At 70.4% G+C, this 54,472-nt stretch carries 60 protein-coding genes, 1 tRNA gene and 1 pseudogene (1 of these 62 running past the window's edge); 25 read left to right on the forward strand and 37 right to left on the reverse strand.

Annotated elements, in window-relative coordinates:
- A pseudogene (locus ABEB28_RS13685) lies at positions 1 to 457 on the reverse strand (hypothetical protein); the annotation flags it as partial.
- 496 nt (positions 458 to 953) lie between these two features.
- On the opposite strand from ABEB28_RS13685, the gene ABEB28_RS13690 reads away from it, so the two are divergent.
- Complete coding sequence (locus ABEB28_RS13690; protein WP_345728429.1) at positions 954 to 1,988, forward strand: type VII secretion protein EccE; 1,035 nt, start codon at positions 954 to 956, stop codon at positions 1,986 to 1,988.
- Positions 1,985 to 2,713, forward strand: a complete 729-nt coding sequence (locus ABEB28_RS13695; RefSeq protein WP_345728430.1) for a hypothetical protein — start codon at positions 1,985 to 1,987, stop codon at positions 2,711 to 2,713. Before ABEB28_RS13690 ends, ABEB28_RS13695 begins: the two co-directional genes overlap by 4 nt.
- Before the next feature lie 72 nt (positions 2,714 to 2,785).
- Here the strand turns inward: ABEB28_RS13695 and ABEB28_RS13700 are convergent, their stop codons facing one another.
- From ABEB28_RS13700 to ABEB28_RS13735, 8 genes are all read right to left on the reverse strand, one after another.
- Positions 2,786 to 3,169, reverse strand: a complete 384-nt coding sequence (locus tag ABEB28_RS13700; RefSeq protein ID WP_345728431.1) for a hypothetical protein — start codon at positions 3,167 to 3,169, stop codon at positions 2,786 to 2,788.
- Entirely contained in the window at positions 3,169 to 4,014 is an 846-nt protein-coding gene (locus ABEB28_RS13705; protein ID WP_345728432.1) for an SseB family protein, read from the reverse strand. Before ABEB28_RS13705 ends, ABEB28_RS13700 begins: the two co-directional genes overlap by 1 nt.
- Before the next feature lie 28 nt (positions 4,015 to 4,042).
- Positions 4,043 to 5,224 carry a MarP family serine protease gene (locus ABEB28_RS13710; RefSeq protein ID WP_345728433.1) on the reverse strand — a complete coding sequence of 394 codons (1,182 nt, stop codon included), beginning with the start codon at positions 5,222 to 5,224 and terminating at the stop codon, positions 4,043 to 4,045.
- A 131-nt stretch (positions 5,225 to 5,355) separates the two neighbouring features.
- Positions 5,356 to 5,796: a cupredoxin domain-containing protein gene (locus ABEB28_RS13715; RefSeq protein ID WP_345728434.1), complete on the reverse strand. Its 441-nt coding sequence runs from the start codon at positions 5,794 to 5,796 to the stop codon at positions 5,356 to 5,358.
- Positions 5,797 to 5,829: 33 nt separating this feature from the next.
- On the reverse strand, positions 5,830 to 6,543 hold the full coding sequence (locus ABEB28_RS13720) for an NUDIX hydrolase (RefSeq protein ID WP_376981520.1): 714 nt from the start codon (positions 6,541 to 6,543) through the stop codon (positions 5,830 to 5,832).
- A 129-nt stretch (positions 6,544 to 6,672) separates the two neighbouring features.
- On the reverse strand, positions 6,673 to 7,269 hold the full coding sequence (locus tag ABEB28_RS13725; RefSeq protein WP_345728435.1) for a TlpA family protein disulfide reductase: 597 nt from the start codon (positions 7,267 to 7,269) through the stop codon (positions 6,673 to 6,675).
- On the reverse strand, positions 7,266 to 7,946 hold the full coding sequence (gene nth, locus ABEB28_RS13730; RefSeq protein ID WP_376981522.1) for an endonuclease III: 681 nt from the start codon (positions 7,944 to 7,946) through the stop codon (positions 7,266 to 7,268). Before nth ends, ABEB28_RS13725 begins: the two co-directional genes overlap by 4 nt.
- Before the next feature lie 113 nt (positions 7,947 to 8,059).
- Positions 8,060 to 8,998, reverse strand: coding sequence for a serine/threonine-protein kinase (locus ABEB28_RS13735; RefSeq protein WP_345728437.1), 939 nt, complete (start codon positions 8,996 to 8,998; stop codon positions 8,060 to 8,062).
- A 281-nt stretch (positions 8,999 to 9,279) separates the two neighbouring features.
- On the opposite strand from ABEB28_RS13735, the gene ABEB28_RS13740 reads away from it, so the two are divergent.
- Complete coding sequence (locus ABEB28_RS13740) at positions 9,280 to 9,954, forward strand: Crp/Fnr family transcriptional regulator (RefSeq protein WP_345728438.1); 675 nt, start codon at positions 9,280 to 9,282, stop codon at positions 9,952 to 9,954.
- A 215-nt stretch (positions 9,955 to 10,169) separates the two neighbouring features.
- Here the strand turns inward: ABEB28_RS13740 and ABEB28_RS13745 are convergent, their stop codons facing one another.
- The 4 genes from ABEB28_RS13745 to ABEB28_RS13760 all read right to left on the reverse strand — a co-directional run bounded on the left by ABEB28_RS13745 (position 10,170) and on the right by ABEB28_RS13760 (position 17,477).
- The gene (locus ABEB28_RS13745; protein WP_345728439.1) at positions 10,170 to 12,098 is read right to left on the reverse strand and encodes a serine/threonine-protein kinase; all 1,929 of its coding nucleotides are present in this window, start codon (positions 12,096 to 12,098) and stop codon (positions 10,170 to 10,172) included.
- Positions 12,099 to 12,189: 91 nt separating this feature from the next.
- A complete protein-coding gene (locus tag ABEB28_RS13750; protein ID WP_345728440.1) occupies positions 12,190 to 15,696 on the reverse strand; it encodes an adenylate/guanylate cyclase domain-containing protein in 3,507 nt (1,168 codons plus the stop codon).
- 102 nt (positions 15,697 to 15,798) lie between these two features.
- Entirely contained in the window at positions 15,799 to 16,563 is a 765-nt protein-coding gene (locus ABEB28_RS13755) for an MBL fold metallo-hydrolase (RefSeq protein WP_345728441.1), read from the reverse strand.
- Entirely contained in the window at positions 16,560 to 17,477 is a 918-nt protein-coding gene (locus tag ABEB28_RS13760) for an NUDIX hydrolase (RefSeq protein WP_345728442.1), read from the reverse strand. Before ABEB28_RS13760 ends, ABEB28_RS13755 begins: the two co-directional genes overlap by 4 nt.
- Positions 17,478 to 17,595: 118 nt before the next feature.
- Between ABEB28_RS13760 and ABEB28_RS13765 the strand changes: the two genes are divergently transcribed.
- Positions 17,596 to 18,531 (forward strand): MerR family transcriptional regulator, encoded by a 936-nt coding sequence (locus ABEB28_RS13765; protein WP_345728443.1) that lies wholly within the window; start codon positions 17,596 to 17,598, stop codon positions 18,529 to 18,531.
- Between the two features lie 4 nt (positions 18,532 to 18,535).
- Here the strand turns inward: ABEB28_RS13765 and ABEB28_RS13770 are convergent, their stop codons facing one another.
- Together ABEB28_RS13770 and sp36 are read right to left on the reverse strand one after the other, a co-directional pair.
- A complete protein-coding gene (locus ABEB28_RS13770; RefSeq protein WP_345728444.1) occupies positions 18,536 to 18,994 on the reverse strand; it encodes a RidA family protein in 459 nt (152 codons plus the stop codon).
- Between the two features lie 68 nt (positions 18,995 to 19,062).
- Positions 19,063 to 19,224, reverse strand: a complete 162-nt coding sequence (gene sp36 / locus ABEB28_RS13775; RefSeq protein WP_345728445.1) for a Sp36 family protein — start codon at positions 19,222 to 19,224, stop codon at positions 19,063 to 19,065.
- A gap of 56 nt (positions 19,225 to 19,280) precedes the next feature.
- Between sp36 and bagA the strand changes: the two genes are divergently transcribed.
- Positions 19,281 to 20,273, forward strand: a complete 993-nt coding sequence (gene bagA / locus ABEB28_RS13780; protein ID WP_376981524.1) for an ATPase BagA — start codon at positions 19,281 to 19,283, stop codon at positions 20,271 to 20,273.
- Positions 20,274 to 20,284: 11 nt separating this feature from the next.
- A complete protein-coding gene (gene bagB, locus ABEB28_RS13785; RefSeq protein ID WP_345728643.1) occupies positions 20,285 to 21,397 on the forward strand; it encodes an ArsA family ATPase in 1,113 nt (370 codons plus the stop codon).
- Positions 21,398 to 21,463: 66 nt separating this feature from the next.
- Here bagB and ABEB28_RS13790 read toward each other — a convergent pair whose 3' ends face one another.
- The gene (locus ABEB28_RS13790; protein WP_345728644.1) at positions 21,464 to 21,754 is read right to left on the reverse strand and encodes a WhiB family transcriptional regulator; all 291 of its coding nucleotides are present in this window, start codon (positions 21,752 to 21,754) and stop codon (positions 21,464 to 21,466) included.
- A 285-nt stretch (positions 21,755 to 22,039) separates the two neighbouring features.
- Here ABEB28_RS13790 and ABEB28_RS13795 point away from each other — a divergent pair, with 285 nt between their 5' ends.
- A complete protein-coding gene (locus ABEB28_RS13795; RefSeq protein WP_345728447.1) occupies positions 22,040 to 24,472 on the forward strand; it encodes a penicillin-binding protein in 2,433 nt (810 codons plus the stop codon).
- A gap of 91 nt (positions 24,473 to 24,563) precedes the next feature.
- Here the strand turns inward: ABEB28_RS13795 and ABEB28_RS13800 are convergent, their stop codons facing one another.
- Positions 24,564 to 25,031 (reverse strand): GatB/YqeY domain-containing protein, encoded by a 468-nt coding sequence (locus ABEB28_RS13800; protein WP_345728448.1) that lies wholly within the window; start codon positions 25,029 to 25,031, stop codon positions 24,564 to 24,566.
- Between the two features lie 95 nt (positions 25,032 to 25,126).
- Here ABEB28_RS13800 and ABEB28_RS13805 point away from each other — a divergent pair, with 95 nt between their 5' ends.
- Both ABEB28_RS13805 and ABEB28_RS13810 read left to right on the forward strand, forming a co-directional pair.
- Positions 25,127 to 26,062: a metallophosphoesterase gene (locus ABEB28_RS13805; protein ID WP_345728449.1), complete on the forward strand. Its 936-nt coding sequence runs from the start codon at positions 25,127 to 25,129 to the stop codon at positions 26,060 to 26,062.
- 16 nt (positions 26,063 to 26,078) lie between these two features.
- Positions 26,079 to 26,155: transfer RNA gene (locus tag ABEB28_RS13810), tRNA-Pro, on the forward strand.
- A gap of 93 nt (positions 26,156 to 26,248) precedes the next feature.
- On the opposite strand, the gene ABEB28_RS13815 is transcribed toward ABEB28_RS13810, so the two are convergent.
- Positions 26,249 to 26,674, reverse strand: coding sequence for a type II toxin-antitoxin system VapC family toxin (locus ABEB28_RS13815; RefSeq protein ID WP_345728450.1), 426 nt, complete (start codon positions 26,672 to 26,674; stop codon positions 26,249 to 26,251).
- The gene (locus tag ABEB28_RS13820) at positions 26,674 to 26,931 is read right to left on the reverse strand and encodes a type II toxin-antitoxin system Phd/YefM family antitoxin (RefSeq protein ID WP_345728451.1); all 258 of its coding nucleotides are present in this window, start codon (positions 26,929 to 26,931) and stop codon (positions 26,674 to 26,676) included. Before ABEB28_RS13820 ends, ABEB28_RS13815 begins: the two co-directional genes overlap by 1 nt.
- 175 nt (positions 26,932 to 27,106) lie before the next feature.
- Here ABEB28_RS13820 and ABEB28_RS13825 point away from each other — a divergent pair, with 175 nt between their 5' ends.
- The gene (locus tag ABEB28_RS13825) at positions 27,107 to 27,547 is read left to right on the forward strand and encodes a BLUF domain-containing protein (protein WP_345728452.1); all 441 of its coding nucleotides are present in this window, start codon (positions 27,107 to 27,109) and stop codon (positions 27,545 to 27,547) included.
- Positions 27,548 to 27,602: 55 nt separating this feature from the next.
- On the opposite strand, the gene ABEB28_RS13830 is transcribed toward ABEB28_RS13825, so the two are convergent.
- On the reverse strand, positions 27,603 to 28,004 hold the full coding sequence (locus ABEB28_RS13830) for a type II toxin-antitoxin system VapC family toxin (RefSeq protein WP_345728453.1): 402 nt from the start codon (positions 28,002 to 28,004) through the stop codon (positions 27,603 to 27,605).
- Entirely contained in the window at positions 27,989 to 28,246 is a 258-nt protein-coding gene (locus tag ABEB28_RS13835; RefSeq protein WP_345728454.1) for a type II toxin-antitoxin system Phd/YefM family antitoxin, read from the reverse strand. The genes ABEB28_RS13830 and ABEB28_RS13835 overlap by 16 nt, the downstream gene beginning before the upstream one ends.
- A gap of 242 nt (positions 28,247 to 28,488) precedes the next feature.
- Here ABEB28_RS13835 and ABEB28_RS13840 point away from each other — a divergent pair, with 242 nt between their 5' ends.
- Together ABEB28_RS13840 and ABEB28_RS13845 are read left to right on the forward strand one after the other, a co-directional pair.
- The gene (locus tag ABEB28_RS13840) at positions 28,489 to 29,448 is read left to right on the forward strand and encodes a hypothetical protein (RefSeq protein WP_345728455.1); all 960 of its coding nucleotides are present in this window, start codon (positions 28,489 to 28,491) and stop codon (positions 29,446 to 29,448) included.
- Positions 29,449 to 29,809: 361 nt separating this feature from the next.
- Positions 29,810 to 30,553 (forward strand): glutaminase, encoded by a 744-nt coding sequence (locus ABEB28_RS13845; protein WP_345728456.1) that lies wholly within the window; start codon positions 29,810 to 29,812, stop codon positions 30,551 to 30,553.
- A gap of 15 nt (positions 30,554 to 30,568) precedes the next feature.
- Here the strand turns inward: ABEB28_RS13845 and ABEB28_RS13850 are convergent, their stop codons facing one another.
- Complete coding sequence (locus tag ABEB28_RS13850; RefSeq protein WP_345728457.1) at positions 30,569 to 30,820, reverse strand: hypothetical protein; 252 nt, start codon at positions 30,818 to 30,820, stop codon at positions 30,569 to 30,571.
- Positions 30,821 to 31,153: 333 nt separating this feature from the next.
- Here ABEB28_RS13850 and ABEB28_RS13855 point away from each other — a divergent pair, with 333 nt between their 5' ends.
- Positions 31,154 to 31,840, forward strand: coding sequence for a SecDF P1 head subdomain-containing protein (locus ABEB28_RS13855; protein ID WP_345728458.1), 687 nt, complete (start codon positions 31,154 to 31,156; stop codon positions 31,838 to 31,840).
- Positions 31,841 to 31,863: 23 nt separating this feature from the next.
- On the opposite strand, the gene ABEB28_RS13860 is transcribed toward ABEB28_RS13855, so the two are convergent.
- The 3 genes from ABEB28_RS13860 to ABEB28_RS13870 form a co-directional block, all read right to left on the reverse strand.
- Positions 31,864 to 32,277 (reverse strand): nuclear transport factor 2 family protein, encoded by a 414-nt coding sequence (locus ABEB28_RS13860; RefSeq protein WP_345728459.1) that lies wholly within the window; start codon positions 32,275 to 32,277, stop codon positions 31,864 to 31,866.
- 49 nt (positions 32,278 to 32,326) lie between these two features.
- A complete protein-coding gene (locus ABEB28_RS13865) occupies positions 32,327 to 32,755 on the reverse strand; it encodes a MarR family winged helix-turn-helix transcriptional regulator (protein WP_345728460.1) in 429 nt (142 codons plus the stop codon).
- Positions 32,756 to 32,872: 117 nt separating this feature from the next.
- Positions 32,873 to 33,604, reverse strand: a complete 732-nt coding sequence (locus ABEB28_RS13870) for a GbsR/MarR family transcriptional regulator (RefSeq protein ID WP_345728461.1) — start codon at positions 33,602 to 33,604, stop codon at positions 32,873 to 32,875.
- A gap of 222 nt (positions 33,605 to 33,826) precedes the next feature.
- On the opposite strand from ABEB28_RS13870, the gene ABEB28_RS13875 reads away from it, so the two are divergent.
- From ABEB28_RS13875 to ABEB28_RS13885, 3 genes are read left to right on the forward strand one after another with little or no spacing between them, the layout of a single operon-like run.
- Positions 33,827 to 34,489, forward strand: coding sequence for a DUF4097 family beta strand repeat-containing protein (locus ABEB28_RS13875; RefSeq protein WP_345728462.1), 663 nt, complete (start codon positions 33,827 to 33,829; stop codon positions 34,487 to 34,489).
- Between the two features lie 11 nt (positions 34,490 to 34,500).
- On the forward strand, positions 34,501 to 35,538 hold the full coding sequence (locus ABEB28_RS13880; protein ID WP_345728463.1) for an ATP-binding cassette domain-containing protein: 1,038 nt from the start codon (positions 34,501 to 34,503) through the stop codon (positions 35,536 to 35,538).
- Entirely contained in the window at positions 35,535 to 36,308 is a 774-nt protein-coding gene (locus tag ABEB28_RS13885) for an ABC transporter permease (RefSeq protein ID WP_345728464.1), read from the forward strand. Before ABEB28_RS13880 ends, ABEB28_RS13885 begins: the two co-directional genes overlap by 4 nt.
- Before the next feature lie 84 nt (positions 36,309 to 36,392).
- Here the strand turns inward: ABEB28_RS13885 and ABEB28_RS13890 are convergent, their stop codons facing one another.
- On the reverse strand, positions 36,393 to 37,559 hold the full coding sequence (locus tag ABEB28_RS13890; RefSeq protein WP_345728465.1) for a hypothetical protein: 1,167 nt from the start codon (positions 37,557 to 37,559) through the stop codon (positions 36,393 to 36,395).
- Positions 37,560 to 37,610: 51 nt separating this feature from the next.
- Between ABEB28_RS13890 and ABEB28_RS13895 the strand changes: the two genes are divergently transcribed.
- On the forward strand, positions 37,611 to 38,375 hold the full coding sequence (locus ABEB28_RS13895) for a hypothetical protein (protein ID WP_345728466.1): 765 nt from the start codon (positions 37,611 to 37,613) through the stop codon (positions 38,373 to 38,375).
- On the opposite strand, the gene ABEB28_RS13900 is transcribed toward ABEB28_RS13895, so the two are convergent.
- Positions 38,366 to 39,439 (reverse strand): alpha/beta fold hydrolase, encoded by a 1,074-nt coding sequence (locus ABEB28_RS13900; RefSeq protein WP_345728467.1) that lies wholly within the window; start codon positions 39,437 to 39,439, stop codon positions 38,366 to 38,368. The genes ABEB28_RS13895 and ABEB28_RS13900 overlap by 10 nt on opposite strands.
- Before the next feature lie 82 nt (positions 39,440 to 39,521).
- Between ABEB28_RS13900 and ABEB28_RS13905 the strand changes: the two genes are divergently transcribed.
- On the forward strand, positions 39,522 to 40,148 hold the full coding sequence (locus ABEB28_RS13905; RefSeq protein WP_345728468.1) for a TetR/AcrR family transcriptional regulator: 627 nt from the start codon (positions 39,522 to 39,524) through the stop codon (positions 40,146 to 40,148).
- On the opposite strand, the gene ABEB28_RS13910 is transcribed toward ABEB28_RS13905, so the two are convergent.
- Positions 40,139 to 40,876 (reverse strand): sulfite exporter TauE/SafE family protein, encoded by a 738-nt coding sequence (locus ABEB28_RS13910; protein WP_345728469.1) that lies wholly within the window; start codon positions 40,874 to 40,876, stop codon positions 40,139 to 40,141. The genes ABEB28_RS13905 and ABEB28_RS13910 overlap by 10 nt on opposite strands.
- Entirely contained in the window at positions 40,873 to 41,439 is a 567-nt protein-coding gene (locus ABEB28_RS13915) for a helix-turn-helix domain-containing protein (RefSeq protein WP_345728470.1), read from the reverse strand. The genes ABEB28_RS13910 and ABEB28_RS13915 overlap by 4 nt, the downstream gene beginning before the upstream one ends.
- Before the next feature lie 68 nt (positions 41,440 to 41,507).
- Here ABEB28_RS13915 and ABEB28_RS13920 point away from each other — a divergent pair, with 68 nt between their 5' ends.
- From ABEB28_RS13920 to ABEB28_RS13930, 3 genes are all read left to right on the forward strand, one after another.
- A complete protein-coding gene (locus ABEB28_RS13920) occupies positions 41,508 to 42,359 on the forward strand; it encodes an AzlC family ABC transporter permease (RefSeq protein ID WP_345728471.1) in 852 nt (283 codons plus the stop codon).
- Positions 42,356 to 42,679 carry an AzlD domain-containing protein gene (locus ABEB28_RS13925; protein ID WP_345728472.1) on the forward strand — a complete coding sequence of 108 codons (324 nt, stop codon included), beginning with the start codon at positions 42,356 to 42,358 and terminating at the stop codon, positions 42,677 to 42,679. The genes ABEB28_RS13920 and ABEB28_RS13925 overlap by 4 nt, the downstream gene beginning before the upstream one ends.
- A gap of 495 nt (positions 42,680 to 43,174) precedes the next feature.
- On the forward strand, positions 43,175 to 44,392 hold the full coding sequence (locus ABEB28_RS13930; protein WP_345728473.1) for a CynX/NimT family MFS transporter: 1,218 nt from the start codon (positions 43,175 to 43,177) through the stop codon (positions 44,390 to 44,392).
- Positions 44,393 to 44,417: 25 nt separating this feature from the next.
- Here ABEB28_RS13930 and ABEB28_RS13935 read toward each other — a convergent pair whose 3' ends face one another.
- On the reverse strand, positions 44,418 to 45,278 hold the full coding sequence (locus ABEB28_RS13935) for a helix-turn-helix domain-containing protein (RefSeq protein ID WP_345728474.1): 861 nt from the start codon (positions 45,276 to 45,278) through the stop codon (positions 44,418 to 44,420).
- A gap of 86 nt (positions 45,279 to 45,364) precedes the next feature.
- Positions 45,365 to 46,606, reverse strand: a complete 1,242-nt coding sequence (locus ABEB28_RS13940; RefSeq protein WP_345728475.1) for a S1 family peptidase — start codon at positions 46,604 to 46,606, stop codon at positions 45,365 to 45,367.
- A 256-nt stretch (positions 46,607 to 46,862) separates the two neighbouring features.
- Between ABEB28_RS13940 and ABEB28_RS13945 the strand changes: the two genes are divergently transcribed.
- Positions 46,863 to 47,228: a nuclear transport factor 2 family protein gene (locus ABEB28_RS13945; protein ID WP_345728476.1), complete on the forward strand. Its 366-nt coding sequence runs from the start codon at positions 46,863 to 46,865 to the stop codon at positions 47,226 to 47,228.
- Here the strand turns inward: ABEB28_RS13945 and ABEB28_RS13950 are convergent.
- The 3 genes from ABEB28_RS13950 to ABEB28_RS13960 form a co-directional block, all read right to left on the reverse strand.
- Positions 47,195 to 47,644, reverse strand: a complete 450-nt coding sequence (locus ABEB28_RS13950) for a hypothetical protein (RefSeq protein ID WP_345728477.1) — start codon at positions 47,642 to 47,644, stop codon at positions 47,195 to 47,197. The genes ABEB28_RS13945 and ABEB28_RS13950 overlap by 34 nt on opposite strands.
- A 57-nt stretch (positions 47,645 to 47,701) precedes the next feature.
- On the reverse strand, positions 47,702 to 48,199 hold the full coding sequence (locus ABEB28_RS13955; protein ID WP_345728478.1) for a hypothetical protein: 498 nt from the start codon (positions 48,197 to 48,199) through the stop codon (positions 47,702 to 47,704).
- A gap of 221 nt (positions 48,200 to 48,420) precedes the next feature.
- The gene (locus tag ABEB28_RS13960; RefSeq protein WP_345728479.1) at positions 48,421 to 49,518 is read right to left on the reverse strand and encodes an XRE family transcriptional regulator; all 1,098 of its coding nucleotides are present in this window, start codon (positions 49,516 to 49,518) and stop codon (positions 48,421 to 48,423) included.
- Between the two features lie 415 nt (positions 49,519 to 49,933).
- Between ABEB28_RS13960 and ABEB28_RS13965 the strand changes: the two genes are divergently transcribed.
- Positions 49,934 to 50,353, forward strand: coding sequence for a hypothetical protein (locus ABEB28_RS13965; RefSeq protein ID WP_345728480.1), 420 nt, complete (start codon positions 49,934 to 49,936; stop codon positions 50,351 to 50,353).
- A 68-nt stretch (positions 50,354 to 50,421) separates the two neighbouring features.
- Here the strand turns inward: ABEB28_RS13965 and ABEB28_RS13970 are convergent, their stop codons facing one another.
- Complete coding sequence (locus tag ABEB28_RS13970) at positions 50,422 to 50,673, reverse strand: hypothetical protein (protein ID WP_345728481.1); 252 nt, start codon at positions 50,671 to 50,673, stop codon at positions 50,422 to 50,424.
- Positions 50,674 to 50,941: 268 nt separating this feature from the next.
- Positions 50,942 to 51,487 (reverse strand): cysteine hydrolase family protein, encoded by a 546-nt coding sequence (locus ABEB28_RS13975; protein WP_345728482.1) that lies wholly within the window; start codon positions 51,485 to 51,487, stop codon positions 50,942 to 50,944.
- Between the two features lie 221 nt (positions 51,488 to 51,708).
- Between ABEB28_RS13975 and ABEB28_RS13980 the strand changes: the two genes are divergently transcribed.
- Complete coding sequence (locus ABEB28_RS13980; RefSeq protein ID WP_345728483.1) at positions 51,709 to 52,323, forward strand: DUF6230 family protein; 615 nt, start codon at positions 51,709 to 51,711, stop codon at positions 52,321 to 52,323.
- Positions 52,324 to 52,400: 77 nt separating this feature from the next.
- A complete protein-coding gene (locus ABEB28_RS13985) occupies positions 52,401 to 53,861 on the forward strand; it encodes a DUF6114 domain-containing protein (RefSeq protein WP_345728645.1) in 1,461 nt (486 codons plus the stop codon).
- A 128-nt stretch (positions 53,862 to 53,989) separates the two neighbouring features.
- Here the strand turns inward: ABEB28_RS13985 and ABEB28_RS13990 are convergent, their stop codons facing one another.
- Positions 53,990 to 54,472, reverse strand: partial view of an aspartate-semialdehyde dehydrogenase gene (locus tag ABEB28_RS13990; protein WP_345728484.1) — the final stretch only. The gene runs 585 nt beyond the window's last position; the window shows 483 of its 1,068 coding nt (coding positions 586-1,068); its start codon lies off the right edge, out of view — the gene reads right to left on this strand; its stop codon occupies positions 53,990 to 53,992.

Genomic DNA, 54,472 nt, shown 5'->3' on the forward strand with positions numbered 1-54,472 from the left:
CGCCGGGCACGGCGGGTCGGGCCGTCGTGGCCGGACGCCACGCCGTGCCCTCACCCGCGGCACCGCCCGCTCCCGGCGGCGACCGGCGGATCGGCGCGAACGCGCCCACCTGGAGCCCGCCCCAACCGGCCCCGCCGACAGCGGCCCCGCAACCGGCAGCACCTCCAGCCCCGCAGCCGGGACAGTCTCCGGCGGCCACCCAGCCGACGCCGCCGTCGGCGGCACTCGCCCCCGGCCTGAGCCGGCCACACTCCCATCCCCAACCCCGCCCACCGGCCTGGCCCGCGCCCGCACCGCCCCAGACCGCGTTGCCCCAGACCGCGTTGCCCCAGACCGCAGCGCCCCAGGCCGCGGCGCCCGCGCCCACGCCGCGCCCGGCGGTGGCACCCTCGGCCTTCGTGCCCGCAGCAGTCGCGCCCCCAGCGGTGGCGCACCCGGCGGTCGCGCACCCGACCACAGCACCCCACCCACGCCGATCACCCCAGCAACCCCGCCTCCCGGCGGCAACGCGCCCGGCGCTAACGCACCCCCCGGTGACGCACCCCCCGGTGACGCAATCCCCAGTGGCGCACCCCGCGACCACCTACCCCGCCGTAGCGCGCCCGGCGGCCCACCCAGCGACACGCCCAGCAGCGGCACTGTCCGCGGTAGCCACCCCGACCGCCACAGCCCACTCCGCCGCAGCGCGCTCTGCGGCAACACCCACAGCCGTCGCCCGCGCCCAGGTCGGCGCAGCCCTCGCCCCCGTCCGTCCGAGGGCCCAGGCCGCGGCCTCCCCGGTCGGATCCCCACCCGAACGACCCCCCGCTCGAACTCCACTTCCCACACCCCGCCGCGCGTCCGGGCGGATCGGTCCGGTCCACATCGGTCAGATCGCGTGCTGGCAGGCCGTGGTCGCCGGCCTGGTCGCCGGGATCGGCCGCTCGCCAGCGGTCCTGGCGTCGGCTTGCCTCGTGGCGGCGGCCGTTCTCGCGGTCACCGCGACCCGGGTGCAGGGCCGCTGGACGTACGAGTGGATCGGGTTGGTCACGCGCTACTCCGTGCGGCGACGCCGCTGGTCGGCCGCCCCCGGTCCGGACCCTGCGATCCTCACCGCGGTCTCCCCCGGCGCCCGCATCGGCCAGATCGAACCCGACGCTCGCGCGGGTCGCCTCGACGCCGACGCCGAGGAGCCGATCGGCGTCGTCACGCACGAGGCGGGCCTCACCGCGGTCCTCGCGATCGAGCCCACCACCGACCGCAGCGTCCCGCTGCCCGCCCCGCTCGCACTGCTGCCGATGGCCGAGGCCGGCGAGTCACCGATCACCGCGCAGGCTCTCGTCGAGGTCGTTCCCGCACCGCTGGGCACGCTGGCGGGCACCAGCGTCGAGCAGTCCTACCGGGGCCTGCACGGACGGCCACCGCCGGCCCGCCGCCACGGCTGGATCGCCCTGCAGGCCGTTCGGGTACCCGATCGGTCCGACTCCGACGTCCAGGAGCTGGGCACGGCGCTGACCAGTGCGCTGCGCCGCACCCGCCGTCGCCTGACCAAGGCCGGGCTCGCCACCCGGGTCCTTGACCGGAACGAGCTGGCCGACACGATCGACGAGCTCGGCTCCGACCAGCCGGATGCGGAGTACGGCGCCGCTCCGAGCGGCGCGATGGCCGAGGAGTGGGCGCATTGGCGGACTCCCTCGTCCGCGCAGGCGACGCTGTCCGTGGTCGGCTGGCCGGACCTGTCCGATCCGGTCGCGGCTTCGGCGTTCGACCGCCTTCCGGACGCCGCCGGAGTGCCCACCGTGCTCGCGCTCGGCGTCCGCCGCGCCGACCGGGGCGTCGAAGTGCAGGCCGTGATCCGGCTGACGGCTGCTACCCGGGCCGACGTCGACCGCGCGGTCGCCTCGGTGCGGGCCAGCGCGGCCTCCGCGGGGCTGCGGCTCCGCCGGCTGGACGGCGAGCAGGTCCACGGGCTCGCCGCGACGCTGCCGCTGGGGGTGTTCCTCCGATGAGCCGTCGACACCCGCCACTGGCGGAGCCCCGTCCGACCGGCGCGGAACTCGGCCAGGTGCCGTCCCTGCTCCTCCCGGTCGACGCGGTCGACGCGGTCGACCCGGTCACGCTCCCACTCCGCGTCGGTGGCGACGGCACCGTGCTCGGCGTCGACCCGCACGGCGCACCGCTCGCAGTGCGGCTGTTCCGCGCGGCACCCACCCGGATCGTCCTGGTGGGTTCACCCCGCTGCGCGCAGCTGACCGCCTTTCGGACGCTGGCCTCCGGCGCGCAGGTCGTCGTCGGCACCGCACGTCCCCAGACGTGGGCACCGCTCGTCGGGGCCGCACCACCGGGCACGGTCGCGGTCCGCCCGGCCGACGCCCCACCCCTCGCCTCCGGACGACGTACTCGGCCGCTCCTCCACATCGACGACGCCCCGCCCTACGACACGCCGCCGGAGCTACCAGCAGGGCGATGGACGACGGTCGTCACGCTCCGGGAGGCGCTGACCCACCGGGAAGCCGAGCTGGTGGAGCACGCCGACCTCGTACTCCTGCAACCCCTCGTGCAAACCGAGGCCGAGGTGCTGGCTTCGGCACTCCGCGTGCCCGGGATCGACCAGCGGTTGGCGCGGTTGCCCGCCGATGTGCTGACGGTGGCCGACCGGCGCGGCGTCCGCTGGGGACGCCTGTCGGTCACCCCGATCGAGCACCACTCCTTCGGCCCCGCGCTGCGCCGCTGACGCAGGCGCCGCACTGCGCCGCTGACGCCGGCCCCGCGCTGTGCCGCCAACGGAGCCTCCGCGCTGATCCAACTAGCGGATCAGGACGGTCTCCATCCGAACGCCGGTGAGCTCGTCGCTGCGTACCCGGATCTCGTACACGCCGCGCTCGACCCGCGTGCACCCGAGTCGAGCCGCCACCGCGGCGTTTCCGCCGGTGTACTCCAAGTGCGCCCACCCGCCCTCGCGAGAGCGCAGCAGGAACGGCTGGTCCCGCCAGGTCGCCACCGGCCGGTCGTACCCGAGCTGCTCCAGATCGGCCGCGAGCACGATCCGGCGGTACCGCCCCTCCCCGACACGATCGAAGCCGGGCTCCGGCCGATCGGTGTAGAGCCGGATCCACAGCTCCTCGGTCGTGGGCGCCGGGAACGCCTCGTACTCCTGACCCCGCCAGCGGGCTACGTAGCCGGCCCGCATCAGGCGGCCCGCACCAGCAACCAGCGGCGCTGGTCGGCGTCGAACACGGCGATCCGCTGTTCCGGACCGCCCGGCGGCAGTCGGTAGATCTCGCTTCCGTGCGGCGGCAGTACGCCGTCCACCTTGTATTCGCGGATCACCAGCTCGGGGCCGGGCACGAACCCGGTGCCGCGGAACGGCGGCGGTTCCACGACCCACCCGAACATCGCTGCCGCGCCCGCCTCGTCGGCGCCGCCGTACGGCACCCGGTAGAGGGCCGACCCGACCAGCGCCCACCGCAGCAGGTAGATCGCGCCGTCAGCGTCGCAGACGTCGGTTCCGAGCCCGAGTGCCGCCAGCAACGCCGCCGGATCGTCCGGCAGCGACGCGTCGGCGAGCCGGTGCGCGAACCCGCTGATCGCCGAGTATTCGCCGGCCAGATAGCCGGTCACCTGGTCGAACGTGAGCACCTTCTGCAGCACCGGCCGCTCCGCGTCGACGTCCGGATCCTCCCGCGCCAGCCGCGCGACCGTGCCTGCCTCGAGCAGCAGCCGGGACTCCAGGCCTGGGTTCACCGCGAGGTGCCAGTGCGGATCCGGCCAGAACGCGGCGAGCTGGAGGAACCCGATCGGCCGGCTCGATTCACCGGCTCCGGAGCGGCCGAACGCGTCCACCGACGTGAACGCCGGCAACCACGTCCGGCCGTCGACGGTCGCGGTGGCCCACGCCAACGGCGCGGCTCCATCGGCGGTAGGCGGCGGCACCGGGACGACCAGGTCGGCGTCGCGTAACGCGGCGAGGGCCGGGCCCAACGCGTCCGGATCCGCCGCGGCCGCAGCCAGCAGGTCCTCCAGCTCCGAGCTCACCGTGCCTCCCCCACGACCGCGGACGGACTCAGTCGCAGCCCTGGGTGCTGACCTCCTCGGTGGCCCGCTGGCCGTTGACGGCCGCCTCGGTCACCTGGTCGACGCTCAGCGCGAAACCGGTGTCCGGGTCGTCGACCGCAGCCGCGAAGACGACGCCGTACACGGTGCCGTCGGCGGCGAGCAGTGGGCCACCGGAGTTGCCGCTCCGCACCTCGGAGCGCAGCATCAGCACTTCGCGCTGCACCTGGCCGGACTGGTAGATGTTCGGGCCCTTGATCACCCGCTCGTCGCGGATCCGGGCCGGGGTCGCGGTGTACGGACCGTCCTCCGGATAGCCGACGACGATCGCGTCCGCTCCGCTGACCGCCCGCTGGTTGAACTTCAGCACCGGCGCCTCGAGGTCGTCGACCTCCAGAACCGCGACGTCGACGTCCGGGTCGTACCAGACCACCTTCGCCTCGTACGGCTCGCCGAGCACCTCGACCTTCACTTCGTCGGTGCCGGCGATCACGTGGGCGTTGGTCATCACGCGGTTCTGTGCGTAGACGAAGCCGGTGCCCTCCAGCCGCCGGTCACAGGACGACGCTTGGCCGATCACCTTGACCACGGACGCCTGCGCGTTCTTGACCGTGGGGGACCCTGCCAGCGCGCTGTCCGGCGCCGGGACGTCCCGCACCTCGGTCGGCGTCAGCGGCCCCAGCACCTGCGGGAATTCGCCCTGCTCGACGACCTCACCGAAGCGCTGGTAGAGCTGGCGCACCGCGTCCGGAACCGCGTTGTTGACCGCGTCGATCACCACCGAGCGCCGGACCTGACCGGCCAGCCACGGCGACGAGGACGACGCCAGCGGCGTCGCCACCATCCAGGAGACGAGCAGCAGCGCGATGACCGAGACGATCGACCCGCCGAAACCGTCGACCACCCGCAGACCGGAGGAGCGCATGCTGGCCCGCACCCGGCTCCCGATCGCCACCGCGAGGACCTGACCGATCAACGCACAGCCGAACGCCACCGCCAGGGCGGTCGCCACCCGGCTGGTTTGGCTCGTGAACTGGTTCGCGATGACCGGAGCTAACTGGACGCCGAACAGCGCGCCTCCGAAGAACCCGACGAACGACAACGCCCCGACGACGAAACCCTGGCGGTATCCGCTCACTGCGAAACCGATGATTCCGACGACGAGAGCGAGGTCGAGGAGGCTTCCGTCCACTCGAGGTCCTTCCGGTCAGGTGCGTCGCGGGGGCATTGAGACTTGTTCAGGTCCGGCCCACTGCGGTTGATCTCCGCAGATCATGAGCCCAGAGGAGCGAAGGGGCGAACCGAGCCTGAATAAGCCTCATCTCAACTGACGTCGATCACACCGACCATGTTCGACGTGAGGTGGAACGTACAGACGAAGTCATAGCGTCCGCGACTGAGCGTGACCTCGATCGACCGTTCCTGGTCCTTGGAGACCAGGCCGGTGTTGATCTTGACCGGGCGGACCTCCAGATCATGGGGCGTTCCGCCGGTCGTGCGCAGTGTGATGCGCAACTTGCCGGGCTTCGCCTTGATAACCGACGGTTCGTAACGGAGTTGATCGTCTCCGGTGACGGTGATCTCCTGCATTCCGTTCGCGCCGACGGTCGCGCTCGCCATGGTCGTCGGCGATTCGCTCGGGTCACCGGCGGGTCCGCCGCCGGAGCACGCGCCGACAGCGAGCACGGAGAGCAGAGCGGAGGCGACCGGTACGGCGACGGCCACGAGGGGCCCAGCCGCCCCATGGCGTCGAGACGAGAACACACGGCCACCGTAGCTGGCCGGTCCCAACCCTCGTCAGCGCACCGCGTCCGGCGGCTGCGTCCGCCGGGCCAGCGCCAGGTCCTCGGCGGGCAGGTCGCGCATGTTGTGGCGGTTCCACGGTTGGGACCACCCGGCGAGGTCGAGGACGAACGAGATGAGCCCGGCGGTGAAGCCCCAGACGAACATGTCGCTGACGCCGAAGCCGGGGCCGAGCACGCCGCTGGGGTGCCGGACCCGGAACCGGTTGTCGGGGTTGACCAGGTCGGCGAGCGGCACCCGAGCCACGGTCGCGACCTCTGCCGGATCGGCGGGACCGACCGGATGCGGTCGTTCCCACCAGCCGAGCACACCGGTCACGATGAAGCCCGAAACCGGGATGAGCACCGGTGGCAGCTCACCGATCACGCGTACGGAGCCCGGGTCGAGCCCGACCTCCTCGTTCGCCTCCCGCAGCGCGGTGCCGACCGGACCGTCGTCATCGGGGTCGGTCGCACCACCGGGGAACGCCGGCTGTCCGGCGTGCGCCCGCAGGGTGGCCGCCCGCTGCAGCAACAGGACGTCAGGGCCGTGCTCACCCTCGCCGAACAGGATCAGGACCGCGGACGGACGTCCGCCGCCGTCCGGTGGCGGGACGAACCGGGAGATCTGCTCGCTGCGGACCTGCGGCAGCGACTCCACCAATCGGTGCAGCCACGGCGGCAGCGCGTCCGCGCCGGGTTCGGGGTGGCCGGGCGTGTCGGGCCCCACGGACCAGGTCGCCCCGCTCACACCGGTACCGCTTCTCGCGTCGTCACCAGACCAGCGTGCACTCCACGCTCACGTTCGCACAGTCGCCGACGTGTCACCACGAACGAGAAAACCGCGCGGCGGCCGACGTCATTCCACCTTCACGCCGAGATATCGGCTGACCAACGCAGTCAGGGTCGCGTCGGTGAGCGGCGCGCCGCGATAGACGTGGACGACTTCGCCGTCCGCGGCGACGAACACGGTCACGGGCAGCGCGTTCACGCCCAGCGCCTTGCGCACCCGCTGGTCCCGGTCGTAGACGTTGGCGAACGTGACGTCCAGGTCACCGGCGGCGGCGACCGCGCGCCGGGCGTCGTCGGCCGTGTTGACCCCGAGCACGGCCAGGCGGCTACCTGCCGCTCGTGCCAGCCGGACGAACGACGGCATCTCCGCACCGCACGGCGGGCACCACGATCCCCACAGGTTGAGTACCAGCGGACGCCCGGTCGGAGCGCCGACCCTGACCGAGGTGCCGCTCCCGTCCATGCAAGGCAATGCGGTGACGCCTGCGAGCGGACTGTCGGCGGGTGGCTCCCCGGCGCCGGTCGGGCAGGCCGCGAACCCGCTGTTCCGGAACGAAGCCGGCGTCGACGACGCGACCGCGGGGTCGTCGACGTCCCCACCACCGCACGCGGCCACCAGCGTGAGCAGAGCCGCCGCGGCGAACAGCCGGAGCCGTCCGCTCACGCCCCGACCAACGCGGCCAGCTCGTCGACCCGAGGGCCCTTGAGCAGCTTCACCGCTGTCGGCAGGTCGGTCGGGCCGGTGCCGTACGCGGGGCACAGGGGCGCCAGCGTGCACGCTCCGCAGGCGGGTTTGCGAGCGTGGCAGACACGTCGGCCGTGGAAGATCAGCCGATGGGAGAGCATCGTCCAGTCTTTGCGAGGGAACAGGTCGCCGACGATCTGCTCGACCTTGACCGGATCTTCCTCGGCGGTCCAGCCGAACCGCCGCACGAGACGCCCGAAGTGCGTGTCGACAGTGATGCCCGGAATCCCGAACGCGTTGCCGAGGACGACGTTCGCGGTCTTGCGCCCGATGCCCGGTAGCGTGACCAGCTCCGCCAGCGTCCGGGGCAGCTCACCGTCGAACCGCTCGACCAGAGCTTGGCCCAGTCCGATCAGCGAGGTCGTCTTCGCCCGGAAGAAGCCGGTCGGCTTGAGGATCGTCTCCAACTCGGTGCGGTCGGCACCGGCGTAGTCCTCGGCCGTCCGGTACTTCGCGAACAACGTCGGCGTGGTCAGGTTGACCCGGACGTCGGTTGTCTGCGCCGACAGGATCGTGGCGACCGCGAGCTCCAGCGGCGTGGTGAAATCCAGTTCGCAATGCGCGTCGGGGTGGGTCTCGGTGAGGATCCGGTGCATCCGGCGGGCCCGGCGCTTCAACGCGAGCGGGCTCTCCACGGCGGCGACTGTCACGCCGAAAGAGTAGGCCACGCTCCGGCGGTCCCGCTCTCGCGTGGGCGAGGGAGCGTGGCCTACGTACTTCCTCCGGCAGGCGGGCGCAGCCGCGGGAGGCGAGCGGTGGGCTGGTCGGCCACGTCGTGGTCGGCTCCGGGCGCACCCGGGTCGGCGAGCCGCTCCGGTGCGCTGCCGAGCGCGGCTCGCTGGGCCCGCAGCGCGTCCCGCAGCGCCCCGGCGGTGGGGAGCCGGTTCTCCGGCTCCCGGGCCATCCCGGCGCGTAGCACCGCGACCACCGAGTCCGGCACGCCGGGGATCCTCGGGATCGGCGCGGAGTGCAGCGCCGCGATCTCGCCGTCGGTGAGGCTCCCCGCCCCGGCCGGCCAGCGCGGCGGACGGCCGGTGAGGAGCGCGTAGAGCGTCGCGGACAAGCCGTACACGTCCACCGCAGGCGTCGGACGGCGCGACCAGAACATCTCCGGCGCCGCGTACGCCGGGGTGAGCAGCTCCAGCGTCGTCGTCGACTCGGTGGTCGGGTCGTACCGGGCCGCGAGCCCGAAGTCGGCCAGCTCCGGATGCCCGTACCGGTCGTAGAGCACGTTGGCGGGCTTCACGTCCCGATGCACGACACCGACCCGGTGCGCGGCCGCCAAAGCGTCCGCGATCGCCACCCCGACGTCGAGCACCTGGGTCAGCGGCATCGAGCCGTGCTGACGCAGGTAGTCGGCGAGCGATCCGGCCGGGCAGAGTTCCATGACCAGGTACGCGCGGCCGTCGGCGGTGATCCCGGCGTCGTGGATGTCGATCACGTTCGGATGACCGGAGACCTGCCCCGCCGCACGCACCTCGGCGCGGAATCGGGCCCGGTCCGCCTCGTCGAGCAGCACACGGTGGTCGATCTTCACCGCGACCTCGCGGCCGATCGACTCCTGAAGTGCCCGGTACACCGTGGAGAATCCGCCGCTGCCCAACACGGACAGGATCGTGAACCCCGGGACCGGGGCGGCACCCTCCACCCGGCCTCCCGTCGACGCGCTGCCCGGCGGCGCAGCCACCGACCATCGAAGCCACAGCCTACGGTGCACGTTGGGCAGCCCGAGTCGGACACCGGACAGCCCTCGATATCGCGATCTCGGCGGATTTTCGATAGCGGAGAATAGGTGTTTCCGAAACGATCCAGGTCGTCGCGTTCGGAACCAGAAATAGTGACTCGGGGCGTCGGGAGCGGGTCATTGCCCGCCCCGTCCCATGCGCCCCATAGACTCACCGACAGTCTGCCGCTGCTGGAGGTGGGGTCATGGACGAGGTACTTGCCCGCTCAGGGCTGTTTCAGGGGGTCGAGCCGGAGTCAGCTGAGGCTCTCGCGGCCCACCTGGAGTACCTCGACATCCCGAAGGGTCACACGATCTTCTCCGAAGGGGAGCTCGGTGACTCGCTTTATATCGTGATGTCCGGGAAGGTTAAGGTCGGTCGCCGCGCTGCGGATGGCCGAGAAAACATGATCGCGGTGATGGGCCCGTCCGATCTGTTCGGCGAGCTGTCCCTCTTCGACCCTGGTCCCCGAACGGCGAGCGCGGTCGCGGTGACCGATGCGAAGGTCGCCCGGATGCGACAGCAGTCGCTCCGACCGTGGATCACCAACCGGCCCGAGATCGCCGAGCAGCTCCTGCGGGTGCTCGCCCGTCGGCTGCGTCGGACGAACGACGCGCTGGCCGACCTGATCTTCACCGACGTGCCGGGGCGGGTCGCGAAGAACCTGCTGCAGCTCGCCAAGCGGTTCGGGACGCGCGAGGGCACCGGTCTGCGCCTCACGCACGACCTGACGCAGGAGGAGATCGCGCAGCTCGTCGGCGCGTCCCGGGAGACCGTGAACAAGGCGCTGGCCGACTTCACGTCCCGCGGGTGGCTACGCCTCGAGGGAAAGTCCGTCGTCCTCTTGGATCCAGAACGCCTGTCCCGCCGCGCCCGCTAGTGGGCGGCCCGCGCCGAACAGCACAGTGCGGACGCTGCGCAGCGTCCGCACTGTGCTGTTCAAGCGCCGCTAGGCGCGTTGCTTGTGTACTTGCTACGGCGATGGAGCCCGCTGAGGGCGTCGCTCGCAGTCGAGCGCGACGACGTCGTGACCTTTGGCCTGCTGTCATAAGGAGTCGCGCTCGCCTGTGAGCGTCGTTCTCAGCGGGCCGCCCACTAGACGAAGTAGGGGCGGCTTAGTTCGTCGGTGCCTTTGCCGGCCAGGCAGCGGAACTTCGTGGCTCCGAGCGCGGACACGCTCGTGCGCCACCCGCTGGCGTCCTGGCCGGTCGCGGTGAGCACCGCGGTGAGAACCGACGGCGAGCACAGGAACTGCACGTGCGGATCGGCGCGCAGCGCCCGCGCGTCGGTGCCCCGCGTGCTGGACGAGACCGTTCCGATCACGAACGTTTCCCACGTGTGGTTGTTCGTGCAACCACGAGCCTTCACCGCGCCGTCGGACTCGTCCCGCCAGCACTCCGGATTGGCCGGGCACTGCGCCTGCATCCCGGAGCCGGTCGCGGCCAGCACCGCCACCTCACAGGCGCTACCGAACGCGTTGGTGCCGGTGGTGGTGGTCGGCAGCCCGTCGAGCGGGAAGCCAGGCAGCTCTCCGCTTCGTGACGGCGAAGGCAGCGGCGTCCCCGCCGGGGAGGTGGGCTGCGGGGCATCGGTCGGCACCGACGTCGCCGGCGGACGCGGCTCGTCGTCAGAACCGGCGAGGAAGCCGGTTACCGCGACCCCGATCCCGACGGCGACCACCAATACGGCCACTACGACGCCGAGAATGAGCAGCGTGCGCTTCGTCCCGCCGCTGCTCGGCGGACCACCCGGTGGCGGCGCGGAGAAGCCGCCCGGCGGCGGACCGTACGGCGGGGGGTATCCCCCGGCGTCCGGTTTCGCGGAGCCGAACGTGCTGCTCGGGAACACCGAGGTGGGGTTGGCACCGCCGCGCGGCGGTCCGCTGGTCGGCCCGGGGCCGGGCGGGCCGCTGAACGACGCAGGTGGGCTGGTCTGCGCAGGCGGACCACTGTGCGGACGCGCCGGCGGCAAACCGCCCTGCTGCCAGCCTCCGGTCACCGGGCCGCCCGTGCCGGCGGCGTACCCGCCGCCGGAGTACGGCGGTGCCGACTGCGGCCGGTACGACGGCGGTCCGGACGAGGGCGGTCCCGACGACGGCGGTGCAGACGAGGGTGCTCCGGACGACGGCGCAGACGGTCCGCTCACCGGCCCCACCGCGCCGAACGCGTGCCGCGACCCGGTGTCCGGATCGAGATCCATCGCGGCCAGCGCGTCCCGGAGCTCGGCGGCCGTCCCGAACCGGTCCTCCGCGTACGGCGCCATCGCCTGCCGCAACACGTTCGAGAACGACGCCGGAACACCCGGGATGTCCGGGACCGGCTCATCCAGCATCATCACCATCGTGGCGAGGCTGGGCGTTCCCGTCTCCGGCCACCTCGGCGGACGCCCGGACAGCAACGCGTAGAGCGAGGCACCGAGCGCGTACTGGTCGCCGAGTGGGGTCGGAGGCTCCATCCGGAAGACCTCGGGCGGCGCGTAGGCGGGCGTCAGCGCCTCGATCGTTACGGAGAGTTCCCGGTTGGGGTCGGGCAGCGCCGCGAGACCGAAGTCCGCCAGGCCCGGCACCCCGTACCGGTTGATGAGGATGTTCCCCGGCTTCACGTCCCGGTGCAGGATGCCGTTGTCGTGCGCTGCCTGCAGCGCGTCCGCGATCTTGACCCCGACGTCACGCACCTCGGCCGGGGACAGTGGGCCGTGCTGACGCAGGCGGGTCGCGTACGAGCCGCCGGTGCAGAGCTCCATCACCAGGTACGGGTGGTTGTCCTCGGTCACGCCGGCGTCGTAGACGTTGACGACGTTCGGGTGGCCGGACATGCGGCCGGCCGCCTCCGCCTCGCGGAGGAATCGGCGCCGGTCACGCTCGGACTCCAGCGAACGGGTGTCGATTTTGAGCGCGACCTCGCGGCCGATCGAGTCCTGCCGGGCGCGGTAGACGGTGGAGTACCCGCCGCGCGCCAGAACGGTCAGATCGGACAGACCGGCCACCGGGGATGCCGGTTGGGTTCCGGACGCCTCACTTCGCACGTGGACGACCGTACCGACTTCCTGCGAGTGATGGGCCGTGAGCTGCCTCGCGGTGCACTGTCTCTTTGCCGTCACTCACCCCGAACACGGCCTAGCTGGGTCGCGCGAGGGCGTGCGCGAGCGCCACCCGGTCACGCACCGTATCGCTGGCCGCCCGCTCCGAAGCCTGTTCGGTGCCGTAGGCGAGCGCAACCGCCTCGTCGGCTGCGGCCAGCGCTTCGGGCAGGGCGCCGGTCGCGGCGAGCGAGACCGCCAGCGCCCGGCGGGAAACGATCCGGCTGCGGATGTCCTCGGCCGGTACCCGAGACGCCCGGCGAGCCCACTCCAGCGACTCCTCCGCCTTGCCCGCCTCCAGCAGCACACCTGCGTAGTGGGCCAGTGCCTGCCTCCGCGGGAACAGCAGCGACGGTCCGCTGGCGTCGTTCACCACCTCGGCGAGCAGCTTGATCGCGCCGTCCCGGTCACCGCTCAGGCGGCGGGCCTGCGCCTGGAGCACGAGCGGACCGACCCGAGTCGACGGATCCACCTCCAGCGGTGCGATGAGCTCCAGCGTCCGGACGGCGTCCGCTTCGGCGGCGGCCAGCTCGCCGGCGCTGAGACGGCAGTAGCCGCGCACGGTGAGCGCGATGCCCGCGGTGAGCGGATGCCGGATCTGGGCACCGATCTCCAGCGCCTCGGACAGCAGGTCGACGGCCTCGTCCAGCCGGTCGAGCCCGCGGGCGATCACCCCGCGGACGGTCAGCGCCAGGCTGGCCCCCCAGGGGTCGTGTCCGGCGACGAACGCGGCGTGCGCCAGGTCGGCCTGGTCGGTGGCGTGGGTGAGGTCGCCGAGCTCGGCCGCGGCGAACGCGTCCACGATCCGGAGCGCGGCCACCGCCCAACCGTCGGCGACCCGCTCGGCGTACGGCACGAACTTCTCCGCGAGGCGCCGCGCCTCGTGTAGGCGTCCCTCCAGCAGGCGGACGAAGGCCGTGGTGCCGCGCACCCACGACCGGCCGGCCGGGTCGTCGAGCCGGGCGAACACCGCCCGCGCCTCCTCCAGCACCCGGTCGGCCCGGCCGAAGTCGCCGCGAGTCGTCGCCGACCAGGCCAGGTGCTGCAGCGCCCAGGCGGTACCCGGCCCGTCGTTCGAGGCCGACGCCACCCGGTAGGCCGCCGTGAAACGACGCTCGGCCATCGGCAACCGGCCGCCGAGATAGTCGAGCATGCCGAGCCGCCGGAGCGCCTCGCTCTCGCAGTGCGGCAGGTCCGCGGCCCGGGACCGGCGCAGCGCCGAACTCCATGCGGCGACGGCCGCCCTGGTCTCGCCGCCCGCCCGCAGCGCCTCGCCCTTCACCAGCAGCGCGGCGACCGCGACCGGGCCGTCCCCGACCGCCACCGCCGCCGCCAGCTCGCGCGCCTCGTCGGTCCGTCCGCTGGCCAACAGCGCCCGCGCCCGGAGTAGTCGGAGGTCGTCCGCACCTACCGCACCCTGGCCCCGTTCGGGGAGGAGTGCGATCGCACGATCGAGCAGGCCGAGCGCGCGCCCTGGCTCGCCGAGCGCGATCGTGCGCTCGGCGAGCCGGTGCAGTGCGGTCACCCCGATGCCGGCGACCTGCCGGGCCTGGTGCTGGGGAGGGAGCGACATCTCGTCGGCCAGCCGCAACGCCCGCTCGGCGTGGCGCGCCACGAACTCGTCGCGCTCCACCTCGGACAAGCCGCGTACCGGCTCCGCGTCGGCCCAGCGGGCGATCCGGGCGTGCCGCGCCGCCAGGTCGGCGTGGCCGATGCCGCTGTAGGCCGCCTCCCGCATCAGCGCGGTGACGAACCCGTAGCCACCGCTGGCGGTACGCCGGAGCATGCGCCTGCTGATCAGGTCGGCGAGGGCTCGGTCGAGGTCGGACGTCGCGCTGGCGAGCGAGCGACGGCTGCCCCGCAGCTCCTCGAGAGCGCCGGCCGGGACCCGGTCGCCGACGACGGCGGCGTCCCGGAGCACGGTCCGTGGGTACTGCGGCAGAGCGTCGATCCGGGCCGTCAGCACCGCGGCCAGATCCGAGGAGAGCAGGCGCCCGGCGAACCCGCCGGGCGCGAGCCGCCAGCCGTTGGCTCCGCCGGTCAGCCGCCCCTGCTCGACCAGGAGCGAGACCAGTTCGGCCAGGTAGAACGGGTTGCCCTGCGCGGTCGCGAGCAGCCGCGTCTCGTCCGCGCGGTCCAGCGGCCCGCCGAGGTACGAACGCAGCAGCCGGGACACCGCGGCACCGGTCAGCGGCGGCAGCGGCAGCGGCTCGGCGGCCGGCAGACGGGTCAGCAGGCCGTGCGTCCGCACGAGCTCGGGACGGCCGAGCAGCAGCACGAGCACGGCTCCGTCCAGGCGGTCGACGAGCGCCCCGATCGCGTCCAGCGTGTCCGCTGACGCGTGGTGGACGTCGTCCACCTCGACCAGCAGCGGCTCGGTTGTGGCCAGGCCGGTGAGCAAGGCGGCGAGCACCGACGGCATCCGTTCCCGGCGCCCCGCCGCGGTGGAGATCCCCGGGACGCCGCTCAGCGCGTCCACGTCGGATTCCACGCCGACCAGGTCGAACAGGACCTCGACGCCTCCCGGGCCGAGCCCCGGGTCGGGCAGGTCGGTGGCGACCCGGCGGATGCGCTCGGCGATCCGGTCAGCCGCGTCGTCCGGCTCGACGCCGCACGCCTGCCGCACCAGATCCGCCAACGGCGCCAGCCGCCCGGTCTCGCCGAACGCCGGGCAGCGCGTGGAGAGGGCCCGAGCCCCGAACGAGTCGCCGACCATCCGGGCGAGCTCCGCACCGAGCCGGGTCTTGCCCGCACCGGCTTCGGCGGTGACGACGACGACCCGGGGCTCGCCCTCGTCGACGACCTCCGCGAACCGGCCCACCAGGCGTCCGGTCTCGACCTCCCGGCCGACGAACGGCGCCTCGTCACCGAGCCCCGGCCGGATACCCGGGGCGTCCCGCAGTCCGAGCAGTTCGTAGGCCTCGACCGGCTGGCGCTTGCCCTTGAGCCGCAGCGGCGGCAGCCGACGCCATGCCGCGCGGTCGCGGGTCGCGCGCTGGGTCCGGGCCCCCGCGTAGACCGCGCCCATGCCGGCGGCGTCGGACAGCCGGGCAGCGGTGTTCACGGTGTCGCCGATGACCGTGTACGAGAGCGCGGCCTGGACACCGGCGACCACCTCACCGGTGTTCACCCCGACTCGCAGCCCGAGACGGCGTCCGCCGCCCAACTCGTCCTCGATCACGCGCTTGACCGCGCGCTGCATGGCCAGCGCCGAACGGACCGCGCGCTCCGGATCGTCCTCGTGGGCGACCGGAGCGCCGAAGACGGCCATGATGCCGTCGCCGGTCAGCTTGTCGACGTGACCGCCGAAGGCGGTGACGGTGCGCGCGCAGGCCGCCAGCACCCGGTCGGTCAGCCGCCCGACCCGTTCCGGGTCGAGGTCCTCCGACCAGGCGGTGAAATCGGTGAGGTCGCCGAAGAGCACGGTGACCACCCGGCGTTCGGTCGCGAACCCGGTCGGTTCGACGTCCGGCAGGCGGGCACCGCAGTGATGGCAGTACCGCGCCCCAGGCACCGCGACCGTGCCGCAGACGGGACAGGTCATGGTCGGTACCCGGTCGAAGGCGGCGGTGCCCACTGGAGGGCGGGACAGGTCATGGTCGGTACCCGGTCGAAGGCGGCGGTGCCCACTGGAGGGTCGGACAGGTCATGGTCGGCCAGTCACCCGGAGGTAATCGAGCTGGGCGCGCACCGAGAGCTCGGCAGCGGGCCAGACCGACCGGTCGACGTCGGCGTAGACGGTCGCGACCACCTCCGCGGGGCTCGCCGCTCCCGCCGCCACCGCGGCCTCCACCTGGGCGAGCCGCTCGGCCCGGTGCCGGAGGTAGTACCCGGCCACCGCCTCGGCGTCCGGCAGCACCGGGCCGTGCCCGGGCAGGACCGGGATCGATCCCAGCCCGCGTAGTCGCTCCAGGCTGGTCAGGTAGTCCCCGAGCTGGCCGTCCGGCCAGGCGACGACCGTGGTGCCCCGCCCGAGGATCGTGTCGCCGGTGAGGACCGCCTCGTCCCCGATGACGAAGGACACCGAGTCGGCCGTGTGACCCGGAGTTCCGAACGTCCGGATCCGCAGCCCGGCGACGTCCAGCGGCTCCCCGTCGGCCACCAGCGCCTGGCCTCCCACCGCGTGCGCCGGATCGAGCGCGAGCACGTCCGAGCCGGTCATCTCGGCGAACCGGCGCGCACCCTCGGCGTGGTCGGGGTGGCCGTGGGTCAGCAGCGTGGCGGCTACTGGGCCGAGGGCAGCCACCCGCTCGAGGTGCGACGGCATCAGCGGACCCGGGTCCACCACGACACAGCTGGTCGAGCCGGGCGCGCGCAGCACCCAGGTGTTGGTGCCGTCCAGCGTCATCGGTCCGGGGTTGTCGGCGCGGACGAGCGTCGCCCAGTTCGGGACCCAGTCGGGAAGACTCACGACGGCGAACTCCCACCGCGTTCGACCGCAGGCGGCCGCCCGTGCCGCGCGATACCCGCCATCAGCCCTGCCACGAACTCCGGCGTCACGCCGGCCGGCAGCAACTCGAGCGACTCCGGCGGAAGCGTCAGCCGTGGCCCGTCGGAACCCGCGTGGTAGATCGGCTGGATGGGCCGGATGGTCCGGGCGCCGGCGGCCGCGAACACGTCCGCCAGCGTGTCGTACTCGGCCAGGCTCAGCAGCGTGGACGCCGTCGGCGGCAGCATGCCCAACTCGCCGCGCTCCACGGTGGCGAGCGCCTCGGACGGCCGCAGCCAGAGCCCTCGGGTCGCCTCGCCGGAGGGCTGCTGCACCTCCTGCCCGCCCGGTAGCCCGGCGACGAAGAACCGGGTGTCGAACCGGCGTTTCTCGGCCTCCGGAGTGATCCAGTGGGTCCACGGGCGGACCAAGTCGGTACGGATCACCAGCCCTCGGGTGGCCAGCAGCTCCGGAAGCGTCGTCGCACCCGCTTCGAGCGCGGCCCGGTCGTGCGCGAGCTCGCCGTGGTCGGGGAACGGACGCCCGTCGACCGGCTCCGCCAGCAGGACGCCGATCTCCTCGAACGTCTCGCGGACCGCGGCGGTGACCAGCGCGCGAGACAGGTCCGCGTCGGCTCCGAGCGGCCATTCGGCGGGGTCGGGGCCCCGCCAGGACCCCGGCGGTACGTAGTCGCCCGGGTCGACCGACCCGCCGGGGAAGACAGTGAGACCGGCGAACGCGGCGAGGCGAGTCGACCGGACGAGCAGATAAGCCTCGAGCCCGCCGGACGCATCGCGGAGCAAGATCGTGGTGGCGGCGTCGCGCGGCGTGGCCGGTCGCGGGTGCTGCGCGGGCCGTCCTGCGTCTGCGGCCTCGGCCGGCACTCCGGGAACCATGAGGGCATCGTAGGTCGTGCACCCCTGTCGTCGACCTGCTGTCAACGATCTCAGCCCCCGGTCGCGCGGATCTTGCCGCGCAGAACCCGGCTCGCCGCCGTGGAGTACGGTGCCAGCTGTGACGGGGCGCCACCACGGAGATTACAGAGAGTCTGCCACCATCCCCACCACCGCGCTGCCCGGGCTTCCACCTGAACAGCCAGCCCCGAGCCGGGAACTGCCTACCGAGCTGAGCGTCGAACAACTGGCCGAACATTGCCGGGTCAGCGTCCGGCTGGTGCGGGCGCACCAGTCCCGGCGGCTGCTGCACCCGCCGCGCCGGGTCGGTCGCCGCAGCGTGTACGACCACTCGCACATCGACCGGCTCGAGCTGATCCAGCGGCTGCAGCAGGCCGGTTTCTCGCTCGCCGCGATCCGCGCGCTGCTGCAGACCGGCCACAACGCGCCGGAGCTGGCGCTCGCGTGGCACTCCCAGGGCCTGGCGATGCGCTTTCCGTCGCCCACCGACACCTCGGACCCGGATCTGCAGGTGGAGCCCGAGGGCGTGGCCGACCTGCACGCGCAGCCGGGTGCGTGGGAGGCGCTGGAGTCCTACGGGCTGGTCAGCCGCGGCCGGGACGGCCACTGGCACGGCACCCACCCGGTGCTCGTCGCGGTGGGCCGTCGGGCGCGGGAGATGGGGCTGCCGTCGCCGGAGATCACCCGGCTGCAGCTACGGGTGGCGGCGGCCACGCTGGAGCTCTCCCGGGAAATTCTGGAGGCGTTCACCCGGGTGTTCGCCGAACGGCCCGCGCCGGACCCGTCGCGTCCGGCGGATGCCGTCCCGGCCGTCTCGGCGGGGGCCCCGCGGGTTCCGCAGCCGCGGGCCGGCGACGCGGAGCCGTCCGAGGTCGTCGGCAACGGGCGGGTGGACGACCGAGCCCGGCTGATCGAGGACTACGCCGGCATGTCCTCGGTAGCGACCGCGCTGGTGACCGCCACGTTCGAGGTCCAGCTCAGCCGCGTGGTGCGGGGCGTCGTCGGTATCCCGTCCGACACCCCGCCGCTCGCGTGAGCGCTCAACGCACCTCGACGATCAGCTCGACCTCGACCGGAGCGTCGAGCGGCAGCACCGCCACCCCCACCGCGCTCCGGGCGTGCTTGCCCGCGTCGCCGAACACGGCTCCGAACAGCTCGCTCGCGCCGTTCACCACGCCGGGCTGACCGGTGAACCCGGGCGCGGACGCGACGTACCCGACCGCCTTCACGACCCGCACGACGTCGTTCAGGTCGACGACGGACGCCACCGCGGCTAGCGCGTTCAGCCCGGCGGTCCGCGCCAGCTCGTAGCCGGTCTCCGCGGATACCTCGGCGCCGAGCAGTCCGGTGACGGGCAGCTTGCCGTCGACCATCGGCAGCTGACCGGAGGTGTAGACGTACGAACCGGTGCGCACCGCGGGCACGTACGCGGCCACCGGGGCCGGTACGACCGGCAGCGTCAGACCCAGCTCCGCGAGTCGTTGTGCGACGTTGCTCACTGAATTCCCCTCGAACGGCGCCTGCTGAGGGCGCTCGCCCTCAGAGAAAGCCGGGCGTTGGAAGGAGCTCACTGGCCTTCCTTCGGGCGCTTCAGGTAGGCGACGAGCTGCTCGGCGCTCGGACCGGGCACCACGGCGACCAGTTCCCAGCCGTCTTCACCCCAGTTGTCCAGAATCTGCTTCGTGGCGTGCACGAGCAGTGGAACCGTCACGTACTCCCACTTCGTCATGGCCGCACCCTACTGGGAGCGCGATGCCGACCGGCGCCGACGGGCAGCTCGCGTGGATGCGTGGTTACGCTCGTAGAGTGCCCGAGGAATCCGCTGCGTTCCCCCAGGCGCGGCTGCACATAGTCACCGGCAAGGGCGGGACCGGGAAGACGACGGTCGCCGCGGCGCTCGCGCTCGCGCTGGCCGCTGGTGGGCGCCGGACCCTGCTCGTCGAAGTGGAGGGCCGGCAGGGCGTCGCGCAGCTGTTCGGCCTCGATCCGCTGCCCTACGCCGAGCGTCCGATCGCGGTCGCGCCCGAGGGCGGTGAGGTGCGCGCGCTCGCCGTCGACGCCGAGGAAGCCCTGCTCGAGTATCTGGAACTCTTCTACAAGCTCGGCCGGGCCGGCCGGGTCTTGAAGAAGCTCGGTGCGATCGACTTCGCGACCACGATCGCGCCCGGTATGCGCGACGTGCTGCTGACCGGCAAGGTCAAAGAGGCGGTGACCCGAGCCGATCGGGGCCGGCGCGTCTACGACGCCGTCGTGCTCGACGCTCCGCCGACCGGACGGATCGGGCGTTTCCTCAACGTCAACTCCGAGGTCGCCGGGCTGGCCAGGGTCGGACCGATCAAGACCCAGTCGGACGGTGTGATGGCCGTCCTGCGCTCGCCGATGACCGCGGTGCACCTGGTCACGCTCCTCGAGGAGATGCCGGTGCAGGAGACCTCGGACGCCGTCACCGAACTCGCCGCGATCGGGCTGCCGATCGGCGCGGTGCTGGTCAACGCGGTCCGCGGAACCTCGTTGGTCGACGCGAAGGTCACCCAGGCGGAGCTGAAGCGCGGCCTCACCGCGGCCGGGCTGCCCACTGACCGGCAAACGGTGAAGGGCCTCGTCGACGAGGTGACCGACCACGTGCGCCGGGTAGCCCTGGAACAGCGTCTGCGGTCGGAGCTGACCGAGCTCGGCCGTCCGGTGGTGGACCTGCCGTTGCTGCCGGAGGGCGTGGACACGAACGAGCTGTACGAGCTGGCCGACGTGCTGCGGAAGGCGGGGGTGCGGGCGCCGTGACCCATCTGGACATGGAGGCGCTGCTGGCCGATGCCGACACACGGATCATCGTGTGTTGCGGCTCCGGCGGTGTGGGAAAGACCACTACGGCCGCCGCGCTGGGGCTTCGCGCGGCGGAGACGGGGCGGCGCACGGTCGTGCTCACGATCGACCCTGCACGCCGGCTCGCGCAGTCGATGGGCCTCTCCGAGCTGGACAACGTCCCGCGTCGGGTGAAGGGCGTCGAGAGCGCGGCGGGTGGCGAGCTGCACGCGATGATGCTCGACATGAAACGGACGTTCGACGAAGTCGTCCTGGCGCACACCGACCCGGAGCGTGCCGAGGAGATCTTCGCGAACCCCTTCTACCAGGCGATGTCGTCCTCGTTCTCGGGGACGCAGGAGTACATGGCGATGGAGAAGCTCAGCCAGCTCCGGGCCGCCGACGAGTGGGACCTGATCATCGTCGACACGCCACCCAGCCGCTCGGCCCTCGACTTCCTGGACGCGCCGCAGAACCTGGCCCGTTTCCTCGACGGTCGGCTGCTCAAGCTGCTGCTGGCGCCCGCGAAGTCCGGCGGGCGCGGCATGCTGAAGATGATGTCGGCCTCGTTCGGGCTGTTCAGCCGCGTGATCACGAAGGTCCTCGGCACGCAGCTGCTGGACGACGTCTCGACGTTCGTCGCCGCGCTGGATTCGATGTTCGGCGGCTTCCGGGAGCGCGCCCAGCGCACCTACGACCTGTTGAAAACGCCGGGCACCGCGTTCGTCGTCGTGGCGGCTCCGGAGCCGGACGCCGTGCGGGAGGCGTCGTACTTCGCGGACCGCCTCCTCGCGGAGGGAATGCCGCTGGCGGGGCTGGTTCTCAACCGGGTGCACGCCACCGAGGTGCCGGGGCTCTCCGCGGCCGAGGCGTTGACCGCCGCGGAGGAGTTGGAGCGCACCGACGGGTCGTCGGTGACCGCCGAGGTGCTACGGCTCCACGCCGGCCTCTCCCGGCTGGTGGAGCGCGAGCGGCGGATCGCGGCGGGGTTCACCACCGCGCACCCGGAGGTTCCCGTCGTCGAGGTGCCGGCCGAAGCCGAGGACGTCCACGATCTCGACGGCTTGCGCCGGGTGGGCGCGGCGCTCGTCCGTACTGCGTAGGCGCGCCGCGCCGGTACTGCTCAGGTTCGCCGCCGGGGGCCTCGGCCCGGGCCGGAACCTGGTTGCTCAGCCGGTGGGCTGCAGGTCGTGCGCCTTACGGGCGGACTCGAGAAGCTTCCACCACGAGGTCACGTCGGGGCGTCGGCGTAAAAGTGCACGACGCTCGCGCTCGGTCATACCGCCCCAGACCCCGAACTCGACACGGTTGTCGAGGGCATCAGCGAGGCATTCCGTCCGAACCGGACAACCCATACACACCGTCTTGGCACGGTTCTGCGCCGCACCCTGGACGAAGAGCGAGTCCGGATCGCTGGCGCGACAGGCCGCACGTCCAGCCCAGTCAGCGATCATTCCCATCTCTGCCCCCTTCAGCGTCACGCCGTCCCGGCAAGGCTCGTCAGGCACGCAAAATCCGTGTGGGCGACGCCGTGTCGGTCCGGCATGCCTGCCCCAGGACGGTAAGAAAGCGACAGTGGCGGTTGGCAGCGGCCATTCGGGTGGTCTTTCACCAGCACTAATGGGCAGTGGCTATCCACCGTATGGTGGAAGGAGCCCTGTTCAGAGGTGGTGCCCCTGGTCACACCAACCCGTGAGTAACCTCGACGGCCTGGATTCTGGGTATCGCTGCGTACTCTGGGCGCCGTGAAGTTGCCTCAGGACCGCACGCTCGCCAATGTCGTCTCACTGGTGCTCTGCGGAATCCTCGCCGGCGTAGTGATCGCCGCCGCCGCGTTCCCCGCGGTGGGCGTGTCCGGTTTAACCGCTAAGTCGGCTTCGGATTCCTTCAGTGACCTGCCGGCCGAGATCAAGATCCCTCCCGTGCCGCAGGTCTCGATTCTTTACGCGAGCAACGGTAAGACAGAGATCGCCCGGTTCTACGACGAAAACCGGCGGAACGTGAAGCTCGGCGACGTCGCACCAGTGATGCGACAGGCGATCGTGGCCGCCGAGGACAACCGGTTCTACGATCACCAGGGTGTCGACGCCCGGGGCATCGTCCGCGCGTTCGTGCGGAACCAGAGCAACGGCCAGGTCACCCAGGGCGCTTCCACGCTGACCCAGCAGTACGTGCGGTCGATCCTGAAGTACGGCGCGACCAACTCCGAAGAACTCCGCCTGGCCACCGAGGACACGGCCGGCCGGAAGCTGCGCGAGATGCGGTACGCGATCGCGCTGGAGAAGGAACTCTCCAAGGACCAGATCCTGGAGAATTACCTCAACATCACGTACTTCGGTAACCAGGGCTACGGCATCTACGCCGCGTCGTGGGTGTACTTCAGCAAGCCGCCGTCGGAGCTGACTCTCGCGGAAGCCGCGATGATCGCCGGGATGGCGCAGAACCCGACCCAGTACAACCCGGTCGAAAACAAGCAGTTCGGCACCAAGCCGGCGGAAGACCGGCGCGAGTACGTGCTGAACCAGATGGTGAAGCTGAAGTACATCACCCAGGCCGAGGCGGACGCCGCGAAGAAGGGCGACCTCGGGCTGAACCCGAAGGCCCAGGCGCAGTCCTGCGAGAACGGGAACACCGCCTACGGGTTCTTCTGCGGCTGGTTCCTCGACTGGTGGAAGTCGAACCCGAAGTTCGGCAAGACGCGCACCGAGCGTGAGGACGACCTCCGCAAGGGCGGCTACAAGATCGTGTCGTCCCTCGACGTCCGGATGCAGAAGGCGGCGCAGCAGCAGATCGACGAGCGGCTGGACGTGAACAGCCGCTTCGCGACCGGAATCGTGATGGTCGAGCCGGGTACCGGTCGGGTCAAGGCGATGGCGATCAACCGCAAGTACGGCATCCCCAAGAACCAGGGCAAGAAGACCTACCCGTACACCGTGAATCCGCTGCTCTCCGGTTCCAACGTGTCCCCGGGTTACCAGGCCGGATCGACGTTCAAGATGTTCACCGCGGTCGCGGCACTGGAGAAGAACATCCCGCTGAGCAACACGATCTACGCGCAGGACCGGTACGTGTCGCAGTACAACGGCGGGTGCAAGACCGGCCCCAAGTACTGCCCGAAGAACGCGTCGCCCACGATGAAAGGGCTGCAGACGATGTCGAGCGCGTTCGGCGAGTCGGCTAACACCTACTTCATCCCGTTGGAGGAGCAGGTCTCGGTCAAGGCCGCGGTCAGCGCCGCCGAGAAGCTCGGCGTCGAGTTCCGGGCCAGCGTCGACGTGAAGAACAAGCGTGATGCGCAGACCGATCCGACCGCATGGGGATCGTTCACGCTCGGCACCGCGCAGGTCTCGCCGCTCGACATGGCGACCGCCTACGCGACGATCGCGGCGCGCGGCAAATACTGCGCACCGCTGCCGCTCAACAAGATCGCCGACCAGGAGGGCAAGCCGCTCCCCGAGCTGTCCAACCCGACCTGCAAGCAGACGATCCCGAAGCAGGTCGCGGACGCGGCTGCCGACATGGCCCGGTGCCCGGTGGGTGACAACTCGATGGTCGGCCTGTCGTGCACGCACCCCGGCGGCGGTCGTACCGCGGCCAGCGTCGGCCGGGTGATCGATCGGCCGGTGGCCGGCAAGACCGGTACCACCGACGACAACAACGCGGCCTGGTTCGTCGGCTTCACGCCGAACCTCGCGGCCGCTGGCTTCCTCGCGAACCCGGACAAGTACCTCGACTCGGTACCGAACACGCAGATCCCGATCGACGCCACCCGCGACGCACTGAACATCGCACTCCAGAAGCTGCCGGTGAAGCAGTTCATCGCGCCGACGAGCAAGCTGGCCTACGGCGTGCGGGTGACGGTGCCGGACACGACCGGCGACTCGGTGGACTCCGCGACCCGCAAGCTCCGGGAGGCGGGCTTCGAGGTACGGCTGTCGCCGACCCGGGTGAGCTCCGACATCGGCGAGGGCCGGGTGGCCCGGACCGATCCGGCCGGAGGCAGCGACAGCACGAAGGGCAGCGTCGTCACGATCGTGTTGAGCAACGGGCAGCCACCGGAACCGGAGAAGCCGGATCCCAGTGAGCCTGGTGAGGATCCGGGCGACCAGATCCGGGACCAGATCTGCTCCACCAACCCCGCACTGCCGATGTGTCAGACCGAACCCGGCGGTAACTAGCTCTGATACGTCGCGGCCCCCGATCAGGTGATCGGGGGCCGCGACGTTCGTTCGGGGCTTCTCGAGGGCGGGCGGCCCGTGCCGTGCCGCCTCAGGCGGAGAGCTGGCGCTTCACCTCGGCGGCCACCCGGCCACCCTGCGCCCGGCCCGCCACGGCGGCCTGAACCGCCTTCATGGCCTTCCCCATCTGCTTGACGTCGGTGACGCCGGCCTCGCCGAGCGCCGCCGCGACGACGGCGGACAGCTCCTCGTCGCCCAGCTGCGTCGGCAGGTAGCGGGAGAGAACTTCACCCTCGGCGCGCTCCCGGTCCGCACGATCGGCCCGTCCGCCCGACGCAAAGGCCTCAGCGGCCTCAACGCGCTTCTTGGCTTCCCGGGTAAGCACCCGGAGCACTTCGTCGTCAGAGAGCTCACGAGCGGCCTTTCCGGCCACCTCCTCGTTGCGGATCGCAGTGAGCGCCATTCGCAACGTCGAGGTGACCAGTTCGTCCCTTGCTTTCATCGCGGTCGTGAGGTCGGTCGAGAGGCGGGTCTTCAGGCCGCCCGCAGCAGTGCTCATGGCAGGAACGCTACTCCCGGTCGCGGCCGACACCGGAGGGATTTGCGGACAGCTCCGAAACGCCGGTGCGACCCTGCGTGTGTACGCTGCCGGGCATGAAGTGGGGTACCCGTCTGTCACTGGGCGTGGTCGGCGCTGGCGCGGCGACCGTGGTGTACGCGTCGGCCTTCGAGCGGCGACGGTGGACGCTCCGCCGGTTCGACGTCCCGGTGCTCGCCCAGGACGCCGAACCGCTCCGCATCCTGCACGTGTCCGATCTGCACATGCTCCCGGGCCAGCACGGCAAGCAGGAGTGGGTCCGCAGCCTGAACGCGCTGGACCCCGACTTCGTCGCACTCACCGGCGACAACCTCTCGTCGCCGGACGCCGTTCCCGCGGTGCTCGACGCGCTCGGACCGCTGCTCGGGCGTCCCGGAGCGTTCGTCTTCGGCTCTAACGACTACTACGGGCCGGTCCCGAAGAACCCGTTCAAGTACTTCAACAAGCACCACAAGCGGACGCACGGCCCCGAACTGCCGTGGACCGACCTCCGCGACGCCCTGGCCGAAGCCGGCTGGGCCGACCTCACGAACGCGAAGGCCTCGGTCGTCGCTGGCGGCCGCACGATCGAACTCGGCGGCGTCGACGACCCGCACCTCAAGCTCGACGACTACCCGGCCATCGCCGGCGCCCTCGACCCGGCGGCCGATCTCCACCTCGGGCTGGTCCACGCACCGGAGCCGCGGGTCCTCGATCAGTTCGCCACCGACGGGTACGACCTGGTGCTCGCCGGACACACCCACGGCGGCCAGCTGCGCGTGCCGGGCTACGGGGCGCTGGTCACCAACTGCGGCATCGAACGTGATCTCGCTCGCGGTGCCCACCGTTGGAACGGGGACACCTGGATCCACGTTTCCGCAGGTATGGGCACCTCTCCGTACGCTCCGATCCGGTTCGCGTGCCCACCGGAGGTGAGCCTGCTCACGCTCGTACCGCGACCGGAGCACGGGGCACGCGATACCCGCGCGCAACAGGCCGCGGGCGTCAGTTAGACTTCCTCCGTGCCGCCGGGGTGTGGCGCAGCTTGGTAGCGCGCTTCGTTCGGGACGAAGAGGCCGTGGGTTCGAATCCCGCCACCCCGACCACGTAGTACCAGGTAGATGGCCAGTTTCCACACCGGAAGCTGGCCATTTTGCTGCCGTGACCGTCGTTGACCGTGGACTCTGCAGCCGTGACCGTCAGGTGTCGGCCTGCCACGGGTTGATGACCTCCACGCCCGTAGGCGCGAAATCGGACACGTTTCGGGTCACGACCGGCATCCCGTGCACGAGTGCGGTCGCCGCGATCAGCGAGTCCCGGATGGGTTGCGGGTCGGGGACGTGCAGCGCAGCGCTGCGCAGGGCTACGGCGGTGTCCACCGGGAGAACCCGCTCTGCGAAGGCCAGCAAAACCTGCGCTTCCAGCCAGCGACGCAGCACCGCCCCCTGCGCCGAATCTCGCCGCTCGGTCAGGAGGACCCCGACTTCCAGCTCCTGAACCGTAACCGCCGAGATGAACATGCTGCTCGCTGCGGCACCGGCAGCCCAGTCGACGACGTTCTTGTCGGCCTTGCCCGCCTTGGCCTTCCGCAGTTCGGAGACGACGTTCGTATCGAGCAGGAACATCAGCTCAAGTCCGCTGGCCGGGCGACGTCACGCGAAGTAGTGGTCTCCAACTCGACCTCCGCCTCGTCCACGGGGACGCCGAGCAGGTCGACAATGCTGTCGTGACTGCCGGTCAACCGCTGATACTCGTCGAAGGTCAGCAGCACATGAGCCGGGCGACCGCGGTCGGTGATGAAGACCGGACCACTGCGAGCCGCGTTCTTCGCCCGGCCGGTGTCCTGGTTGAACTCGCGACTCGACAACGTAGTGATGGCCATTGCTACCACCCCCTTCGGGCCGTAGCAATGTTACTACATTTGCCAGGCATCCAGCCTCGGTTGCCCATCGCTAGGTTGGGACGAACCCCCGCCGACTCGGTAAAACCGTCTCGCCTACCTGTGGTCCCGCTGCAGTCAATCAGGAGAAACATGAATTAAGGGTTAAAATAGGTCTATGCCGCTCTCGCAACTCGTGTACACCAGCGAGGCACGAAGTCTCGGCGTAGGAGGCATCCAGAGGATCCTCGAGCAGGCCCGCGCGGGGAACTGGCGAGCCAAGGTAACCGGCGTACTAATCTTCGACGGCACTCACTTCTGCCAGTGCCTCGAGGGTGACCGAGAACAGGTCACGGCACTGTTCTGCAAGATCGCGGCGGATCCCCGCCACGCCAGGGTCTGCCTCGTCACCGTTGCCGACGTGGAGGAACGCGATTTCCCCAACTGGAGCATGGGTTGTGTGCCCAGCGACTCTCCGGACGTGCAAGCCACGCTGAGCGAGTTCCGCCCAACCGCGGAATTCGATCCAGAACATCTGCTGTCACCGTCGGCCACCGCCCTGATGAAGCGCATGCGCGACCTGCAGCGCACGGGAATCATCCAGAAGCTTCGCCGGTAACCGCGCAGCCCGCGCTGGGACGTGCCCATGGTCGACGATCGCAGTGGCGGCGGCGTCAGTCGGGTTGTGTGGCCAGGACGTTGGGTAGGTCACCGAAGCGCGCTGCGGCGTCTCGGCTGACAATGATCCGTCCAGTTTCCGAGGAGTGGGCCGCGATGATCAAGTCATGCGCGCCCCGTGGCGTCCCAGCACGTCGGACCTGCGCTATGAGGCGAGCGTGATGGACAGCCGTAGTTTCGGTGTACTCCAGGACTTCTATATTGGCGATGATCGCAGCGAGGGCGCGCGCACGGTCAGCGGCGCGTGCCACGGTGTCCGCCAGCTCGATACCGACCCGGTACTCGGCGATGGTGACCGCTGCCACCGCCAACTCGTCGTTGTCGAGGGAGTTCCGGTCGAGCGTATTTCGTTCATAGGCGATGAGGACGTTGGTATCGAGGATCAGGCGTCGGCCCACGGGTCCGTCCGGTCGTTGGCGACATAGGTGAGAGCGTCAGCAATATCTGCCTCGAACCGCTCGTCCGGCGGCGAAGTCTCGGCCAGTGCCTGCCGAAGATCCCGGCCGGTCCGGCGATGCGCTGGACGGATTTCGGCGACCGCGCGGTTTCCGCGCGTCACGGTGACGGTCTCCCCACGCTCGATTGCATCGAGAAGGTCCGAGAACTTCCGAGACGCCTCCGTAGCGGAGATGGTTCTCATGACAGCGAGTTTATCTGAAAATCAGATTTCTGGATGACGCACATCAGGCTCGCGTTCGGGCCACGATCGGACTCCAGGCACGAGGGGATCCTCGCGGCCCCCCGCGAACTGACCCGAGAGGCGCCCCGCGGGTCCGGCCAGGATCAACGCCTCGGGCGATCAATCATCCCTCGCGAGCGATGTCCCCAGCCATCTGCCCACCTAGCGTCCGCAGCGACCCCTCCGAACGGTAGGAGCTGCGCATGGGTGCCTCGCACCGATCTCGTCCGGTGGGTATCGCGTTCGTCGCCGCAGCGCTTGCCTGCGGGCTCGCCGCCTGTTCGGGCGGAGATCCCGCGGCGCGACCGTCCGACCGTCCGACGTCGGACGCGACCGCGAACTTACCCTCGCCGGACCGAACCGTCGACCGGAGCGTCCCGGCCGACGACGCACCTACCGAGCAGGCACCGACGGAGGAAGCGCCGGCCGAGGGCGCACCGGCCGACAGTCCACGACCCACCCGCAGTTTCGACGTGGACCGAAGCGCGACACCGGACGAGCCGCAGGAACCGGCGGAGTCCGCGCGGCCACCGCTCGCGGCGTCCCCCGGAGAGACGCCTGCGGCGGAGCCGACGCGGTCCCAGCCGGCCGACGTGCGGCCCGCGGAGTCGCAGCCTGCGGCCACGCCGTCGGTAGCCGCCGCCGAAGAGAACAACACGATGGGTCCGCTGATCTGCGTTCTGGTCGTGATCGTCGCCGCGTTGGCCGGCGGTGCCCTGCTGATCTCGCGGTCGCAACGGCGGTCGGCGTGGGACCGGGAGGCCCAGGAACTGCGCGCGGAGACGCAGGCGGCTACCGACAGTCGGCTGCCGCCGGTGTTGAACACGACGGCTGTCACCGACCGCACCGTGGTCTGGCCGCCCATTCGCACCGGGTTAGTCGGTTTGGTCGGCCGCTGGGAAGCGCTCGTCCAGAATGCTCCCAATGATGCGCGGCGGGACTGGGCCGTCCGGATCGGCGGTTACCTCCAGGCGCTGATCGCGGCCGTCGACGCGGAGAGCGAGGGCATTGCAGTCGGTCGGAGCTGGCAGGATCTGCGACCCGGCGTCCTCGACGCACACCGGGTACTCACGGCGGTACTCCAGACCGATCCCGACTCGCCTCCGGTGGCCTTCTCGGCGGCACCCGGCCAGCCGCCACCGCCGCCACCACCGGCCTACTGATCCCGACGGCGGTCCGCGGGTGCCACGATCTCAACCCGCGGCGGAGGAAGAACTGACGGACCGTCCGTGACCGGCCGCGTGGGCGCCGGTACGTACGCACACGCGAGGTGAGTGGGATGGACCGAGCTGATCCGGACGTCGACGCCTATGTCTCCACCGGCGAACTGCCCTCCCCCGAGCAGGTGCGACGCTCGATCGACGAGGCCTACGAACGCTTCCGTTCGGTGACCGACGGCGAGTGCTCGCGGGTCTACCCGGCCCTCGCCGTCATGCCTCCCGATCTGTTCGGCATCTGCGCGGTCGGGACGCACGGCGGGCGGTACGGAGCCGGTGACCTCGATCGCGGGTACACGATCATGACGTGGCGAAGCCGTTCGTCTTCGCCCTTGTTTGCGACGTCCTCGGTGCGCAGAACGTCCGGCGGCGGCTCGGCGTCAACGCCACCGGCCTGCCGTTCAACTCGCTCGCGGCCGTCGAACTCGGTCCGGACGGACGGACCAACCCACTGGTCAACGCGGGAGCGATCGCCATCGCCAGCCTCGCACCCGGCGACACCCACGAGGCCCGGTGGACGTTCCTGCACGAGGGCCCTCTCCGCGTTCGCCGGCCGTCCGCTGACGCTCGACGAGGAGGTCTACGCGTCGGCCTCGGCCACCAACCACCGCAACCGCGCGCTGGCCGACCTACTGGAGAGCTACCGGTGGGCTGCGAACCCACCCAAGCGGTCGACCTGTACACCCGGCAGAGCTGTCTACGGGTGACGGCGGTGGACCTCGCGACGATGGGTGCGACGCTGGCCAACGGTGGCATCCGTCCGGGCAGCACCGACCGGGTCGTGGACACGGCGGTCTGCCACTTCGCGCTCGCGGTGATGGCCACGGCCGGGCTTTACGAGTCGTCCGGCGACTGGTTGTACGACGTCGGGGTGCCCGGAAAGAGCGGTATCGGTGGCGGCATCGTCGTCGTCTCGCCGGGCAAGGGCGCCCTGGCGACGTTCGCTCCACCGCTCGACGGTTTCGGGAACAGCATCCGGGGTCAGCTCGCGGCCCGATACCTCTCGCATCGCCTCGGGCTCACGTTGTTCGCCTCGGAGCCCACTCCATGAGCGGCGCCCGAAGCGTCACCCATCAGCCGCCTTCGGCAAGATCATGTCCGGGTGCAGCCGGTAGTAGCGGCGGCGAGGTCGTCCGTCCACCCTCGGCTTGGGTTCTTCCCAGCGGGCTACGAGCTTCCTGGTACCGAGCAGGTACGTGAGGTTCGGATGGAGCGTGCCCGACGGTCGGCCGATTCCGTTGCACAACTGCGGCGCAGTGCGCTCCTGGCCGTCGGCGAGCAGGCCGATGATCGCGTCGTTCGTGGGCGCCCAGCTCATGTTCGGACCAACCGTGAAGCGAGCATCAGCGGTCGCGGGCGTCGTTCGCTCATCGTTCCTCATTCCAGCGGGTTCGAGACTGGCGGCGAGACGGTGGGAGTGCCGGTCCCCGCAGCTGCAGTCTCTGCGGCTCGCTCGTGGATGGTGGGGGCATCAGGCGTCCCACGTCGAGCGCCGTCTGATCGTTAACGTACTGCGGCTACGCGTCGCGAGTAACCGGGCTAACGGAGGATGGAGCCTTCGCTGATCTCGCGACCCTGCCGTCGAGGTGCCGCGGTGGGTTGCGAGTGGCAGCCGTTGGGCAGGATGGGACGCCCCAGGATTGGAGGGTCAGTGGATCCCGTCGGTGGCCCGTCTCCCGACCGCGTCGACTCGCCCGATGTCTCGACGCCCGCGCAGCCGGGCGTCGTCCCCCCGACGCCCGCACCGCCGGGCACCGTTCCCCCGGCGAGCCGGAGTACCAGCCTCAGAACCGTGCGGCTCGTCGGCGGCCTCGTCGCGTTGCTGATCCTGACCATGGTCGCGGGCTGCGTCGGGCTGGTGTTATGGGTCGGACCTCCGCCCGACCCCCGCGACGGGGAGGAGCCCGGTCCCCTCACGTTCTGCTGCGAGCTCGCTGCGCCGCTGCGGATCGCGCCGGTCGTCCGCATCGACCCGGGACCCTGCACGGGTGGCAGCCTTCCCACACGTGCCGCGGGCGATGGGTGCTTTGTCCTTGATCAGGGCTATATGACCGTGCAATCGGTCGAGCGGCTCTCCCCCGTGCTCGACAAGGGCGAGACCGACGATCGTGGCGACGACCGGTGGGTACTGGAGCTGGAGTTCGTGGACCGGGACGCCGCCGCGTTCGAGCAGCTGACCAGGCAGTCGGTGGGCAAGCAGCTCGCGCTGGTGCTCGACGGCAGGGTGCTGATGGCTCCGCAGGTCGCCGAGCCGATCACCGGCAACGAGCTGCAGATCAGCGGAAACTTCACCAAGTACGACGTCGACACGATCTTCAACCAGCTGACTGGCGGCTGATCGCAGCCTGTCGGGCGACTAGGTCAGTCCTCTCGGGTCCAGGCGGGCGTGATCCGGTGCTCGCGGACGCGCCAGCCCGCCGCCGTCCGTACCAGGGTGCTGGCCATTCGCAGGCCGCCGGTGAAGTGGGGCGCTCGGCCGTCGCGGTAGTAGTACACGATCGAGTTCGCCGAGGCGGTCGCCTGGTCGCCGTCGATCTCTGCCAGCAGGTCGGTGGTCGTGTGCTGGGTGTGTTCTCCCTCGACCTCGTCCTGTCGCAGAAAGGCGACGACCATGTCGAGGCCGCGGAGTTCGCCTCCGCGCGGGGAGTGCACCGCCACGTCGTCGGCGAAGACGGTTCGGGCGTCCTCCCAGCGCTGCTCGTCGAGCAGGCGTGCGAAGCGAGTGAACAGGTCGGCGATCTCGAAACGGTCGGCGAGCAGCGCATTCGTGGACATGACCTCTTCTTCCGGTCAGAGGATGGCGACGGTGTCGGGTGGCGAGGGCTCAGGAGCCAGCCAGCACCACGTTGGCCCGGTCGAGGACGACACCCAGGACGCGCCCCGCGACGGCCAGGTCCTCGGCTGGCAGGTCGCCCCACAGGCCCTGGGTGATCGGGCCGATCGCAGCGCGGATCTGCGTCCAGCGCGCTTGCCCGTCGTCGGTGACCTGGATGCGGCCGTCGCTGTCCTCCCACACGAAGCCGGCGGCGATCAGCTCGGCGAGGCGTTCGGCCACCGACACTTCGCTGAATTGGGTGGCGCCGCTGACCCGGCGGATGAGCTGGGACCGGTCGATGGCCCCGCCGCTGGCCACGGTCAAGGTGAGGGTCACCCACTGGGGTTCGGTGATGCCGGTTCCAGCGAGTTGACGGTCCAGGATCGCGTTGAGCGCCTTCTCGGTCTGGCCGATGAGCGCGGGACCAAAGGTCGTCATGACTGTCTCCGCATTCGTTGATGGAATGAACGTTAGTACTACTAACGTTAGTATCACTAACGAAGTTACCTCCGTTGGTCGGCCTAACGCAACTCGGCCCGCAACTGGGCGCGGACGTCAGTCGTCGGAGTCCTGGACGGCAGGCTTCGCGTGCAGCACCTCACGGGCCTGCTCTGCGGCGCGTTCGGTGTTCTCGCTGACGTAGTCCATGAAGCGGGCGATGTTCTCGAGGCGGACGGCGGCGGGGGTCCCCGCACCCAGGACGCTGACGCCCTGCCGAGAAGCCTCCGCGACCTGCGCGAGGGCCCGGGCGCTGGCGACCGTCGACTGGTACCAGACGTCGTCGTCGACGATGTACCGCTCGCGGCGGCGTTCATCGCGCTCCCGGCGGACGAGCGCCTGACTTTCCAGGAACGCGATCGCCTTGGAGATGGTCGCCGGGCTGACCTGGAGACGCTGGACGAGCTCGGAGGCGGTGAGGCTGCCGGCGTCGGTGGTGTAGAGGCTGACCATCACTCGGGCCATCATCTTCGGCAGGCCCGATTGCATGAAGATCGTGGTGAGCACCTCTTCGTACTCGCGCACGGCCTCCGGGTCGCGCCCGGAGGGCTGCGAGGGCGCCTGCGGATCCCGCGGCGCGGCTTGCCTGCGTTGGTGAGTGCGGCGTTCGGTGGCACGGTGCGCCAGGTCGGCGCGGTAGCCGGTCGGGCCGCCGTTCCGCATCACCTCACGCGTGATCGTCGACGTGGGACGGTCGAGACGCCTGGCGATCTCCGCGTAGGCGAGGCCGTCGGCCAACCCCAGCGCGATCTGCTGGCGGTCCTGCTGGGTGAGCCTGCCTCCCGGCATCGCACGCTCCTTCACTCTCTCCTGTTGCCTCAAGAGTAGCGTTCACCTTCACTCTATTGCAACGGATACTCGCGGTCGTTGCATTAATTCGCAAGCTCGTTGCAACGATTTCTACACCCTGAGCTGCTGCAATGCCGATAGAGAGCAACGAACTTGTTGCTTGGATTGGAAATGCAACGTAGCTTTTGCGGTGTCGGAAACAACGCCCCACAGGAGCTAACGATGACGAACTTCGCTACCCCCGCCCCGATCACCGCGGTCCTGGAAATCCCCGCCGGACGCGTCCAGTTCATCGCCGCCGACCGGGCCGACACCACGGTCGAGGTCCGGCCCGCCGACGCCGCGAAGAGCCGCGACGTGCGGCTGGCCGAGCAGACCACCGTCGAGTACAGCGACGGCGTCCTGCGGATCGCCACCCCGGCGACGAACCAGCTCTTCGGCCCCTCCGGTTCCCTCGAGGTGACCGTCCAGCTGCCCGCCGGTTCCCGGGTCGAGGCCAAGGCGGCCAGCGCCGAGTTCCGGGCCGTGGGACGCCTCGGTGACGTCGCCTTCGACGGCGCGCACGGCACGCTCAAGATCGACGAGGCCGCCAGCGCACGCCTCACCGCGCTCGACGGCAACGTCGAGGTCGGCCGGCTGGGCGGCCCCGCGGAGATCAGCACCGCACGCGGCGACATCCGGGTCGCCGAAGCCGTCCGCGGCACGGTCGTGCTCCGCACCCAGATGGGCAACATCTCGGTCAACGCCGCGGCGGGCGCCTCCGCCTCCCTGGACGCCGGAACCGGCTACGGCCGCGTCACCAACTCCCTCAAGAACGACGGCGCCGCCGAGCTCGACATCCGCGCCACCACCTCCCACGGCGACATCGTCGCCCGCAGCCTCTGAAGGGAAGGGCCATGACCCGCCTTGCCATCGCAGCTGAAGGGCTGCGCAAGTCCTACGGCGACAAGATCGTGCTCGACGGCATCGACCTGACCGTCCCCGAAGGAACGATCTTCTCCCTGCTCGGCCCGAACGGTGCCGGCAAGACGACCACCGTCCAGATCCTGTCCACCCTGATCCCGGCCGACGGCGGCACCGTCCAGGTAGCGGGCCACGACCTGGCCCGCAAGCCGGACGACGTGCGCGGCGCGATCGGCGTCACCGGCCAGTACTCGGCCGTCGACAAGCTGCTCACCGGCGAGGAGAACCTGCTCCTCATGGCGGACCTCAAGTTACTGTCCCGCAGCGACGGCAAGCGCAAGGCCGCCGAACTGCTCGACCGCTTCGATCTGGTCGAGGCGGCGCGCAAGCCGGCCGGAACCTACTCCGGCGGCATGCGACGCCGGCTCGACCTGGCGATGACGCTGGTCGGCGACCCCCGGCTGATCTTCCTGGACGAGCCCACCACCGGCCTCGACCCGCGTAGCCGCCGCTCGATGTGGCAGATCGTCCGGGAGCTCGTCGCGAGCGGCGTCACGATCTTCCTCACCACCCAGTACCTGGAAGAAGCCGACCAGCTCGCCGACCGGATCGCCCTGCTCGACCACGGACAGCTGATCGCCGAAGGCACCGCCGAAGAGCTCAAGCGACGCATCCCCGGCGGTCACATCCAGCTCACGTTCGCCGACACGCACCTGCTCGACCACGGACAGCTGATCGCCGAAGGCACCGCCGAAGAGCTCAAGCGACGCATCCCCGGCGGTCACATCCAGCTCACGTTCGCCGACACGCACCTGCTCGACGCGGCCCGTCAGCTCGTCGGCACCGGCGTCGCCGACCCCGAGACGCTCACCCTGCAGGTCCCGAGCGACGGCGGTGTCCGCGCCGTCCGGGAACTGCTCGCCCGCCTGGACGAACGCTCGATCGACGTCGAGGACATGAGCGTCCACCGCCCCGATCTCGACGACGTCTTCCTCACCCTCACCGGCAAGCAGAAGGAGAACGCCCGATGAGCACCATCGCCCTCGCCACGCGCAACTCGTCCACCATGGTCCGGCGCCAGCTCAAGCGCCTGCTCCGCTACCCGTCCATGACCGTGCAGCTGGTCATCACGCCCGTCATCATCCTGCTGCTCTTCGTCTACGTCCTCGGTGGCACGCTCGGCGACGGACTCGGCGGCGGCCGTGACACCTACGTCAACTACGTCGTTCCCGGCATCCTGCTGATAACAGCCGCCATGGCCGCGACCGGCACCGCCGTGATGGTCGCCACCGATATGACCGAAGGCATCGTCGCCCGCTTCCGCACCATGCGGATCTCCCGGTCCTCGGTCCTCACCGGACACGTCGTCGGCAGCGTCCTCCAGCAACTCCTGAGCATGGCCGTCCTGCTCGGCATCGCCTTCGCCATCGGCTTCCGCCCGAACGCGAGCGCTGTCGAGTGGCTGGCCGTCGCCGGACTGCTCACCCTGTTCGCCCTGGCCATCACCTGGCTGTCGGTCGCCCTCGGCCTGAAGTCCCCGACCCCCGAGGCCGCCGGCAACGCCCCGATGCCCCTGATCCTGCTGCCCTTCCTCGGCAGCGGCTTCGTCCCCACCGACTCCATGCCCACCGCCCTCCGCTGGTTCGCCGAGTACCAGCCCTTCACCCCCATCATGGAGACCCTCCGCGGCCTCGTCCTCGGCACACCGATCGGCAGCAGCGCGACCATCGCCATCGCCTGGTGCATCGGCCTCGCCGCGGTCGGCTACCTCTGGGCCAAGAAGACCTTCAACAAGGCCTGACCATGAAGCGGCCGAACAGGGCCGTCAGACCTCCGGGTCTGACGGCCCTGAGCCTTTTGTGCGTCGCGCGGTGCTCCGACGCCGCTACGCCGCCACGAGCCTTCTGGGCGAGTTCTCGTCGTTCCCGTCGCCGACGATCGCCAGCAAACCCCGACCTACCGCCGCCAGATCCCGCACCTGGCCGGTGGGCGCCGTCGCCGACCGCCACGTCCCCTCGGCACCGCTCCACCGGCCGAACACCGAAGCGTTCGCCGTTCCGTACGCGACCACCCCACCGTCGGACACCGCGGCCACCTGCGCCCACGTCGCGTTCCGAGCCTCGGGAAGAGACGGCAACTCGCGGACCCGACCGTCCGCGCCCACCTGCCACGCCGTGACGCCCGCACCGGGAGCACGCGTCGCGACCAGACACGTCCGGCCCGAGCAGGACAGATCCAACGGGTACGCGACCGGCGCCCGACCCAACCGAATCGCCCGCCACGACGCCATCCCCGGCTCCGCCGCCATCTCCGGCTCCCCCAGCATCCCCGGCTCCCCCAGCCAGACCGTGGGCACGAGACCGGGCTTGCCGCTCCCGAGCGGCACCGAGTGCCCGAGGACCACCGGACGGTCACCGAGTGTGCCCAGCCCCGTGGCCAAGTGCTGTTCCCGGGCCGTGCTGCGCAGGCCGGTACCGGCCGGGGTCCGGATCCACCGACTGCCGGACGAGCGCCAGAGCGCCGGGCCGGCCCGATCGTCCTCCTGCTCCCAGTTGCCGAGCAGCAGCGGACGCCCTGGCAGCGCGGACAGTGCGACCAGGCCGAGGCTGTCCGGCCCACCGAAGGTTTCGAACGTCTGCGGTAGATCGTCGACGCCGCGCGTCACGCTGCCGGACCAGATCGTCCAGCGGGGATTACCGTGCGCGCCGCCCGCACGCTGCCCCAGCAGCGTGACCGCGTCACCGGCCAGGGAGCCGGCCACCAGGTCGGCACTGAACGAGTACGCCGACCGCGGGCGCAGGACGAGCGGTGTCGCCGTCCGGCCACGAACGACCCAGGCGGCCGGCGTGTAACCATCCCGCCCGTGCCGCTCCCCCGCGACCAGCACGGCGTCGCCGTCGTGCGCGAGCGTCCGGGGCAGCACCACCCCGGCCGACAGCGGAACCGGCGCCCAGACGAGACTCTCCGGCGCCGGGGGCGCCGGAGACGGCTCCGCGGTGCACGCCGCCCCCACCACGAGGAGCGTTACGAGCACCGCGGTCAGCCGGAACACCCGTCCACTCTTAGCACGGCGGGAGTTGACGCCACGCACCACAGTGTTCGCGTGAACCGGGCATCAATACGCACGCTCCTCGCTGGCGGTCTCCTGAGCGCAACGCTGGTCACCACCGCGTGCAGCAGCAGTCCGGATCCCTCCCCCGGCGTCTCGGAACGCTCGCGCCCGACGCCCTCCCCCACGCCCTCCCCGACGCAGGAGCAGACCGACCTCGTCTCCGCACTACGGCGTACGAGTGCCGCGCCGTACCGGTTCCGACTGCGGGCGGCATTGCCCGAGAACGAGAGCGTCCAGGGAACCGGGGCCTTCGACGGCGGCGCGGGGAAGTTCACCTCCACGACGACGCTGACCAGTCCGAAGCACCCGTCGTCGACCGAGCGCATCGTGCTCGACGCGGACTACTACCAGCGGGAGCCGGGCAGGCCCTGGGTGCATCTCGACCTCGGCCGAGTCAAGAAGGACAGTCCGTACCACTTCGATCGGCTCGACCCCATCGGCCTTGCGAAATTTGCCGGGGCGATCACCTACGTGACGCGAACGAATCCGACCACCTACACCGGCCGCTTCCGCCCGGACAGCGGCGATGATCCGTTCCTCCCGATCGGGGCTCCCAGCCTGTGGGCGGTCGGTCTACCCGTCTCTCCGTTCACGCTCACCGTCGACGATCGGGGCCGAGTGACGTCGATCAGCGTCGAGCTCACTCCGGCCGACAGCCCGACGCTGACCATGACGACCACGCTGAGCGCGCACGGCGAACCGCTGAACCTGTCCGCACCGGACGCGCAGGAAGCCGACGAGACCTACTACGACTGAGTTTCGGCGAAGAACCGGGTGATGTCCGCAGCCAGCACGTCCGACGCCTGGTGCGCCGCGTAGTGACCGCCCGGCCCGGAGTACGCGTTCCAGCTGACGATGTTCGCGTGCTCCCGATCGGCGAACCGCCGCACCGACTGGAAGTCACCTTCGAACATCGCCAGCCCGGTCGGCACCGTGGTGGGGCCCGAAGGAGTCACGCCGGCATGGGCGTCCTCGTAGTACAGCCGCATCGCCGACCCGGACGTCCCGGTCAGCCAGTACAGCGCGACGTTCGCGACCACGAACTCGTCGTCGAGCGACTCGTCGAACAGCTGCCCGTTCCAGGCCAGTAACCCAACCGGCGAGTCGGCCAGCGCGAATGCCAGAGTCTGCGGCTGCTGGCTGTGCAGCTGGTTGAACGACATCTTGTTCTCGTAGAACCACTGCAGGTGCGCCAGCGCCGCCTGGTCGGCCTCGCTGAGGTTCTGGAACTCGGACGGATCGCCGGACGGGAACGCGAACAGCTGAGTCACGTGGACGCCGATCACCCGCTCCGGGAACTCGCGCCCGATCTCCGGCGAGACCAGCGCGCCGGCGTCGTTGCCCACCGCGCCGAAACGCTCGTACCCCAGCTCGGCCATGAGCGTCGCCCAGGCGCGAGCGATCCGCCACCGGTTCCATCCCGGGCTCCGCGTCGGGCCGGAGAAGCCGAAGCCGGGCAGCGACGGGATCACCAGGTGGAAGTCGGACAGCTTCGGGATCAGCTCAAAAAACTCCAGGACCGAGCCCGGCCAGCCGTGGGTGAGCACCAGCGCGGTCGCGTCCGGACGCTCGGACCGCACGTGCAGGAAGTGGATCTCTTCGCCGTCGATCTCGGCGACGAACTGCGGGTAGGCGTTCAGCCGGTCCTCGACCGCGCGCCAGTCGAACTTCTCGAGCCAGTACCGCTGGAGTGCACGAACGCGCTCGCCGGAGACGCCGTAGTCGCCCGGCAACTCCGACGGCCAGTTCGCCCGGCGCAGGCGAGCCGACAGCTCGTCCAGCTGGTTCTGCGATACCTCGACGCGGAACGGACGGATCATCTCGACTCCCTAGAACGGAATGCTTTGTTCCGTTCCAACGATAGCAGAGCGGAACGATCTGTTCCACTGTTAGGATCAGCTGGTGTCCACCGAAAATCTCTCCGGGCGGAAGAAGCAGGCCGCCCGCAACGACGCGGTGATCCTCGACGCCGCTCGCGCCGTCTTCCTCGACGATCCCAAGGCCCCGATCGCAGCGGTCGCCGAGCGGGCCGGCGTCGGCATCAGTGCGCTGTACCGCCGCTACGCGAACAAAGAGGATCTGCTCCGTCGCCTCTGCCACGACGGTCTGCGGCTATTCATCGCCGAGGCCGAGCGCGCCGACGAAGAGCCCGACGACTGGCAGGCATTGACGACGTTCCTCGCGGCGATCGTCGACGCGGACGTCCACTCGCTCACCGTCCACCTCGCCGGGCTGTTCGTCCCGACCCCGGAGATGGGCGCCGACGCACAGCGCGCGAGCGAGCTCTCGCGCCACCTGTTCGAGCGGGCCCGCACGGCGAACGCGGTACGTCCGGACGCGGTGCCGGACGACCTGGGCCTGCTACTGGAGGGGTGCGCCGCGATCCGGTTCCCGGACCCCGACCGCACGCGGGAACTCCGTCGCCGGTACCTCGCGCTCCAACTCGACGGCCTCGCGGCCCACCGCACCGCGCTGCCCGGTCCGCCACCCGAGGGCGCCGATTTTCGCTGGCGCTGGGTTCAGCGGTAGGCGTCCAGCCCCAGATAGACGGCGAGCCCGACACCGGCCACTGCGATGACCGCGCGCAACGCGTCCGCCGGAGAATGCCGCACCACGACGGGGCCGAGCCGGCCGCCGACGAAAAACCCCACGGCCAGCGGCAACGCCGCTGACCAGACCACTGGGCCGAATGCCACGAACCCGAGCGCCGCGATTCCGTTCGCGGCCCCGAGCACCACGTTGCGGTAGGCGCCGGCGCGGGCCAGGGTGCCGGTGCCGATCGCGAGCAGCACCGCCAGCATGAGCACGCCCGCGGCCGCGCCGAAGTACCCGCCGTAGATCCCGATCAGGAAGATCGCCAGCAGCGTCGGCCAGCCCGGCCGCTTCTCCGGCGCCCGCACCTCCCCGGGGCGACGGACCAGAATCGCGATCGATGCCAGCCCGATCAAGAGCGGGACGATCTTCTCGAACGCATCCGACGGGGTCCAGAGCAGCAGCGCGCCACCGACCGCCCCGCCCAGCGTGCTGACCCCGGCCAGTTCCAGCGCACGCCGCCAATGCCCGTGCAACTCCGGCCGAGAACCGAGCACCGCGCCGAAGCTGTTGAACAGCAGCGCGACCGTGTTCGTGACGTTCGCGCTCACCGGCGGTAGCCCGGCCGCGAGCAGCGCGGGGTAGCTGACCAGCGACGCGAGCCCGGCGATCGTGCCGGCCAAGCCCGCGCCGAAGCCGGCGAGCAACAGGAGAGCGAACGTCATACGTTCTCGGACAGCAGCACTGCCCGCGTCTCCGCATCCAAGGCCTCGAACACGTGCGCGACGTCCCCGGGGTACTTCACGTAGTCACCGGGCCGCAGTTCGACCGGATCGTCGCTCAGCCCGACCAGGGCCCTTCCGGTGCAGATCACCACGTGCTCCACCGTTCCCGGCAAGTGCGGATCCGACGCCCGCGCGCGCCCCGGCTCGGCAGAGATCAGGTAGATGTCCCGGCGCGCGTTCGGCGGACAGGACGCCAGCAGCGTCGCGATGTACTCCGCGTGTTCGGAGTAGATCGTCGGCCCCTCCCCGGCCCGGATGACCTGGACCTTCGGGATCGCGGGCTCGACGAGTCGTGAGAACGGTACGTCGAGCGCGACGCTGAGCGCCCAGAGCGTCTCGACGGACGGGTTGCCGGTGCCGGACTCGAGTTGCGACAGCGTCGACTTCGCGATCCCCGCCTGTTTTGCCACCTCGCTCAGGGAGAGGCGGGCCCGCGCTCGCTCGCGCCGTAGCGAGGCCGCGATCACGTCCAGCGGGGCACCCCGCCGCGGATTCTCGGTCACTGGGTTCGCTCCATCGGTCTATCCGTTCGTCTTGACGAACGCCGCCTGTGGGTTCAGCATATCTTCCTATGCGTTCGCTATACCGAACACTCGGTCCAGAGCTGACCCGCAGCATCGCCCTGGTGTGCCTCGCCGACGCGCTCGTCGGGGCGTCGTACGGTGCGATCTCGGTCAGCTCCGGATTTCCGCTGTGGCTTCCGATGCTGCTCTCCGTCGTCGTCTTCGCCGGCGCAGCGCAGTTCCTGTTCATCGGGTTGCTCGCCGGCGGCGGCAGTCCGTTGGCCGCTGTCGCGGCCGGTCTGCTGGTCAATGCGAGACACCTCCCGTTCGGCTTCGCCATCGCCGAGGTTTTTGATCGACGCCGTCCGGCGAACCACCGCAGGACGGTCGAGGAGCACGCACCATCGGACAGCCGCGAGCCGCGCAATTGGTTCCGGCAGCTCCTCGGGTCACACCTGATGACGGACGAGACCGTGGCGTTCGCGCTGGCGCAGGAGGACTCTCGCCGGCGGCGTGCCGCGTACTGGGCGAGCGGTGTCGCGCTGTTCGTCTGCTGGAACGTCTCGGTGGTGCTCGGCGGGCTGGCCGGCGGCGCGATCCGCGACACCGACGCGCTCGGGCTCGACGCCGCCTTCCCCGCCGTGCTGCTGGCGTTGGTGCTGCCGTCGCTGACCGAGCCGGCGACTCGCTGGGCCGCGCTGATCGGCGTAGTGATCGCGCTGGGCACCACGCCGCTGCTCCCGGCCGGGGCGCCGGTGTTGCTGGCGCTGCTCGGCGTCGCGGTGGTCGCGCTGTTCCGCCGGTTGCGCGCCGCGACTCCCACCAAGGAAGCACCGCCCTCCGCCCCACCGGGCGACTCCGCCGCGGCGTCGCACCACGAGTCGGCGGAGTACGTGCGGGGCGAGCGGAGGAAGTCATGAGTAGTTCGATGACCTTGTTGGTGGCGGTGTTCGTGCTGGGCGTCGGGACCTTCGCGTTCCGCGTGGCCGGGCCACTGCTGCGCGAGCGGCTCACGCTCTCGTCCCGCATCGAGTCGCTGATGGCGCAGCTCGCCGTGGTGCTGCTGGTCGCGCTGATCGCGACGTCGGCGACGCTGGAGGGTGACGGGTTCGCCGGGGTAGCCCGCCCGGCGGGAGTTCTGGTCGGGGGCGTACTGGCGTGGCGGAAGGCGCCGTTCGTCCTGGTGGTCGTCGCGGCCGCCGCCACCGCCGCCGGCCTCCGCCTCCTCGGCGTCCCCTGATCCACGCCGCCCCGACACTGGGCGCCGGCACGAGTCCCGAACCCGCAAAGTGCGGGTGACAGATGTCGGCGGGAATTGGTTGTCGCCGTCTCGGGGTGCTCGCGAGATGGTTGCTGCGCTTCCAGTGCCATGGCACTCGAAGTGCAGCAACCACCGCCCGCACCACCCGGAAAGCGCGACAACCACCCCTCACATCACCCGCAAACGGCGACAACCACTCCACGCACCGGCCCGAGCACGCGACAACCACCCCCGCACCGCGCCGAAACGGCGACAACCACCTCGTGCGCCGCCCCCGAGAGCGCGACAACCATCAGCTGGCGCCGCCCCGACGGCTGGCTGTGCCGAGCAGCCGACCACCTAGGTGGCCGCGGCCGGTTGGTGCTGGCGGTCCTACCAGCCGGGCTCGGGCAATTCGCGGTGGCCTCGCGGGCATGTGTGGCTGGACCACTGGGAAAGCGGGGAAGATCGCAGCGAACCGCCGAGGAGCACCCCGTGACCCCTGACCGCCGACGGACGCTCGTCCTCGGTGTGGCCATCGCACTGGTCGCGGCCAACCTCCGACCCGCCCTCGCGAGCGTCGGCCCAGTGCTCTCCGACATCCGGGCCGATCTCGGCCTCTCCGGTACCGGCGCATCGCTCCTCACCGCGCTCCCGATCGTCTGCCTCGGTGCGGTCGCCGCCGCCGCACCGGTCCTGTCCAGGCGCTGGGGCAGCGAACGGGTGATCGCGCTCGTCACGGCCGTGATCGCGGTCGCGCTGGTGCTCCGGGTGACCGATGGCCAGTTCGCGCTCTTCGTCGGCTCGATCGTCGCGGCCGGCGCGATCGCCATCGCCAACGTCCTGATCCCCGCGTTGATCAAGCGGGACTTCCCCGGCCACACCGGCACGATGACCGGCGTCTACACGATGGCACTGTCCGGCGCTGCCGCGGTCGCCGCCGGGGTGACCGTCCCGCTGAGCGAGGCGAGCGACCACGGATGGCGCGGCGGCCTGGCGTTCTGGGCGATCCCGGCGCTGGTCGCGTTCGTGGTCTGGTCAGCGCTGGTCTGGCTGCCCGGTCGGCGGAACTTCACCGCCGCACCACCGCACTCCGCCCAGGGATCCCTGCTGCGGGACCCACTCGCCTGGCAGATCACGATCTTCTTCGGCCTGCAATCGCTCTCGTTCTACAGCGTCCTCTCCTGGCTCCCCTCGATCTACCGCGACGCCGGCTACGACCCGGCCACCGCCGGCCTCCTGCTCTCGATCTCCGCGCTCGTCCAGATCCCGGTGACGCTGGTTTTCCCGCCGTTCGCCGCCCGCGCCACCGACCAGCGTTGGTACACGCTCGCCTGCACGCTGGCCACGGGTCTCGGCCTGGCCGGGATCCTGCTGGCCCCGACGGCCGCGCCGTACCTCTGGGTGGTCGTGCTCGGCATCGGGCAGGGCGGTTCGTTCGGCGTCGGCCTGCTGCTGTTCTCGCTGCGCACCCGCACGACGGCGGTGACCGCACGCCTCTCCGCACAGGCGCAGACCGTCGGTTATCTGGTCGCCGCCGCAGGACCCCTTCTCGTCGGCGCGGTGCACGACGTCACCGACTCCTGGACGGGCCCGGTCGCACTGCTGATCGCGCTGCTGGTGCCGCAGGGGTTCTTCGGTCTGTTGGCCGGTGCGCGCCGGTTCGTCGGTCCGGCACCCGACCCTCGGGCCTCCGAACCGCAGCCGCGCTGAACGCCTTCGTCGAGGGCGAACGACCTCAGCGATCGCCGGTCGGGAAGAGTTGACTCGTGAGGCCGGGCGCGTCCCGGAGAAAACTCGCGGTGTCCGCGTCGGCCGGGTAGAACGCCTCGATCGCCAACTCGGAGACCGTGACGTCGAGCGGCGTGCCGAAGACCGAGGTGAGGCTGAGGAACGACAGCTCGCGGTCGTCGTGCCGGTACCGCAGCGGCACGACGACGTCGTGGGGCTCCGGTACCGGGTCCACCGCTCGGTCCGAACCGGGGTACTCGGTGAGCTCCTCGTGGAGCGAGGCCAGGTACCGGTCGGCCGTCTGCGCTGCCTGTCGCGCCAGCCGGGAGAGCAGATGTGCACGCCATTCGCCGAGGTTGACGATACGCGGCGCCATGCCGTCCGGATGCAGGCTCAGCCGTAGCACGTTGACCGGCGGCCTGAGCAGCTCGGGATCCACGTCGGCGGTGAAGAACCTCAGCCCGCTGTTGGCGTCGACCAGCCGCCAGCGATGATCGACCACCACCGCCGGGTGGGGCTCGTGCCCGGCCATCACCTGCCGCAGCGCCCTCCGCACGGCGTCCAGCGAAGGATCGTCGAGACCGTGGTGAGGGTAGGCGGGGGCGTAGCCGCCGGCGAGCAGCAGCTCGTTGCGTTCGCGCAACGGCACGTCGAGCTGCTCGGAGAGGCGCAGGATCATCTCGCTGGTCGGTCTCGACCGACCGGTCTCGATGAAGCTCAGGTGCCGGGCCGACACCTCGGCCTGCAGCGAGAGGTCGAGCTGCGTGAGCCGACGCCGCTCGCGCCAGGCGCGCAACATCTCCCCCACCGGGGACTGCGCTCGCGATCCCGCGCGGCCGACCGGGCGCTCGCGAGGTTCCGCCGTCATGACAGGAAGCCTACGACCCTCCGTCCGACGCCCGATGGCGGACCGTGGCAACGGTCCACCACCGGGCGTGCGGTGTCAGCGGCCCGTCACTGGATGAGCTGGAGCCCGGTCTCCTGGAGGACCTCGTCGATCGGCTGGAAGAACGAGACGAACCCGAGCTGGTTGCAGCCGCCGTTCGAGCCACCGGAGACGATGCCCTGCGCCTGGTCACCCGCGAACAGCGCGCCGCCGCTGTCACCGGGCTGGGTGCAGAGGTTGGTCTGGGTCAGCCCACGGACCGTGCCCTCGGGGTAGACCACGGTGGTGTTGTAGGCCTGCACCACACCGCAGGTCGTGCCGGTCGTCGAGCCGGTCTTGCAGACGGCCGAGCCGACCGGCACCAGCGTCGCGCCGGTGATCGGCTGGAGCTGGTTCTGGTTGATGACCGCGGGCTGCGGATCGAGCGACTCGGGGTCCTCCACCGGGATCGTGCCGTAGTCGCTACCCGGGAACTCGACCACGTCGGACTGCCCGATCACCTGCTGACCGTCGGTCCAGGTGTCGACCGCGGCCGTGCAGTGCCCGGCCGTGATCACGACCGCGTTCTGGCCGTCCGTGGCGTTGAACGCCGAGCTGCACCGCCCGCTACCGGCTGCGTTGAGGATCGCCTGCCCGCCGAAGAACGCCTGGGTGGTGAACGACGCGGTGGTGCGTTGCACGCGGACCGTGTCGCCGTAACCGGCCAGCTTCTGCAGCCAGGCGTCCGCGCGCGGGTCGGCCGCGGCATCGTCGGAGACCTGCACCGTCACCGAGTTGTTCGCAGCGTCGATCGCCCACGACGTGCCGGGGATGCGACCGAGGGTGTCCAGCTGCGTCTGTACTTTCTGGAGCTCCGGAAGGCTGTGGCTGACCATCCTCGCGGTGGCTCCGGCGTCCTCGACGGCATCCGCGGCGGCCTGGTCGGTGACGTTGACCATCAGCTCACCCGTGGTGCGGCTCAGCCAGGTGCCTGCGGTACGGCTGCCCAGCGCGCTCTGCAACGTCACCGCGGTCCGGGTCCGGCCGTCCAGCTGCTCCAAGCGGGCCTCGGCTTCCTCTTCGGACAGTCCGAGTTCGGCGGCCAGGGCCTCGACCGCCAGGCGCTTGATCGCGGGCGAGTACGCGGAGGGGCCGGTGTCCGCGGAGCTCGCCGTCTCCGCCCTGGGCTTCGCCGTGTCGTCCGCTCCGGCCGTCGGTGCCGTAGCCAGGAACGCGGCTAACGCAGCCGCGACGGCTCCGGCCAGGACGGACGTGATCGTGGCTGTCCGTCGGCTGGCCCCAGGGGCGCGTCGGTGACGCGGAGTGTGCATCCGGGCTCCTCGGTCTCGGCTTACGACCGACCCTGCGACCGTTTTTCCGTTTAGTTCGTTATCGCAGCATCGGTAGTGATGCGACCAACACGGTTCACCGTCGCGAATGGTTCAGCCTGGATTCGCCGCAATTAGGACGCCGCAGAGCGGCCATCTAGCCGCTGAGCTGCCCGATTACCTCCCACGTAATCGACGCAATCTCGATGCACGGCGAGGATTCTCGCATCGGACCACCCGTCACGAAGGAGTACGAGCCGTGAGCGACATCGAACAGTTCGTCACCCGCTACCTCGCCGCCTGGAACGAGACCGACCCGGCGCGGCGTCGGGCCGAGATCGACGCCGTCTGGGCCGATGACGCTCTGTACATCGACCCGCTCGTCGTCGCCCGCGGCCGCGAAGAGATCGACGCGACCATCGGCGCGGTCCAAGCCCAGTTTCCCGGCTTCGTGTTCCGGCTAGCCGGTCCGGTGGACGCCCACCACCAGCAGGCCCGCTTCCAGTGGGAGCTGGGCCCGGCCGGCGGTGAGGCCCTCGTCGTCGGGTTCGACGTCGCGGTGCTCGCCGAGGACGGCCGGATCGGCCAGGTCTACGGCTTCCTGGACAAGGTCCCGGCGGCCTGAGCCAGCCGGACCGCTGGCCGGTGTCGTACGTTCCGGTGACCCAACGCCCGGGCCCGCCGAAACGTACGGCGCCTTCCTCCCGTCGCGGCCTCTACACCGACGATGGCAGGCCGGGGCGCCGCTCCGGCCGATCGCCGCTCGAGCCGTTCAGCCCACCGCTCGAGGTCGCGACGCCAAGCCCGCACGTAGGCCGCGCAGTCGTCCGCCCGCAGGGCACCACGGGCGCGCTCGGCCGCGTCCAACGCGGCCAGCATTCGTCGACGCTTGCCGGCCGGGATTCGGCCGTGCAGGACCCGGTGCCGGACCTCGATGAGGAAACACCGCCGCCGCTCCAGTGCGGCGCGCCAGTACCCGACGTCCGATGCCGTGATGTCGCGGCCGTCGTCGAGCAACCAGTAGAGGCCTTCGGCAATCACGTCTCCGAACTCTTCGCGCTCCGCCCGTAGAGCGGTGGCGAACGGATCGTAAGAACGCTACACGGCACGACCAACCGTGGCGACGGCGCCCGCGGCTACCTCGTCCAGGATGAACAGCCAGTCCTCGTTGTAGATGTCGGGGAAGAACGAGGTGATCCGCTGCGGGTCGACGAGGAGAGCTCCGGCGCCGATGAAACCGTCCTGCGCACCGCCCGCCAACCGGTGGGCATGGCACACGACGGAGTGGTCCGGGAACTGGCCGACGGGCAGGCCGACGGTCGTGAACCCCTGGTCGAGCCCACCCGTTGCCCGACGGACGTCCCCGCGGTCCGGTACAGCGACGTCGTCGTCGAGGAAGAGCAGTCGCCGGACGCCGGACGCCCTCGCCAGGAGCAGCGCCAGGTTGCGCTTCCGGCTCACGTCGCTGCGGCGAGAACTGAGCCGGTGGCTGATCGAGTCGGCCTCGAAGCGCAGGTCGTGCTCGAAACACGGCTGCTCGGCCGACGTGTCGACCGCGGTCAGCCGACCGGGGAGGTGCCCGCGGTAGCGGTCCACGACCGAGCCGGCTGTACACCGGCCACTCGCGAGTACCAGCAGCTCGGAGCCCAGATACTGAGTGAGGCGTACGGCTCGCCGTAGGTCGGCCACGCGTCGGCACGACGGCACGACGACCAACTCGACCGGGTCAGCGCTTTCGATGGGGCGGACCGCACCGAGGAGCGGACGATGCGACCCGTGGTGATGGCTGCTCGAACCGGCCCTGCGCGCGGTCCGGATCAACGATGGCCCCGGGACCATTCGAAGAGCCTGGTTTCCTTGTGGGACCAGTCCGGCGTGACCGTGTTTCCCGCGAATACCGGCACTCGTACGAGCAGGCAGAATTCCTCCGCCGTGGCGAACCGGACCCGTAGGTAGTCCTCGCTCTGATCGCGGTACCAGGCATCGGTCAGCGCCATCACCACGCCGAGCGTTCCCCGCCCGTACATGGCGTTGCAAATGGTGAGGGTCCGGCGTCGGTTCAACGGGCTCGGCCCGCGGTAGAACAGCGCGACGTCCTCGTAGAGCACCGTGTCCGCTCCGGAGCCCTCCACTCGGGGAGCGAATCGGCGAGGCTGCTCCCCGTCGTCGACCTCGAAATATCCGTCGACCGCCCGGTCTGCACCGGAGATCTGTCGCACCGGAAGGTTCAGACGGCCGAGCAAGTCACGGGTCACCGAGTTCCAGTCGATACCGCCCAGCAGGATCAGATGACTGGCGGAGTCGTCCTGGAGCATGCCAGAAGCGGTGCGGAATCGGATCCGGGTGTTCTGCGGGTTCGCGGCCCGGAGATGGCCGTAGAGCTCCACCATCGCGTCGAGGTCCGCATACCGGTAGAGCTCGACGTAGTCCGGGCTCGACTTCTGCGCGTACTCGAAATGGCCGAGTTTCCGCTCCGGCATTTCGCTGGCGACGATCGTAACGGGTTGCCCGTCCTCGAAGCGCCAGGTGCCCCGGCCGAACGGATGCGCGAACGGCGGCGTGTCGGGGAGTTCCTCCTCCCGCAATTTCAACAGTTCACGTTCGAGTACGATCAATCGCTCTCGCTCGTGTTCGTTCAGTTCTTCTTCGTCGAGGAGTCGTCCGGTTCGAATCGCCCGATCCGTGGCGAACAGCCGCGCATAGGCACGGAGCCGGACTTCCGGCGGTAGAACGGGATCGCGGGTCCGCTCCCAGGACGAGATCAAGGGCGCGCTGAGCGGCCGGTCGCCGCCGAGCAACTGGCCGACCTGCGCCTGGCTCAGCTTCTGGCCGGCCAGGCCCTCCGTACGGAGTGCTCGTAATCGGTACGCGAGTCGACCTACGGCCCGAGACGGCTCCTCGCTTCCCACTGACATCTCTTCAGTTTTGTTCAGGTGAAGGCTTCAGGCCAGAGTTTCGCCGGATCAGCGGAGCCTTTCCGGACCCATCCCCATCAGGACGACCCGGGGTCGACAGCAGGAGCGAGCGCTCTCCGACCGCAGAGGACCCTCGGTTCACCGAACCCCCCACGCCTCCCACTTATGGTGCCCACTATAAAAGTCGCCCGAATTCACTCGCGCTCACCGTATCCAAGTCCGACTGATAGGGGGGCGATTAATTTCCCTCGCGCGCTACCGAACTTCACTTATTGGCGCACCGATTATGGAAGACCGACTTGTTGCCTTAACCCAGAAATCATTTCTACGCTGATCCGCATCGGCCACCTCCCAAACGATTGGGCTGATGACTCGGAAATCATTTTCGCGCCCGTTCCCGGAAAGGTTCAGCGAGATGCCTGCGACAACTATCACTGAGTTCTTCGACCTCGACCTCGCGATCGGACTCGCGCACGGCGTCGCGGGTTGGCTCCTCATCGTCTTCGCGTTTCTGATAATCGCCACCGCCGGCCCACGTCGTCGGGCACGAGCCGTCGCGGTTCTGTTCGCTGCCGCGATCGTCCTCACCGTGCTGTCCGGATGCAGTGGCGATTCTTCGACCGCGCCGCCGGAGAGTTCGGTGAACCTGTTACCGGTAGTCGTGGGGCTGGGCCTGCTCGGGTTGGGCGTCGGCACGACGATGGCCGTGGTCGCAGTCCGCCTGCTCCACGCGGCGGTCGAGGCGATCGGCCAGGCAGTCTCGATGCTGATCCGCGGCGCCGCGCTCGTGGGTGGGTCGATCGCGGCCGTGATGGCGTTGGGAATGCTCTGGTGACGAGCCCGAAGAGGCCACTGGGCCGCGCCGCATCGTGCAGCGCGGCCCAGAGGCATGGATCGGACGATTCAGCCGCGGCGGCGGACCGCGTAGCGGCTGCGGTCGTGGACGAGGGTCCGACCGCGACCCCGCACTACCGGGCTCGGCGCAGGGTCGGTGACCCGGCGACCACGGGCGGCTGCCCGGCGCTCGGCCCGGCTCGGCCGGGCCGTCGACTCCGGCACGGCCGCACCCTCGGCGGCCGCGTTCGCCAACACGGGCAAGGCCGGCGCCGGGACGGTCAGGGGCGCCTGCTCGGGGGAAGTGGACTGTGCGCGCATAGGGGAACCTCCAGCTCGTGACGCCGCGAGTGGGCGGCAGGACAAGCTCGGCCGAGGTCACATGAGGGCCGCACGAGCGGCGCAGGAGACGATCAGCTGAGCAGAGGACAGAAGAAGAGAGCGCAGAGAACCGGGCTCTCCGGGGAATGAGGAAGGCGCTACCGCGGCAACGTCACGCGGCGATTGCGGCGCCTTCGGCCCCGCTGGGGTGCTTGTCAGCTGATCACGGGACGAACGTTAACTCGCCCCGTCCGAGGACGCGACCTATTTATTCGGCACGGAACGCGATGCTGTTCGCGGCACAGATACGTGCACCCATGTTGAGCTCCATCATCTTGAGCGCCGCGCGGGCTAGCTCCTCGTGGATGTGCGCGACCGCGTCCTCCGGGATCACGACCTCGTGGTGCCGGATGTGCGCGTCCAGCGCGGAGTAGAGCACGCACTGCTCGGTGACCTGCCCGGCCAGCACCAGCCGCGTGACGTCGAGCTGTCCGAGCAGGTACTCCAGCGGCGTCTGGAAGAAGATCGAGTGGCGGGCCTTGACCACGAACATGGTCTCCTCGGCCGGCTGCAGCGGCTCCACCAGGTGCGGCGCCTTGCCGTCGATCGCCGCTTGGTAGATCGAGTCACGGTTCGACGTCCAGGAACCGAAGTTGTCGTTCACGTAGATCACCGGGGAGTCCTGCGCGGACGCCCGCTCGACGAGGCGGGCGATCGCGGGCACGGCCGCCTCAGCCGAAGGCAGCAGCTGGTCGGCATCCGGGTGGTCGTACGGGGTGATCATGTCGATCACGATCAGCGCGGTGGTGGACACGGACGAGGACTATCCGGGATCGCCGCGACTATGCATGTCGCCCGCAGCGCGCCACCAGCGCCGAGGTTCCGTCCGCGGATGAGCGCCGGACCCTCGGGCTTCCTCAACCCGCGACGAACATTTTTCGGACACTGGTGTTCTTACTCCCCAGTAAACTACGGTGACCTTGCCATCGGTCGATGACACAAAAAAGCCTGACCACGCCGAACCGGGAGAGAGCCATGCCCAGGGCCAAACACGCACCTCGCTCGGTCAGCGGCGTCCGGTGGAAGCGGTTCACGCTGCTGGTCGCGCCTGCGGCGATCGGCGCGGGTGTCATCGTCGGGCTCACCGGTGAAGGCGCGCTCGCCGCGTCGTTCGCGGTGTCCGGACAGAACTACAAGATCTCCGCCGACAAGCTCACCGCGGACGGCATGGTGCTCTACGGCGACGTGGACGAGTCCCTGGACGGCACCAAGCGTCCGGTCGGCACGGCGGGCTTCAAAGAGGCGACGCTCGAGAACCTGTGCTTGTCCACGGTGGTACCGACGCCGGCGGGCGACATGACGATCCGGCTGACCGCCGGTGGTGAGGGCACTCCGGTCGAGGCGACGAACATGATCGCCGACATCGACCAGCTCTCCGGCGACGCCGAGTTCAACAACATCCAGATCGGCGTCGACGCGTCCAAGCAGACGAAGGGCCCGGTCAGCGGCCCGGCCGGAATCGGCGCGCTGCAACTGGATTCCGCGACGATCACCGAGCCGAAGCTGCGGGCCTGGGCGGTGGCGTCCGGCACCTTCAAATTGACCGATCTGAAGATCGACGTCAGCTTCGGCAAGAAGGAATGTTACTGACCGCACTCTTTTCGACCGGCGGCCACGGAGGTCGCTTGCCCTTGGGGATGCTCGGAGGTTGAAAAGTGTTGAGGGAAGTGTCGCGACGAGCGCGTTTTCGCCGATGGCGACACGAAAGGCCGTTCTGGGGATCGGTACTCACGCTGCTGTTCGCGGCGGAGCTCTACGCGGCGACAGCTGCGCCGATGGGGCTGATCGTCCTGGAGGGCGCCACCGTCCTCGGGACGATGGTGCTGTCCGCGGTGCTGGTCGTGCTCGGCGGGGCCACGCTCGCGCAACCGCTGCTGCGGACGATCACCGGGCCGATCGTCGTCCTGCTGGCGCTGGTATCGCTTCTGGTCTCGAACTTCGGTGGATTCCTCATCGGAATGCTGCTCGGCGTCGTCGGTGGCGGGATGGTCTTCGCCTGGTCGCCGACGAAGAACGCTGATGCCGCCGCACCGCCGGTCGAGGAGGCGCCCGGTGACACGGTCGACGCAGAGGCCGACACCGAGATGCTGGCGCTCGCGCCGCCCACCGACGACGAGACGCCGACCGGCGCTCTCCTCCTGCCCGACAGCGCGGACCGACCCGCCGACCCCGACTCGCTGAGCCCGGGTGGTGAGGAGGCCACGGACTCCGACGCGCTGGCGGCGCAGCAGTGGCGGCGTATACCCGGCGGGACCGCCGCCGAGGCCTCGACCGAGCCGCCGACCCCGCCGCGCCGGTCGGGACGGCATCGGCCGTTGCTCTCGGTGCTGGTCTGGCTCGTGCCGGCGCTCGCGGTCGCGGTGATCGTCACCGCCACCGGAGCACCAGCGGTCGCCGACACTCCGAGCGGCGCACCGCGCGAGTTGCCGTGCCTGATCCCGTTCCTCTGCCCGGAGCCGACGCCGACCCCCACGCCGCCCGACGTGCCGTCGCCCGCACCGACGCCGGGCCCGTCGTCCGCGCCGCTCTTCCCCGACCTGCTGCCGAAGCCGGGACCGAGCGCGTCCGCCACCCCGACGCCGGGCGCGACGTGCGCACCCGAGGACTACCCGACCGGCGACGGGACACCGGTCGGCGACGCCGCCGCGCTGGCCGCACGGATCTTGCAGGCCTGCGCCAAGGCCGGCACCCCCAATGCGGGCACCGCCGACGAGGTCTCCGCGGTCGGGATCGAGCCGAGCGTGCTCCGAGCGGACCGCCTGACGCTGGACGACCTCACTTACCGCGGCACGGTGAAGCTCACGACCGCCACCGGCTCGACCACCGTGATGGAGTTCGCCGCGACGAAGCTGACGATCGTCGGCATGGATCTGCAGGTGCCGTTCAACGCCCGCACGATCACCCTGGCGGGCTCTTCAAGTGCGACGATCAGCGGAAACGTAAAGCTCTACGCGGCCGATCTGAGCGGTAAGGCGCTCGATCTATTACCGCTGAAGTTCACGCCGAACCCGCCGCCGCTGCTGCCGCAGATCGCGCTGCCGAGCCTCTTTTTCACCGGCGTGACATCCCACGTCGCCCTGGTGAGCGCCGACACGATCAAAACGTCGATCAACATCACCGTCAAGTAAGGCGCCGCAGGCGCAGCTCGCTTGTCGTTCTCACGTTGAGCGCTCTGAGGGCGGGGCTCACATCCGCGCAAGGCCGCGTCGACCTTGCGTTGGTCTCAAGGCCTTGCGCGCGGCTGTGAGCGTCGTTCTCAGAGGGCCGCCGCGACTAGTTCGGCGATTTGGGCTGTGTTCAGGGCAGCGCCCTTGCGCAGGTTGTCGCCGCAGACGAACAGGTCGAGCGTGTTCGGGAAGTCCAGCGCCTGCCGCACCCGCCCGACGAACGTCGGGTCCGCACCGACGGTGTCGGCCGGCGTCGGGAACTCACCGTTGGTCGGGTCGTCCACGACGACCACGTTCGGCGCCTCCGCGAGCGCGTCGTGCGCCTCGGCCACGGTCAGCGGCGACGCGAACGTCGCGTGCACCGCGAGCGAGTGCGTGGTTACGACCGGAACCCGCACGCACGTGGCGGACACCCGAAGGTCGGGGATACCGAGGATCTTCCGGGACTCGTTCCGGACCTTCAGCTCCTCGCTGCTCCACCCGTCGTCCTTGACCGAGCCGGCCCACGGCACGACGTTGAGCGCCAGCGGCGCCGGGAACGGCGACGCCTGGTCACCGAGCTTCTCGGCCAG

It is taken from the genome of Cryptosporangium minutisporangium (assembly GCF_039536245.1).
GTDB lineage: Bacteria > Actinomycetota > Actinomycetes > Mycobacteriales > Cryptosporangiaceae > Cryptosporangium > Cryptosporangium minutisporangium.

Excerpts from the sequence above, each read along its gene's own strand:
- ABEB28_RS13865 (WP_345728460.1), bottom strand. The coding sequence starts at position 32,755 with ATGACGACCTTTGGTCCCGCGCTCATCGGCCAGACCGAGAAGGCGCTC.
- ABEB28_RS13740 (WP_345728438.1), top strand. The coding sequence starts at position 9,280 with ATGGACGAGGTACTTGCCCGCTCAGGGCTGTTTCAGGGGGTCGAGCCG.
- ABEB28_RS13935 (WP_345728474.1), bottom strand. The coding sequence starts at position 45,278 with ATGACGGCGGAACCTCGCGAGCGCCCGGTCGGCCGCGCGGGATCGCGA.
- ABEB28_RS13825 (WP_345728452.1), top strand. The coding sequence starts at position 27,107 with ATGCCGCTCTCGCAACTCGTGTACACCAGCGAGGCACGAAGTCTCGGC.
- ABEB28_RS13925 (WP_345728472.1), top strand. The coding sequence starts at position 42,356 with ATGAGTAGTTCGATGACCTTGTTGGTGGCGGTGTTCGTGCTGGGCGTC.
- ABEB28_RS13835 (WP_345728454.1), bottom strand. The coding sequence starts at position 28,246 with ATGAGAACCATCTCCGCTACGGAGGCGTCTCGGAAGTTCTCGGACCTT.
- ABEB28_RS13870 (WP_345728461.1), bottom strand. The coding sequence starts at position 33,604 with ATGCCGGGAGGCAGGCTCACCCAGCAGGACCGCCAGCAGATCGCGCTG.
- ABEB28_RS13700 (WP_345728431.1), bottom strand. The coding sequence starts at position 3,169 with ATGCGGGCCGGCTACGTAGCCCGCTGGCGGGGTCAGGAGTACGAGGCG.
- ABEB28_RS13885 (WP_345728464.1), top strand. The coding sequence starts at position 35,535 with ATGAGCACCATCGCCCTCGCCACGCGCAACTCGTCCACCATGGTCCGG.
- bagA (WP_376981524.1), top strand. The coding sequence starts at position 19,281 with ATGCGTGGTTACGCTCGTAGAGTGCCCGAGGAATCCGCTGCGTTCCCC.
- ABEB28_RS13800 (WP_345728448.1), bottom strand. The coding sequence starts at position 25,031 with ATGAGCACTGCTGCGGGCGGCCTGAAGACCCGCCTCTCGACCGACCTC.
- ABEB28_RS13750 (WP_345728440.1), bottom strand. The coding sequence starts at position 15,696 with ATGACCTGTCCCGTCTGCGGCACGGTCGCGGTGCCTGGGGCGCGGTAC.
- ABEB28_RS13960 (WP_345728479.1), bottom strand. The coding sequence starts at position 49,518 with ATGTCAGTGGGAAGCGAGGAGCCGTCTCGGGCCGTAGGTCGACTCGCG.
- ABEB28_RS13980 (WP_345728483.1), top strand. The coding sequence starts at position 51,709 with ATGCCCAGGGCCAAACACGCACCTCGCTCGGTCAGCGGCGTCCGGTGG.
- ABEB28_RS13840 (WP_345728455.1), top strand. The coding sequence starts at position 28,489 with ATGGGTGCCTCGCACCGATCTCGTCCGGTGGGTATCGCGTTCGTCGCC.
- ABEB28_RS13970 (WP_345728481.1), bottom strand. The coding sequence starts at position 50,673 with ATGCGCGCACAGTCCACTTCCCCCGAGCAGGCGCCCCTGACCGTCCCG.
- ABEB28_RS13875 (WP_345728462.1), top strand. The coding sequence starts at position 33,827 with ATGACGAACTTCGCTACCCCCGCCCCGATCACCGCGGTCCTGGAAATC.
- sp36 (WP_345728445.1), bottom strand. The coding sequence starts at position 19,224 with ATGACGAAGTGGGAGTACGTGACGGTTCCACTGCTCGTGCACGCCACG.
- ABEB28_RS13850 (WP_345728457.1), bottom strand. The coding sequence starts at position 30,820 with ATGAGCTGGGCGCCCACGAACGACGCGATCATCGGCCTGCTCGCCGAC.
- ABEB28_RS13965 (WP_345728480.1), top strand. The coding sequence starts at position 49,934 with ATGCCTGCGACAACTATCACTGAGTTCTTCGACCTCGACCTCGCGATC.
- ABEB28_RS13805 (WP_345728449.1), top strand. The coding sequence starts at position 25,127 with ATGAAGTGGGGTACCCGTCTGTCACTGGGCGTGGTCGGCGCTGGCGCG.
- ABEB28_RS13880 (WP_345728463.1), top strand. The coding sequence starts at position 34,501 with ATGACCCGCCTTGCCATCGCAGCTGAAGGGCTGCGCAAGTCCTACGGC.
- ABEB28_RS13910 (WP_345728469.1), bottom strand. The coding sequence starts at position 40,876 with ATGACGTTCGCTCTCCTGTTGCTCGCCGGCTTCGGCGCGGGCTTGGCC.
- ABEB28_RS13760 (WP_345728442.1), bottom strand. The coding sequence starts at position 17,477 with ATGGTTCCCGGAGTGCCGGCCGAGGCCGCAGACGCAGGACGGCCCGCG.
- nth (WP_376981522.1), bottom strand. The coding sequence starts at position 7,946 with ATGCACCGGATCCTCACCGAGACCCACCCCGACGCGCATTGCGAACTG.
- ABEB28_RS13940 (WP_345728475.1), bottom strand. The coding sequence starts at position 46,606 with ATGCACACTCCGCGTCACCGACGCGCCCCTGGGGCCAGCCGACGGACA.
- ABEB28_RS13820 (WP_345728451.1), bottom strand. The coding sequence starts at position 26,931 with ATGGCCATCACTACGTTGTCGAGTCGCGAGTTCAACCAGGACACCGGC.
- ABEB28_RS13790 (WP_345728644.1), bottom strand. The coding sequence starts at position 21,754 with ATGGGAATGATCGCTGACTGGGCTGGACGTGCGGCCTGTCGCGCCAGC.
- ABEB28_RS13815 (WP_345728450.1), bottom strand. The coding sequence starts at position 26,674 with ATGTTCCTGCTCGATACGAACGTCGTCTCCGAACTGCGGAAGGCCAAG.
- ABEB28_RS13920 (WP_345728471.1), top strand. The coding sequence starts at position 41,508 with ATGCGTTCGCTATACCGAACACTCGGTCCAGAGCTGACCCGCAGCATC.
- ABEB28_RS13695 (WP_345728430.1), top strand. The coding sequence starts at position 1,985 with ATGAGCCGTCGACACCCGCCACTGGCGGAGCCCCGTCCGACCGGCGCG.
- ABEB28_RS13860 (WP_345728459.1), bottom strand. The coding sequence starts at position 32,277 with ATGTCCACGAATGCGCTGCTCGCCGACCGTTTCGAGATCGCCGACCTG.
- bagB (WP_345728643.1), top strand. The coding sequence starts at position 20,285 with ATGGAGGCGCTGCTGGCCGATGCCGACACACGGATCATCGTGTGTTGC.
- ABEB28_RS13900 (WP_345728467.1), bottom strand. The coding sequence starts at position 39,439 with ATGATCCGTCCGTTCCGCGTCGAGGTATCGCAGAACCAGCTGGACGAG.